Annotated in this window: 51 protein-coding genes (2 of these 51 running past the window's edge); 28 read left to right on the top strand and 23 right to left on the bottom strand. The window is 62.9% G+C overall.

From position 1 onward, the window contains the following. From E0L37_RS06690 to E0L37_RS06680, 3 genes are all read right to left on the bottom strand, one after another. On the bottom strand, positions 1-949 hold the 5' portion of the coding sequence (locus E0L37_RS06690) for a carboxyl transferase domain-containing protein (RefSeq protein WP_133490982.1). The gene continues 662 nt to the left of window position 1, outside the view; the window shows 949 of its 1,611 coding nt (coding positions 1-949); the start codon lies at positions 947-949; its stop codon lies beyond the left edge, outside the window. Positions 950-1,023: 74 nt separating this feature from the next. After that, complete coding sequence (locus E0L37_RS06685) at positions 1,024-2,187, bottom strand: isovaleryl-CoA dehydrogenase (protein ID WP_133490981.1); 1,164 nt, start codon at positions 2,185-2,187, stop codon at positions 1,024-1,026. Next, positions 2,180-2,575 carry a MerR family DNA-binding transcriptional regulator gene (locus tag E0L37_RS06680; protein WP_133490980.1) on the bottom strand — a complete coding sequence of 132 codons (396 nt, stop codon included), beginning with the start codon at positions 2,573-2,575 and terminating at the stop codon, positions 2,180-2,182. Before E0L37_RS06680 ends, E0L37_RS06685 begins: the two co-directional genes overlap by 8 nt. 257 nt (positions 2,576-2,832) lie before the next feature. Here E0L37_RS06680 and E0L37_RS06675 point away from each other — a divergent pair, with 257 nt between their 5' ends. From E0L37_RS06675 to E0L37_RS06660, 4 genes are all read left to right on the top strand, one after another. Further along, positions 2,833-5,061, top strand: coding sequence for a response regulator (locus E0L37_RS06675; protein ID WP_133490979.1), 2,229 nt, complete (start codon positions 2,833-2,835; stop codon positions 5,059-5,061). A gap of 2 nt (positions 5,062-5,063) precedes the next feature. Then, complete coding sequence (locus E0L37_RS06670) at positions 5,064-5,756, top strand: NAD(P)H-binding protein (RefSeq protein WP_133490978.1); 693 nt, start codon at positions 5,064-5,066, stop codon at positions 5,754-5,756. A 67-nt stretch (positions 5,757-5,823) separates the two neighbouring features. After that, entirely contained in the window at positions 5,824-6,306 is a 483-nt protein-coding gene (gene rraA / locus E0L37_RS06665; protein WP_133490977.1) for a ribonuclease E activity regulator RraA, read from the top strand. A 69-nt stretch (positions 6,307-6,375) separates the two neighbouring features. Next, positions 6,376-6,783, top strand: coding sequence for a CBS domain-containing protein (locus E0L37_RS06660; RefSeq protein ID WP_236564086.1), 408 nt, complete (start codon positions 6,376-6,378; stop codon positions 6,781-6,783). Positions 6,784-6,836: 53 nt separating this feature from the next. Here E0L37_RS06660 and E0L37_RS06655 read toward each other — a convergent pair whose 3' ends face one another. Together E0L37_RS06655 and E0L37_RS06650 are read right to left on the bottom strand one after the other, a co-directional pair. Beyond that, positions 6,837-7,817 carry a malate dehydrogenase gene (locus tag E0L37_RS06655; RefSeq protein ID WP_133490975.1) on the bottom strand — a complete coding sequence of 327 codons (981 nt, stop codon included), beginning with the start codon at positions 7,815-7,817 and terminating at the stop codon, positions 6,837-6,839. A 190-nt stretch (positions 7,818-8,007) separates the two neighbouring features. After that, positions 8,008-8,358 (bottom strand): poly(hydroxyalkanoate) granule-associated protein, encoded by a 351-nt coding sequence (locus tag E0L37_RS06650; protein WP_133490974.1) that lies wholly within the window; start codon positions 8,356-8,358, stop codon positions 8,008-8,010. 124 nt (positions 8,359-8,482) lie between these two features. Between E0L37_RS06650 and E0L37_RS06645 the strand changes: the two genes are divergently transcribed. The 6 genes from E0L37_RS06645 to modC all read left to right on the top strand — a co-directional run bounded on the left by E0L37_RS06645 (position 8,483) and on the right by modC (position 13,927). Beyond that, complete coding sequence (locus E0L37_RS06645; RefSeq protein WP_133490973.1) at positions 8,483-10,009, top strand: carboxylesterase/lipase family protein; 1,527 nt, start codon at positions 8,483-8,485, stop codon at positions 10,007-10,009. A gap of 193 nt (positions 10,010-10,202) precedes the next feature. Beyond that, positions 10,203-10,535 carry a BolA family transcriptional regulator gene (locus tag E0L37_RS06640; protein WP_133490972.1) on the top strand — a complete coding sequence of 111 codons (333 nt, stop codon included), beginning with the start codon at positions 10,203-10,205 and terminating at the stop codon, positions 10,533-10,535. After that, positions 10,532-11,467, top strand: a complete 936-nt coding sequence (locus tag E0L37_RS06635) for a rhodanese-related sulfurtransferase (protein ID WP_133490971.1) — start codon at positions 10,532-10,534, stop codon at positions 11,465-11,467. The genes E0L37_RS06640 and E0L37_RS06635 overlap by 4 nt, the downstream gene beginning before the upstream one ends. 11 nt (positions 11,468-11,478) lie before the next feature. Continuing rightward, the gene (modA, locus tag E0L37_RS06630) at positions 11,479-12,207 is read left to right on the top strand and encodes a molybdate ABC transporter substrate-binding protein (protein WP_133490970.1); all 729 of its coding nucleotides are present in this window, start codon (positions 11,479-11,481) and stop codon (positions 12,205-12,207) included. Beyond that, a complete protein-coding gene (gene modB, locus E0L37_RS06625) occupies positions 12,207-12,884 on the top strand; it encodes a molybdate ABC transporter permease subunit (RefSeq protein ID WP_133490969.1) in 678 nt (225 codons plus the stop codon). Before modA ends, modB begins: the two co-directional genes overlap by 1 nt. Continuing rightward, positions 12,881-13,927: a molybdenum ABC transporter ATP-binding protein gene (modC, locus tag E0L37_RS06620; RefSeq protein WP_133490968.1), complete on the top strand. Its 1,047-nt coding sequence runs from the start codon at positions 12,881-12,883 to the stop codon at positions 13,925-13,927. Before modB ends, modC begins: the two co-directional genes overlap by 4 nt. On the opposite strand, the gene E0L37_RS06615 is transcribed toward modC, so the two are convergent. Continuing rightward, on the bottom strand, positions 13,905-15,017 hold the full coding sequence (locus E0L37_RS06615) for a hypothetical protein (RefSeq protein WP_133490967.1): 1,113 nt from the start codon (positions 15,015-15,017) through the stop codon (positions 13,905-13,907). The genes modC and E0L37_RS06615 overlap by 23 nt on opposite strands. A gap of 299 nt (positions 15,018-15,316) precedes the next feature. After that, positions 15,317-15,541 carry a hypothetical protein gene (locus E0L37_RS06610; protein ID WP_133490966.1) on the bottom strand — a complete coding sequence of 75 codons (225 nt, stop codon included), beginning with the start codon at positions 15,539-15,541 and terminating at the stop codon, positions 15,317-15,319. 201 nt (positions 15,542-15,742) lie between these two features. Here E0L37_RS06610 and E0L37_RS06605 point away from each other — a divergent pair, with 201 nt between their 5' ends. The 7 genes from E0L37_RS06605 to E0L37_RS06575 all read left to right on the top strand — a co-directional run bounded on the left by E0L37_RS06605 (position 15,743) and on the right by E0L37_RS06575 (position 24,322). After that, complete coding sequence (locus E0L37_RS06605; protein ID WP_133490965.1) at positions 15,743-17,314, top strand: GMC oxidoreductase; 1,572 nt, start codon at positions 15,743-15,745, stop codon at positions 17,312-17,314. A 473-nt stretch (positions 17,315-17,787) separates the two neighbouring features. Further along, positions 17,788-18,288, top strand: a complete 501-nt coding sequence (locus E0L37_RS06600) for a hypothetical protein (RefSeq protein ID WP_201303773.1) — start codon at positions 17,788-17,790, stop codon at positions 18,286-18,288. Beyond that, complete coding sequence (locus E0L37_RS06595; RefSeq protein WP_133490964.1) at positions 18,289-19,125, top strand: class I SAM-dependent methyltransferase; 837 nt, start codon at positions 18,289-18,291, stop codon at positions 19,123-19,125. Positions 19,126-19,224: 99 nt separating this feature from the next. Then, a complete protein-coding gene (locus E0L37_RS06590; protein WP_133490963.1) occupies positions 19,225-20,103 on the top strand; it encodes a LysR family transcriptional regulator in 879 nt (292 codons plus the stop codon). A gap of 43 nt (positions 20,104-20,146) precedes the next feature. After that, positions 20,147-22,645: an ATP-dependent helicase HrpB gene (hrpB, locus tag E0L37_RS06585; protein WP_133490962.1), complete on the top strand. Its 2,499-nt coding sequence runs from the start codon at positions 20,147-20,149 to the stop codon at positions 22,643-22,645. 245 nt (positions 22,646-22,890) lie between these two features. Further along, complete coding sequence (locus E0L37_RS06580) at positions 22,891-23,685, top strand: thioesterase family protein (protein WP_133490961.1); 795 nt, start codon at positions 22,891-22,893, stop codon at positions 23,683-23,685. A 4-nt stretch (positions 23,686-23,689) separates the two neighbouring features. Then, positions 23,690-24,322, top strand: coding sequence for a 1-acyl-sn-glycerol-3-phosphate acyltransferase (locus E0L37_RS06575; RefSeq protein ID WP_133490960.1), 633 nt, complete (start codon positions 23,690-23,692; stop codon positions 24,320-24,322). 302 nt (positions 24,323-24,624) lie between these two features. Here E0L37_RS06575 and E0L37_RS06570 read toward each other — a convergent pair whose 3' ends face one another. After that, positions 24,625-26,844, bottom strand: coding sequence for a TonB-dependent receptor (locus tag E0L37_RS06570; protein WP_133490959.1), 2,220 nt, complete (start codon positions 26,842-26,844; stop codon positions 24,625-24,627). Between the two features lie 81 nt (positions 26,845-26,925). Next, positions 26,926-28,161: a GAF domain-containing protein gene (locus E0L37_RS06565; protein WP_133490958.1), complete on the bottom strand. Its 1,236-nt coding sequence runs from the start codon at positions 28,159-28,161 to the stop codon at positions 26,926-26,928. A 157-nt stretch (positions 28,162-28,318) separates the two neighbouring features. Between E0L37_RS06565 and E0L37_RS06560 the strand changes: the two genes are divergently transcribed. Then, complete coding sequence (locus tag E0L37_RS06560; protein ID WP_133490957.1) at positions 28,319-28,582, top strand: acyl-CoA-binding protein; 264 nt, start codon at positions 28,319-28,321, stop codon at positions 28,580-28,582. A gap of 168 nt (positions 28,583-28,750) precedes the next feature. Here the strand turns inward: E0L37_RS06560 and secD are convergent, their stop codons facing one another. The 4 genes from secD to E0L37_RS06540 all read right to left on the bottom strand — a co-directional run bounded on the left by secD (position 28,751) and on the right by E0L37_RS06540 (position 33,753). Further along, positions 28,751-31,234, bottom strand: a complete 2,484-nt coding sequence (secD, locus tag E0L37_RS06555; protein ID WP_133490956.1) for a protein translocase subunit SecD — start codon at positions 31,232-31,234, stop codon at positions 28,751-28,753. Between the two features lie 608 nt (positions 31,235-31,842). Further along, positions 31,843-32,085, bottom strand: a complete 243-nt coding sequence (locus E0L37_RS06550; RefSeq protein ID WP_133490955.1) for a hypothetical protein — start codon at positions 32,083-32,085, stop codon at positions 31,843-31,845. Further along, the gene (locus E0L37_RS06545; RefSeq protein ID WP_133490954.1) at positions 32,082-33,050 is read right to left on the bottom strand and encodes a DMT family transporter; all 969 of its coding nucleotides are present in this window, start codon (positions 33,048-33,050) and stop codon (positions 32,082-32,084) included. The genes E0L37_RS06550 and E0L37_RS06545 overlap by 4 nt, the downstream gene beginning before the upstream one ends. A 247-nt stretch (positions 33,051-33,297) precedes the next feature. Then, positions 33,298-33,753, bottom strand: coding sequence for a CopD family protein (locus E0L37_RS06540; protein WP_133490953.1), 456 nt, complete (start codon positions 33,751-33,753; stop codon positions 33,298-33,300). Positions 33,754-34,082: 329 nt separating this feature from the next. Here E0L37_RS06540 and E0L37_RS06535 point away from each other — a divergent pair, with 329 nt between their 5' ends. From E0L37_RS06535 to E0L37_RS06515, 5 genes are all read left to right on the top strand, one after another. Further along, the gene (locus E0L37_RS06535; RefSeq protein ID WP_133490952.1) at positions 34,083-34,844 is read left to right on the top strand and encodes a zinc-dependent peptidase; all 762 of its coding nucleotides are present in this window, start codon (positions 34,083-34,085) and stop codon (positions 34,842-34,844) included. A gap of 187 nt (positions 34,845-35,031) precedes the next feature. Next, positions 35,032-36,162, top strand: a complete 1,131-nt coding sequence (locus tag E0L37_RS06530; protein WP_133490951.1) for a glycosyltransferase family 1 protein — start codon at positions 35,032-35,034, stop codon at positions 36,160-36,162. Next, on the top strand, positions 36,146-36,919 hold the full coding sequence (locus E0L37_RS06525; RefSeq protein ID WP_133490950.1) for a DUF2334 domain-containing protein: 774 nt from the start codon (positions 36,146-36,148) through the stop codon (positions 36,917-36,919). The genes E0L37_RS06530 and E0L37_RS06525 overlap by 17 nt, the downstream gene beginning before the upstream one ends. Then, positions 36,916-37,911 (top strand): lysylphosphatidylglycerol synthase transmembrane domain-containing protein, encoded by a 996-nt coding sequence (locus E0L37_RS06520; protein ID WP_240687433.1) that lies wholly within the window; start codon positions 36,916-36,918, stop codon positions 37,909-37,911. The genes E0L37_RS06525 and E0L37_RS06520 overlap by 4 nt, the downstream gene beginning before the upstream one ends. A gap of 86 nt (positions 37,912-37,997) precedes the next feature. Further along, positions 37,998-39,500: a hypothetical protein gene (locus E0L37_RS06515; protein ID WP_133490949.1), complete on the top strand. Its 1,503-nt coding sequence runs from the start codon at positions 37,998-38,000 to the stop codon at positions 39,498-39,500. Between the two features lie 492 nt (positions 39,501-39,992). On the opposite strand, the gene E0L37_RS06510 is transcribed toward E0L37_RS06515, so the two are convergent. Continuing rightward, positions 39,993-41,699, bottom strand: a complete 1,707-nt coding sequence (locus E0L37_RS06510; RefSeq protein WP_133490948.1) for a sulfatase-like hydrolase/transferase — start codon at positions 41,697-41,699, stop codon at positions 39,993-39,995. Between the two features lie 128 nt (positions 41,700-41,827). Between E0L37_RS06510 and E0L37_RS06505 the strand changes: the two genes are divergently transcribed. After that, positions 41,828-42,760, top strand: a complete 933-nt coding sequence (locus E0L37_RS06505; RefSeq protein WP_133490947.1) for a LysR family transcriptional regulator — start codon at positions 41,828-41,830, stop codon at positions 42,758-42,760. Between the two features lie 27 nt (positions 42,761-42,787). Here E0L37_RS06505 and E0L37_RS06500 read toward each other — a convergent pair whose 3' ends face one another. Then, entirely contained in the window at positions 42,788-43,207 is a 420-nt protein-coding gene (locus E0L37_RS06500) for a PaaI family thioesterase (RefSeq protein ID WP_133490946.1), read from the bottom strand. 178 nt (positions 43,208-43,385) lie between these two features. Between E0L37_RS06500 and E0L37_RS06495 the strand changes: the two genes are divergently transcribed. Then, on the top strand, positions 43,386-43,964 hold the full coding sequence (locus E0L37_RS06495; protein ID WP_133490945.1) for a TetR/AcrR family transcriptional regulator: 579 nt from the start codon (positions 43,386-43,388) through the stop codon (positions 43,962-43,964). A gap of 11 nt (positions 43,965-43,975) precedes the next feature. On the opposite strand, the gene E0L37_RS06490 is transcribed toward E0L37_RS06495, so the two are convergent. From E0L37_RS06490 to E0L37_RS06475, 4 genes are all read right to left on the bottom strand, one after another. Further along, positions 43,976-45,358, bottom strand: coding sequence for an MFS transporter (locus E0L37_RS06490; protein WP_236564088.1), 1,383 nt, complete (start codon positions 45,356-45,358; stop codon positions 43,976-43,978). A 178-nt stretch (positions 45,359-45,536) separates the two neighbouring features. After that, positions 45,537-48,137: a bifunctional aconitate hydratase 2/2-methylisocitrate dehydratase gene (gene acnB, locus E0L37_RS06485; RefSeq protein ID WP_133490944.1), complete on the bottom strand. Its 2,601-nt coding sequence runs from the start codon at positions 48,135-48,137 to the stop codon at positions 45,537-45,539. A gap of 295 nt (positions 48,138-48,432) precedes the next feature. After that, positions 48,433-49,665, bottom strand: a complete 1,233-nt coding sequence (locus tag E0L37_RS06480) for a multidrug effflux MFS transporter (protein ID WP_133490943.1) — start codon at positions 49,663-49,665, stop codon at positions 48,433-48,435. Continuing rightward, positions 49,662-50,492, bottom strand: coding sequence for an alpha/beta fold hydrolase (locus tag E0L37_RS06475; protein ID WP_133490942.1), 831 nt, complete (start codon positions 50,490-50,492; stop codon positions 49,662-49,664). Before E0L37_RS06475 ends, E0L37_RS06480 begins: the two co-directional genes overlap by 4 nt. A 149-nt stretch (positions 50,493-50,641) precedes the next feature. Between E0L37_RS06475 and E0L37_RS06470 the strand changes: the two genes are divergently transcribed. Continuing rightward, the gene (locus E0L37_RS06470; protein WP_133490941.1) at positions 50,642-51,223 is read left to right on the top strand and encodes a TetR/AcrR family transcriptional regulator; all 582 of its coding nucleotides are present in this window, start codon (positions 50,642-50,644) and stop codon (positions 51,221-51,223) included. Between the two features lie 119 nt (positions 51,224-51,342). Here E0L37_RS06470 and E0L37_RS06465 read toward each other — a convergent pair whose 3' ends face one another. After that, positions 51,343-52,245, bottom strand: a complete 903-nt coding sequence (locus E0L37_RS06465) for a lysophospholipid acyltransferase family protein (protein WP_133490940.1) — start codon at positions 52,243-52,245, stop codon at positions 51,343-51,345. Positions 52,246-52,518: 273 nt separating this feature from the next. On the opposite strand from E0L37_RS06465, the gene E0L37_RS06460 reads away from it, so the two are divergent. Beyond that, positions 52,519-53,133 carry a tRNA-(ms[2]io[6]A)-hydroxylase gene (locus tag E0L37_RS06460; protein WP_133490939.1) on the top strand — a complete coding sequence of 205 codons (615 nt, stop codon included), beginning with the start codon at positions 52,519-52,521 and terminating at the stop codon, positions 53,131-53,133. A 139-nt stretch (positions 53,134-53,272) separates the two neighbouring features. Here the strand turns inward: E0L37_RS06460 and E0L37_RS06455 are convergent, their stop codons facing one another. The 3 genes from E0L37_RS06455 to E0L37_RS06445 are packed head-to-tail and all read right to left on the bottom strand — an operon-like array spanning position 53,273 to position 55,107. After that, the gene (locus E0L37_RS06455) at positions 53,273-54,010 is read right to left on the bottom strand and encodes a UDP-2,3-diacylglucosamine diphosphatase (protein WP_133490938.1); all 738 of its coding nucleotides are present in this window, start codon (positions 54,008-54,010) and stop codon (positions 53,273-53,275) included. Positions 54,011-54,015: 5 nt separating this feature from the next. Next, entirely contained in the window at positions 54,016-54,606 is a 591-nt protein-coding gene (locus E0L37_RS06450) for a peptidylprolyl isomerase (protein WP_133490937.1), read from the bottom strand. 3 nt (positions 54,607-54,609) lie between these two features. Further along, positions 54,610-55,107 (bottom strand): peptidylprolyl isomerase, encoded by a 498-nt coding sequence (locus tag E0L37_RS06445; RefSeq protein WP_133490936.1) that lies wholly within the window; start codon positions 55,105-55,107, stop codon positions 54,610-54,612. A gap of 129 nt (positions 55,108-55,236) precedes the next feature. On the opposite strand from E0L37_RS06445, the gene E0L37_RS06440 reads away from it, so the two are divergent. Next, a protein-coding gene (locus E0L37_RS06440; protein ID WP_133490935.1) for a glutamine--tRNA ligase/YqeY domain fusion protein crosses the window boundary here: on the top strand, positions 55,237-56,703 show its 5' portion. 216 nt of this gene lie beyond the right edge of the window; only the first 1,467 of its 1,683 coding nucleotides appear in the window; its start codon is at positions 55,237-55,239; the stop codon falls past the right edge of the window.

Raw genomic sequence — 56,703 nt, 5'->3', positions numbered from 1 at the left:
GCTCGGAGGCGTCGACGATGCGCGCGATCAATTCTCGGGCCGGCATCGGCGAACGGGTGGTGGGCGGGATCAGCCCGTACAGTTCCTGAGGATCATAGGCCGGCGCGCGGCTCTCGCGGAGATCGAGTTGCTCCGGCTTACGCCAGTTGAGCCGGGCAATACAGCGCCGCGCCAGATCCAAGGCGTGGGGTTCGTCCTCGGCCAGGTGGTCGGCGACGCCGGATTGTTCGGCGTGGAGCGCGGCACCGCCCAGTTCCTCGGCGCTCACCACCTCGCCGGTGGCGGCTTTGACCAGAGGCGGGCCGGCAAGGAACACGGTGGAATGATTGCGCACCATGATCACTTCGTCGGCCATGGCCGGTACATAAGCGCCGCCGGCGGTACAGGAGCCCAACACCACACTGATTTGCGGGATGCCGTTGGCGGACATATTGGCCATGTTGAAGAAGATGCGTCCGAAGTGATCCCGGTCCGGGAACACCTCATCCTGGCGCGGCAGATTGGCGCCGCCGGAATCCACCAGATAGACGCAGGGCAAGCGGTTTTCCGCGGCAATGGCCTGACAGCGCAAGTGCTTTTTCACCGTCAGCGGGTAATAGCTGCCGCCTTTCACGGTGGGGTCGTTGGCGACGATCATGCATTCCACGCCGCTGATACGGCCGATGCCGCCGACACAGCCGGCGGCGGGGACGTCTTCGCCGGGGTAAACCCCATCGGCGGCCAGCGCCGACAGCTCCAGGAAGGGGGAGCCGGGGTCCAGCAGGTACTGGATGCGTTCCCGCACCGGCAACTTGCCTCTTTCCCGCAATCGTGTCTCCGCCGCTTCGCCACCGCCGTGGGCGATACGCGCGAGTTTCTCCCGCAGTTCCCCGCGCAGCGTCAGATTGTGCTCGCGGTATTGATCGAATTCCGGTGCACTTTTATTAAGATGACTGATGATTTTAGGCATGGACATTCCTCGCTCACACGCAACAGGCTGGCACTACGCTATAGGCGGCGTGCCAGCGTGTTGCGTGATGCGTGTTAGCGGCTTTCGTTGAACAGCTCTCTACCGATCAACATGCGGCGGATTTCACTGGTGCCGGCGCCGATTTCATAGAGCTTGGCATCGCGTAACAGGCGGCCGGTGGGGTATTCATTGATATAGCCGTTGCCACCGAGACACTGAATGGCGTCGAGAGCCATCTTGGTGGCATTTTCCGCGCAATACAGGATGACGCCGGCGGCGTCCTTGCGGGTGGTCTGGCCGGCGTCGCAGCAGCGGGCGACCTGATACAGATAGGCGCGGCTGGCGTTGAGAGTCACGTACATGTCGGCGAGCTTGCCCTGCATCAACTGGAATTCGCCGATGGCCTTACCGAACTGCTTGCGTTCGTGCACGTAGGGCACGACTACATCCAGGCACGCCTGCATGATGCCGGTGGAGCCGCCGGAGAGCACGGTGCGCTCATAATCCAGGCCGCTCATCAGAACGCGAACGCCTTCGTTCAGTTTGCCGAGAATGTTTTCCTCCGGCACTTCACAGTCCTCGAACACCAGTTCGCAGGTATTGGAGCCGCGCATGCCCAGCTTGTCGAGCTTCTGCGCCCGCGAGAAACCGGGGAAATCCCGTTCCACCAGGAAGGCGGTGATGCCGCGCGGTCCGGCATTGATATCGGTTTTGGCGTAGATCACATAGGTGTTGGCGTCCGGCCCGTTGGTAATCCACATCTTGTTGCCGTTGAGTACGTAACGGTCGCCTTTCTTCTCCGCGCGCAGGCTCATGCTCACCACGTCGGAGCCGGCACCGGGCTCGCTCATGGCAAGCGCGCCGATATGTTCACCGCTGACCAACTTGGGCAGATAGCGGGCTTTTTGCGCTTCGTTGCCATTGAGGAAAATCTGGTTCACGCAGAGATTGGAGTGAGCGCCATAGGACAGACCGATGGAAGCGGAAGCACGGGAGATTTCCTCCATCACCAGGGTGTGGGCCAGGTAGCCCAGGCCGGCGCCGCCGTACTCTTCGGAAACGGTGATGCCAAGCACACCGAGATCACCGAGCTTCTTCCACAGCTCATTGGGAAACAGGTTGTCGCTGTCCACCCGGGCGGCGATAGGCGCGATTTCACGCCGGGCAAAGGCGCGCACGCTGTCGCGCAGGGCATTCAGGGTTTCGTCGAAGTGAAAGTCCAATCCACCGTCAAACATTATTGTTCTCCAATTGCATCATGGCCTCGCGGGCCCGTTGTTCAGCCTCATCCATTTCTTGCTGCATGGCCTGGATGTCTTTGAGTTGCTGCGCGAGCATGGCTCGCTTTTCAGCGATTTTGTCGAGCAGGGCTTGTAATTGATGGCGGTTATCCCCGGTGGGGATGTAGAGCTGGATCAGTTCACGGGATTCGGCCAGGGATAATCCAAGGCGCTTCCCGCGCAGAATCAGCTTGAGTGCGACGCGGTCGGAAGGCAGATAAATCCGGGTCTGGCCACGCCGTTGCGGGTGCAGCAGCCCCTGATCCTCATAAAAGCGGATGGTACGCGTGGTGATCTGGAATTCGCGGGCCAACTCGCCGATGCTGTAGGTCTTTTGTGTTGTCATGGTGGCAGCATAGGGGAAGTTTACGTAAACGTAAAGATGTTGCCGACATGCCAACCGCCTATCGCGGTTCGTGGAGTGCTGCTTGCCACCATATTCGCTACCGCGCCGTCGTGGGAGCTTTTTCCGGGCGGCGGGCCGCTGCAAACGAATCGCCCCGTTCGTCAAGAATTCGCTTGCAAGCACGCTCCCACAGTGACTTTACGGTTGAATTTAATGGCGGCAAGGCCTAACTTACGGCTGATCCGTATGTCGGCAGAATGACGGTGATATACAGAAAAGATCGCAAGGTCCTCAAGCGAGTGGATTACGGGGCCGCCAAGAACTCCCTGATGGGGGTGTTGGCGGCCCTTCTGGTTTATGCCCTGGTGACGGCCTGGGGCGGGGTATACCGGGCCTACGAACTGGAAACATTGATGGTTGGCGCCGCGGTGGTGTTGGTCACGGCCTTCCGGTTGTGGCTGATCGCCCGGTTCGACGCCCTGTACGGCGCCGGTCCCGCGCGCTGGCGCAAGCTGTTCGGCGCCGGACTGATCCTGCACGCACTGGTCTGGGGCGTGATGCCGGTGTGGCTGTTGTGGCGCACCGGCGCCGGCTTCAACTTCTTCGTGGTTATTCTCTACAACGTTGGTGTCACCACCGCTTTGGGCAGTTCCTGGATGGCCGGATTGCGCGTGCGCCAGCTCTACATCGTATTGATGTTCGTGCCAGTCCTGCTCGGGCTGTTTTTCTATGGTGGCGTGAAAGAGTGGCTGCTGGTGGTTCTGGTCGGTGCCTACACCTTCTACTTGTTCCGCCTTTACCGGGGACAGTATGAGTTGTTCTGGCACGCGGTAACCCGTGAACGGCGTGGCGAACAGCATGACCGGCGGCGGGATCATCATGCCGGTACCGACATCCAGCTCAGCCTGGTCTACCGGCTGGCCCATGAGCTGCGCACACCGATGAATTCAGTGATGGGCATGATGTCGCTGCTGGAGGAAACCAAGCTTTCCGATGAGCAGCGTGAATACCTGCAAGCGGCGGGGCAGAGCGGAAAGCTGATGCTGGCGCTGATCGACGATGTGCTGGACTACTCCCGCATCCTCACTGGCCGCATCGTGCTGAGCCCCGACTATTTCGATCTGCGCGGTACCCTTGAGCAGGCCCTGGAGGCGTTTGGTCCGATGGCCCAGAGCAAGGGGCTGGAGCTGTCCGCGGTGGTTGATCGCATGCTGCCCCGGCGGGTACGTGGCGATCGCGATCGCTTCATGCAAGTGCTGACCAATCTGCTCAGCAACGCGGTCAAATTCAGTGACAAGGGCGAGATCCGCCTGGACGTGGATTTCACCGAAGAAAGCGACAACGAAGGCGTGCTGCGTGTCAGGGTCAGTGACCAGGGCAGGGGCATGGATACCGATACCCTGCGTACCCTGTTCCAGGACCATTTTCTGGACGGCGCCCAGGATGCTTTCGCCGCCAAGCACATCGGCTTTGGCTTGCTGGTGTGCAAGGGGCTGACCGAGGCCATGGGCGGTTCCATTGGCGCGGAAAGCGTGGAAGGCGAGGGCGCCACCTTCTGGTTCACGGTCCGCCTGGGCATGCAAGCCGACATGAATGAACCGCAGAAACTGCTGAGCGCCATGGACGGTTTGCAGGCGCTGGTGGTGGGCAGCGCGGGCGGTGCCCTGGCCGGCTTGCAGGAAGAACTCGAGGCGCTCGGCTGCCAGTGCCAGGGTGCCCGTGATTACGACCACGCGCTGCAGGCGCTGCGGGCCGGACAGCGCGAACAATCCGAGTTTCATTTGTTGCTGGTGGACACCCGGGAACGACAGGAACTGGCCTTGAATCTGTGCCACAACGTGCTGGTGGACCCGGCGCTGCGGCCGGTCAAACTGATTCTGATGTGCACTATCGAGGAGCGGGCCCAGCCGGCGATTCAGCGTCTGGTGGAACGACATGGCCTGGTGGTGTTGGTGAAGCCGGTGCACCGCAGCGTCCTGCGGGGGGCTCTGGAACGCCTGCTCGGCGTGCCGAGGACCGCGCCGGTACGGGATTTGCCCCTGGAAAACGCCGAGGCGATGGAGCGCCGCAAACATTATCGATTGCTGCTGGTGGAAGACAACGAGGTCAATCAGCTGGTCACCAAAGGCATGCTGGCGAAGCTGGGTTATCAGGTCACGACCTTCAGCAATGCACCGGCGGCGTTGTCACTGTTGCAGCGCGAGACCTACGATCTGGTGCTGATGGATTGCATGTTGCCAGGCATGGACGGGTTCGAGGCGACCAGAGTAATGCGCGAAAGCGAGCGTCAGGAAGGCCGGCCACGCACGCCGATCATCGCCATTACCGCCAATACCGCCGAGGGCGTTCAGGCCCGCTGTCTTGCCGCCGGAATGGATGACTTCCTGGCCAAGCCGGTGCATCTTGAGGAGATGGAAACGGTACTGCGCCGCTGGCTGCCGCTGGGATCGGTGAGCGACGATAACGACGGAAGCGAAGGAGAATAATAATGACCCGACGTGCTCTGGTGTTGGGCGCCACCGGGCTGGTTGGCCGGCACTGTCTGAGACTGCTGCTGGGCTGCAAGGCCTACGATGAAGTGCGGGTGCTGACCCGGCGTGAGGTGGAGGTGGAGCACCCCCGCCTGCGGGAGAAAGTGATTGATCCGGAGCAGTTGGAACAGGAAGGCGACTTCTTCAAAGTGGACGATGTGTTCTGCTGTTTGGGTACGACCATGAAAAAAGCCGGCTCACGGGAAGCCTTTGAACATGTGGACCACGAGTTGGTGGTGCGCTGTGGACACATGGCCAGGCAGGCCGGTGTACAGCGTTTCATGGTGGTGTCCGCGGTCAATGCCAATGCCCGTTCTTCCTTTTTCTATGCGAGGGTGAAAGGGCGCATGGAACAGGATCTGGAGGCGCTCGGTCTGCCGCTGCTGGCCTTGATCCAGCCGTCCTTGCTGCGCGGCGACCGGCGAGAGAAGCGGTTGGCGGAAGGCGTGGGCAATCTGATCTCCCGGTTGCTGGAACCGGTGACCCGCTGGACTGACGCGCACTGGTTGCCGGTGCCGGCGGAACGGGTGGCGCAGGCCATGGTGGGCATGGCCCTGATGGGGCCGGACACCGGTGTCCACCGGGTACGGTATCGGGACTTTCAGGTGTTCGCCGGCAAATTCCAGAGTCAGTTCCCGGCTCTGGCCTGATTTCCCCCATTAATGTTGATTCGCCCGGCCGACGGCCACGCCGCGGCGGGCCTGCCAAGGAGTGAATATGACGTTCGTAACCTGCGATCTGTGTGATGAGCATGCCGATAAAGTGTCCGTGGTTACCGGCCTTAATTGGTTCAGCTATGGTGGCCGTCAGGCGTTTGGCGGCGAGATCGTAACGGTAAAGTGTTTTGAGGATAACTCCCGTGTGAAGGAGCATCTGGCCACTGACGGCAAAGGCAGGGTGCTGGTGGTGGACGGTGGCGGCAGCCTGCGCAATGCCCTGATCGGTGACATGATCGCTGAAAACGCGGTGAGCAACGGTTGGGAAGGGGTGATTATTCATGGCGCCTGCCGTGACGTGCTGGAATTAGCGAAACTGGACCTTGGCGTGGTCACTCTGGGCTGTGTGCCGATCAAATCGGTCCGTCGCGGTGAAGGCCAACTGAACATCGACATCACCTTTGGTGGCGTCACGTTCCGCCCCGGTGATTTCGTCTACGCCGATGCCAATGGCGTGATCACTTCCACCGAAGCTCTGCTATGAGCCCAGACCGCCGGGGGCGCGGTTTGTAGGATACGTCTGGATCAAGGGAATGAAATCATGTGGAAAACAATGAAAGTAACGGACTACATGAAGCGTGGTCCGCTTACGCTTGATCCGGGTGTCTCCCTGTTCCGTGCCATGGAGCTGTTGCTGGAAAATCGTATTTCCGGAGCACCGGTGGTGGAGCGGGGTGTTTTGGTGGGGATGTTCTCGGAGTCAGACAGCCTGCGCGGCATGCTGGAAGCCCGGTACCACGGTATCGAGATCGGTGTGGTGGCGGATTATATGAGCCGTGAACCACAGGTGCTGCCGGCCCGTGCCACGGTATTGGAAGCGATGGAGGTTTTTCTGCGCCACCACCGCCGCCGCCTTCCAGTGGTGGAGAACGGAAAACTGGTGGGGCAGATCAGCCGGCACGATATTCTGCGCGCGATGCTGGAGATGGCCGCCGAGGACGGTATTGTTTCGGAAGCCTGATCGCCGCTTCACCGGGCCCGCGAGTGCGGGTCCCCGGTGAATACGGAAGGCGATTACGGCAGCAGGTGGCTTACCGCGTCGCGCTCTTCGGCCAGTTCTTGCTCGGTGGCTTGCATCTTGGCTTTGGAGAACTCGTTGTTTTCCAGGCCCTGAACGATGCTCCAGTCGCCATCCTTGCAGGTGCAGGGGAAAGAGTAGATCAGGCCTTCCTGGATACCGTAGGAACCGTCGCTGTAGATCCCCATGGAAACCCAGTCACCTTCATCGGTGCCCAGCGCCCAGGAGCGCATGTGGTCGATGGCGGCGTTGGCGGCGGAAGCGGCGGAGGAAGCGCCACGGGCCTTGATGATGGCGGCGCCACGTTGCTGCACGGTGGGGATGTAGTCCGCTTCGTACCAGTCCTGCTCGATCTGATCGACGGCCACTTTGCCGTCCACTTCACAGTGGTGCAGATCCGGGTACTGAGTGGAGGAGTGGTTGCCCCAGATGGTCATCTTCTTCACATCGTTGACGGTCTTGCCCAGTTTGTTGGCCAGTTGCGCCATGGCGCGGTTGTGGTCCAGACGGGTCATGGCGGTGAACTGACGCGGGTCGATGTCCGGCGCGTTGCGCTGGGCGATCAGAGCGTTGGTATTGGCCGGGTTGCCCACCACCAGCACTTTGATGCCTTTGCTGGCGTTGTCGTTGATGGCTTTACCCTGGGCGGAGAAGATCGCCGCGTTGGCTTCCAGCAGGTCCTTGCGCTCCATGCCCGGGCCACGGGGACGGGCACCTACCAGCAGGGCGTAGTCGGCGTCCTTGAAGGCCACATTGGCGTCGTCGGTTTGCACGATACCGGCCACCAGCGGGAAGGCGCAGTCTTCCAGTTCCATCACCACCCCTTTCAGGGCTTCCAGAGCGGGGGTGATTTCCAGCAGTTGCAGGATTACCGGCTGATCCTTGCCAAGCATGTCGCCGGAAGCGATACGGAACAGCAGGGAGTAGCTGATTTGACCAGCGGCGCCAGTCACCGCCACGCGTACAGGTGCTTTCATGAAGGTCTCCTAGATCGTGGGGAGATGAAGTCGGCGCGCATTATAGAGGACCGCGCCGCCAAGCGCACGGGGGAAGGAGTCGCTAGCACGCTTACACGCAACACGCAAACACGCCGGCACCTAGTTGCTGCCGGCGATCAGGCTTTGGGTTTAGCGTGCAAGCGTGTTGCGTGTAAGCGCGTCCGGGCGCTTAGCCGGCGGCTTTCTGCTCGCGGGCCATTTTGTTGACCTTGCGGCTGATGCGGTCCAGCTTCTTGCCCAGCGCGTCCATTTCGTCGCGGGTGGGCAGGCCAAGCACATGGGCCAGATTGGCACGCCAGTCCTGAGGGACCACGGCCTTGGCTTTGTCACCGGCCTTGCCGCGCAGCGCTTCACCGGTCTCCACCAGCCCGTTCAACAGGCGCTCACCATTCCCGGTAATCTGATTCACGATTCCCCGGGCGGCTTTGTTAAGCTTGTCCGTGGTGGCGGACAGGCGCGCGCGCAGGCCTGCGGTTTCGGTGACTTCGGTCTGGGCTTCTGCTACGTCATGTTCACTCATTGAATGGCTCCTGTGCCAAGTCGTAAGCGTTGTAGTAACGGCTACAAGTGTACGTTGAGTGCATGCGGGGCTCTTTTTTTCTGTCGAACAATTCGACAACCAGCCAAGTGCTAAGGAGAACAAGGTGGCGAATGAACAGACCGTGACCCTGTCGCAGGGTCGCTATCAGGGCGTACCGGGGGAGGGTGTCCACGAATTCCGGGGCGTGCCTTATGCCTTGCCACCGTTGGGCGAGCGCCGTTTCAAGGCGCCCCAGCCGCTGCCCGACAGTGATCAGATGCAACGGGCTGACCGTTATCCGCTGCCCTCCTTGCAGCGCCGTAACCCGCTGATGGGCGTGGAGGAATCCGGCGAGGATTGCCTGTATCTGAATATCTGGGTTCCCGAAGGCGAGGGCCCCTTTCCGGTGATGTTGTGGTATCACGGCGGCGGCTACACCGCCGGATCGGTTTCGCAGATGCTGTATAACGGCGCCGAGCTGGCTCGTCATGGCAAGGTGGTGGTGGTCAACGCCGCCTACCGGCTGGGCGCTCATGGCTTCGCCGATTTTGCTTCGGTACTGCCGGGAGCGGACAGCAACCTGGGGTTGCGTGATCAGATCGCCGCCCTGGAATGGGTGAATCGCCACATCGAGGCCTTTGGCGGCCGGGCGGACCAGGTAACCCTTTTCGGCGAATCCGCCGGTGGTTTCAGTGTCGCCTCGCTGATGGCGGCGCCACGGGCGCGGCCACTGTTCCAGCGCGCCATCATCCAGTCCGGCGGCGCCGATTTCGTGCTGTCGCCGGAGGAGTCCCGGCGCGTCACCGAGGCGTTTCTGGCGGCGCTGCCCGGCGAGGGTGATGTCGCCGACCGTTTACGGCAGGCCGACGGTGAAGCCTGGCTGGCGGCCCAGGGGGAGGCCTTGCGTACTTCGGTGGCGCGGGGATTACGGGATTCCACCCCTCAGTTCGGGATGAATTTTTTGCCAATGGTGGACGGCGACCTGCTGCCACGGGTCCCGGTCCAGGCCATGGCCGAGGGGGCCTGCGCGGATATCGAGCTGCTCGCCGGAGTGTGCCGGGACGAATGGAACTTCTTTCAATATTCCGGGCCGTTGGCCGGCTTCCCCACGGTGGAGCAGATGCGCGCCATGGACGATGCCGAGATTCTGCGTCGCTTTGAACGTGCCGCGCCGGGCAACGGCCAGCGCCTGTTCGACTATTATCGCGCTCACATCACCCCGCACCCGCGGCGCAGCAACATGGACTGGTTCTCCGCCATGGAGAGCGACCGTCTTTTCCGGGTGCCGACTTTGCGTTTGCTGGACGCTCAGGCTTCCCGGCAGCCGCGCACCTGGGGGTTCCAGTTCACCTGGCCAAGCACCCAGTTCGGTATTCCCATGGGCGCCTGCCATGTGATCGATGTGCCGTTCGTGTTCGGCATTACCGATACGCCGGTGGGGCAGTATTTCACCGGTGGTGGCGAGGAGCCGAAACAGCTTGCCCGCCGGGTACAACAGGTGTGGAGCGACTTTGCCCACGGTCGTGGCGCGGACTGGCCCGCCTGGGGCGAAAGCCGCCGGGTGCACCAGTTCGGGCCCGGTGACAGTGACGCGGCGTTGCTGGACGAACAGGGCGAGGCGCTGTGGGAGGTGGTGATTCCACGGCCGTAGCAAACCCGCTTGCACGCAACACGCTGGCACGCTTGGAAAACACATTGTTACCCCGGGCTTGCCCGGGCGCTCCTTTGATTTTGCGTGTAAGCGTGCGGGCGTGTTGCGTGCAAGCGGGTTATCGGCAAAGACTGCAAAATGATCACTAAAACCGTAGAATAGCGTCCCCAAACCCGATTCCACGGAGAGCAGTATGAGCGTGGCTCAAGCCATTGAGCGCAAAATCCGCGACGCCATGCCGGTGGTCCATGTCATGGTGGAGAACGAAAGCCACCGTCACAACGTGCCGCCCGACTCGGAAACCCACTTCAAACTGACGGTGGTGTCCGAGTCGTTCGCCGGCAAGATGCCGGTGCGCCGTCATCAGGCGATCTACGCGATACTGTCCGAGGAATTGGCTGGTCCGGTGCATGCACTGGCCCTGCATTTGTTCACGCCCGAGGAATGGGACGCCCGCGGCGGCGAGGTGACGGCCTCGCCGGATTGCCGTGGCGGCAGCAAACATGATCCGGAGTTCAGTCGATGAACGATGTCATCGTGGTGGCGGCGTTGTACCGCTTTACCCGTCTCGACGATTATCAGAACCTGCGTGAGCCGCTGCTGGCGTGCATGACCGAAGCCGGCGTGCGCGGCACCTTGCTGTTGGCCCGGGAAGGCATTAACGGCACCATCGCCGGCAGCCGTGAGGGCGTTGACGCGGTGCTGGCCTGGTTGGCGGCGGACGGCCGTTTTCAGGGGTTGGAGTACAAGGAATCCTATACCCACGAGCCGCCGTTCCTGCGCACCAAGGTGAAGCTCAAGAAAGAGATCGTCACCATGGGCGTGGAGGACCTGGATCCGGATGCCGAACGTGGCACCTATCTGGAGGCGGAGGACTGGAACCGGGTGATCGCCGATCCGGAAACTCTGGTGATCGATACCCGCAACGACTACGAGTTCGAAGTAGGCACCTTCGCCGGCGCGATCAATCCTCACACCAAGGCGTTCCGTGAGTTTCCGGATTATGTGCGTGAAAATCTGGACCCGGCCCGCCACAAGCGGGTGGCGATGTTCTGCACCGGCGGCATCCGCTGTGAAAAATCCACCGCCTATCTGCGCCAGCAAGGCTTCGAGGAGGTTTATCACCTCAAGGGCGGGATCCTCAAATACCTGGAAGACGTGCCCAGGGACGAGTCATTGTGGCAGGGCGAATGCTTCGTGTTCGATGAGCGGGTCACCGTCGATCACGACCTGAAGCCTGGCCAGTATCAACAGTGCCATGCCTGCCGCCGGCCGATCTCGGATCAGGACAAACTGTCCCCGATGTACGAGCCGGGGGTGTCTTGCCCGCGTTGCTATCACGAATCCACGGCGGATCAGAAAGCCCGCTTCGCCGAGCGGCAGCGTCAGATCGAACTGTCCCGCCAACGTGGCGAAGCCCATCTTGGACAAAATCCCCGGGAGTCCGGATCACATTAACGGAGACCGGCATGGTCCGCTTCGCCTGCTGTGCTTTGCTGATGGTGCTTCCGCTACTGGCGTGGCCGGAAGCGCCGGTGCGGGTGGCGGTGGCCGCCAATTTCGCCGGTCCCATGCGGCAGCTGGTGGCGGATTACCAATCCCGGCACACCGGGGCCGAGGTGGCCGTCAGCGTGGGCTCCACCGGCAAGCTTTATGCACAGATACGGCAGGGCGCGCCGCTGGACTTGTTCCTCGCCGCCGATGAGGCCCGCCCGCGTCAATTGGAGCAGCAGCAGGGCATTGTCGCCGGCAGCCGCCGTACCTATGCGCTGGGCGTGCTGGCACTGTGGAGCCGGGAGCCGGGGCTGACTCTGGGACCGGAAGCACTGCGGGGCGGCGAACTGACGCCGCTGGCGCTGGCCAACGCCCGTACCGCGCCTTACGGGGCTGCCGCCGAGGCGGTGCTGGCCACCATGGCGCTGCCGGAGTCCGTCACTCTGGTGCGTGGCGAGAACGTGGGGCAGACCTTTCAGTTCATCCACAGCGGCGCCGCCCGGGCCGGATTCGTGGCCCTGTCCCAGGTAAAGGACGCCGGCGGCAGTCTCTGGTTGCCGCCGATGGAGTCCTATCCGGCTATTCGCCAACAGGCGGTGCTGCTGGATGACCGGCCCGCGGCCCGCGCTTTCTATGATTTCCTGTTCAGTGACGCCGCCCGGCAACGGATCGACGCGGCCGGGTATCGCTTGGAGACGCCTTGATGCTGGCGGCCGGTGACGCTCTGGCATTATGGGTGAGTGTCAAACTGGCTCTGATCACCACCGTTATCCTGTTGCTGCTGTGCACACCGCTGGCCTGGTGGCTGGCCCGGCGTTTCCGTCCCGGTCAGGCCCTGCTGGAATCGCTGCTGGCGTTGCCGCTGGTGCTGCCACCCACGGTGCTGGGCTTTTATCTGCTGCTGTTTCTTGGTCCGGATGGTCCCGGCGGCTGGCTTGGTCCCTTGCTGAATCGGCCGGGATTGGCGTTCTCCTTCGCCGGTCTGGTGATCGGTTCCGTGGTCTATTCACTGCCGTTCGTGCTGCAGCCGTTAAAGAATGCGTTCGCCGCCATAGATAACGACGTTCTGGACATGGCCGCCGCCGCCGGCGCCAGTCCTCTCGACCGCTTCTTCTCCGTGGTGCTGCCATTGGCGCGCCCGGGTTACCTGTCCGCCGCGGTGCTCGGCTTCGCCCATACCCTGGGAGAGTTCGGGGTGGTGCTGATGATCGGCGGCAGCATTGCCGGCGAGACCCGGGTCGCCTCGGTGGCGCTGTATGAGCATGTGGAGGCCGGGGATTACGCCAGTGCCCAGCGTTTGGCGCTGGTGCTGGTGGTGATGTCGCTGGCGCTGCTGTGGGCGGTGTTCCGCTGGCAGAAGAAGGCGCGGGGGCCGCTATGAGTCTGTGCCTGGATATCGCCCTTCGTCGCGGCGCTTTTGAGCTTTCCGTGCAGGGGACGTTGCCGGAGCGTGGCGTGACCATCCTGTTCGGAGAGTCCGGGGCCGGCAAAAGCAGCCTGTTGCGGGCGGTGGCGGGTCTTGAGCCTTGCCAGGGACGGATTGAATTCGACGGTGAACGTTGGCAGGGTCGTGCCGGAACGCTGCTGGCCCATCGCCGGCCGGTGGGCCTGATGTTGCAAAAACCCGCGCTGTTTCCACACCTGGACGTCATCGGCAATCTCCGCTACGCCGCGCGGCGGGCACCGGTGTCGGCTGAGCGTTGGGAAGAAGTCCTGGAACTGCTGTCCTTGGCGCCGTTGCTGTCGCGCCGGGTACAGGGGCTTTCCGGTGGCGAGGCCAGCCGTGTGGCGTTGGGACGGGCACTGTTGAGCGCGCCACGGTTGCTGCTGCTGGATGAGCCTCTGGCGGCCCTGGATCAGGCCCGGCGTCAGACGCTGATGGCGGTGATTGGCCAGGTAGCGAAGACCATTCCGGTTCTGTATGTCAGCCACCATTTGGACGAGGTTCTGACATTGGGGGAGCACCTCTGGTGGTTGCGCGACGGTGCCCTGGCGGCGCAGGGCGAGGTCAACGATGTGCTGGCTGGCCCCGGCTCACCGCTGGCGGAGCACCGGGACGCGGCGGTGGTGCTGCGCACCCGGCATCTGCGTTATGAACCGGAGCATCATCTGTTGGTATTGGCGCTGGGTGCCAGCGAGATGAGAGTGCCGGCCTCCGGGCCCGGCGGTGACACACCGCGTCTGCGGGTGGCGGCGCGGGACGTGAGTTTGACGTTGTCGCCGGCCAGCGATTCCAGCGTGCTGAATATCCTGCCGGCCATTGTCGACGATGTACGGACACTGCCCGAGGGGCAGTGTCTGGTGCGGCTGCGATGTGAACAGCAGTGGTTGCTGGCGCGTCTGTCCAGCTATTCCCGGGACCGGCTGCGACTGGCTCCGGGGAGCCGGGTCCATGCCCAGATCAAGGCCGCCGCGCTGGTGTAGCCAGGGGCGGCTCGGCCTCGCTATCGCAACCGGCCTGTCCGCGCCAGTCCGGCGCCAGCCCGAAGCGCAGCTCCCCGGTGGTGATGGTGCTGGTGCCGGAAAACAGGAACATGCCCACCGTCACTAACTGCAGGCAGAGAATCATACCCGGCTGCCACAGGGTGGTCAGACCGGCGCTCAATACCGGCACAACAGTGTCGCCGCCCGGTAGCAGCGCGCTGATCAGCAGGCCGTAGAGCGCCGCCAGGCTGGCCATGGTCTGGTAAACCGTAAAGCGCTTGCCGCCACGGAAATCCGCCCGTAAAAACTCCGAGTACACCCGCCACGATTGTCCGCCGGTCAGTGTCAGAGCGAAGGCGATGGCATAGAGTCCGTGGAAGTACAAGGCCATGCCCGCCAATGCCAGCAGGGTGTGGAACACGCAGGTGAGGGCCTGGATCGGAATGACCCGCACCGCTTCCATGTTCCCGGCGAAGGCGATCTTCTTGGTGAAGCCGTGAAAGACATGGTGCAGGCCGGCGAAACAACGCCGGGCCCAGGCCGGCGCGTGCTCCAGGGATTTCCCGTAACAGCAGCCGAAGCTGATACAGGCGAGCCGGCCGATACCTTCGCCAAGCACATAGGCGATGGTCATGGCGGCCAGCAGTGGCATCACCGGCAACGGCTCTTGCCACCATTGCCGGGACACTTCATCGGCACCCCAGAGCAGCAGCGGCGCCAGCAGGATACCGACGAAACTGGCGCCCCCCACGGTAAAGCCGTGGCGATTCTTTTCCACCACCGTGGCGATCAGCTTGGCCGCCGGCAGACAGATTGCCAGGATTCCGGCGGTCAGTCCCAGTGAAATGCCCAGCGGGACGCCGGAAGCGGCGGTGAGCAACACGAACGCGGCGACGCCAAAGCCGCCGGCCAGACCGGTGAACAGCCCATAATAGGTGAGATTCAGCGTGCGCCAGGTGCCGTCCCGGTTTTTCGCCAACGGCAGGCAGGCAACGAATTGCCAGCGCTCCCGGGGCAGAGCACGGAACAGTAGCCGGTAGCTCAAGGCGAACAGCACCGCCAGGGCGAGTACAAAGAGATCCGCGTCCATGATTGTCCCTCCGCTTGTCCGATTCCACGGCAGGCTAAGGAATGAGCAAGGACGGATCGGTGACGGATTGTTGACGGTTTGGTGAAGGCGGGGATAAGGCGCTGGCATAGGACACGCAAGCACGCCATGCTTGCCAGCCCAGTAGCCATGCGGAAAGGGCTGATTGCTTAACAAGTGAAGGGTGGGCCAGCATGTTTTCAGGACTGGCTACTGGGTTTTGGATTTAGCGTGCAAGCGTGCTTGCGTGTAAGCGTGCCAGCGAATTACAGGGGCCCATGTGCCATGGGACGCGACCCTGTTTAGACCTTCCGCAAATAATATTCCGCCGCGTGAACGATCAGATCGGTAACCGAACGATCCTCGCGCAGGGCCTGCATCTTCAGGCGCTTGTGCAGATCCGCGGGAATGTCGGCGGTGAGGCGTCGGTGTCCGGCCCGCACTGAACCGGTACGGCGCATGCGCGGTGCCCGTTTCGGCGTGGTCGGGAGGTTCTGCTGCTGGTCGACGAAATCGATCTGTTCCATGATGAAAAGCTGGCGGGGCTGAGATGCGCGAAGGATAATACATAGCACCGCGGATGGACAGGAATTTACTTTCAATCCATCATGCAAGTGTTTGAAAAGCATAGGGAATAAAACGGACTCTTTGTCATTGCCTGGGGGCGCGACACGGTCGCGCGGCTTTTGCGGCGGTCCGGGTTGGGAACGGAGCAGGGGGGAAGCGCCATGGAAACAGTGGCGACACTGATTATCGGCAGTGGGTTCGGTGGGTCGGTGATGGCCTGCCGGCTGGCGGAACGCGGGGAACGGGTAGTGGTGCTGGAGCGGGGGCGCCGCTGGCAGTCACGGGACTACCCCAGTGTCAGCCAGGACAACTGGCTATGGGATGAGGACGAGCCCGAACATCAGAACGGTTGGCTCGACTTCCGCTACTTCGGTGACATGAGCATCGCCATGGGCGCGGGCGTGGGCGGCGGCTCGCTGATCTATGCCAACGTCAGCCTGGATGCTCGCCCGGAGATGTTCGAACAGGGCTGGCCGGAAGCCATTCGTTTCCCGCAATTGAGCCGCCATTACCACACCGTCGGCCAAATGATGGGGGTGCAGTCGCTGCCGGACAATCAGTGGACGCCGCGCACCCGCCTGATGCACGAGGCGGCGGAGAAGCTCGGTCACGGTGGCCGCTTCAAAGTGGTGCCGCAGGCGATCCAGTTCGATCCGGACTGGCATGCCGGCCTCGATGACGCTTACGACTATCGCCACAGCAAAACCTGGACCAATGCCCACGGCCGCGAGCAAGGCACCTGCGTGCATTGCGGCAACTGTGATCTGGGGTGTCCGGTGAACGCCAAGAACACTCTGGACCTGAACTATCTGGCACGGGCGGAGCAGCACGGTGCCGATATTCGCCCGTTGCACCACGTGCGCTGGATACGGCCGCTGGAAGACGGCCGCTACGAGGTGGGCGTGCGTGATCTGCTGGCCGGTGCCTGGCGCCGCTATCGCGCCGGCCGGGTGATCGTCGCCGCTGGCAGTGTCGGTTCCACCGAGTTGCTGTTGCGTTGCCGTGATCAGTACCGCACCTTGCCGAAGTTGAGCCGGGTACTGGGACGCAACTGGAGTTGTAACGGCGACTTCTTCACGCCGGCGCTCTATGCCGATCGCGAGATCGCGCCGACTCGCGGCCCCACCATCACCAGCGCCATCGATTACCTGGATGGCAGCGACAACGGCGCTCGCTACCTGGTGGAGGACGGCGGCCTGCCGGACTTGCTGGGTAATCTGCTGGAACACACCGCCCGGCACCCGCGTCTGGCACGCACCCGCCTGGCCACGGCCATGCTTGAATATGGCGAGGACAGTAACCCGTTTCTGCGTATGATGCCGTGGTTCGGCCAGGCGGTGGACGATCCCGGCGGCCGCTTCCGTCTGGGACGGCGCTGGTACGCGCCCTGGAAAAAGGACCGGCTGCGGCTGAAGTGGGATTATCGCAAGGCGGAGAAAGCGGTGCAGGCGCTGGCCGACCGCCATCTGGCGTTGACCGAAGCCACCGGTGGCCGAGGCATGACGCCGGCCACCTGGAAGTGGTTCAAGAACCTGGTAACCCCGCACCCGTTGGGCGGCTGCGGCATGGCCGATGATCCCAAGCAGGGCGTGGTGGACCACACCGGCGCGGTATTCCACTATCCCGGCCTGTATGTGGTGGACGGCGCCATGGTGCCCCGCGCGCTGGGATTGAACCCGTCCAAGACCATCGCCGCCCTGGCCGAGTACGCCGCCACGCGCATGCCAGGGTAATTCTTCACCGCGCCGTTACTGATGACGGGGGCGCGGCTCGGATCGCGGCGGCCAGATGCTCCCGGAGTGCCTGTGCCGCCGGCAACGTTTCTCCCCGTGCCGAGCAGACAGGCTGTGCCTGTTCACCTTGCAGCCGCCCGTGGCGAGAATGAACGGCTGCGTCGCCAGCGTGATGCCCGGCGCGGTGGCGCGGCGGGCGAGTTCATCAGTGCCTTCCTGGGAAACCACCTCGATAGCGTCGAGATGACCGAAGGAAAGCGGCCCAGGCGGAGACGTCCACAGCGCAGGCCGTGGCTGTCATCGACCAGTGCACGGATCGTGTCCGGATGGGCCCGCATGGCGCGGGCATGCTCCAGTATTCCCCTCTACGAAGCCATGCGCCCTGTAGATGGAGATCCCGACGAAGCTGTATGACGCCCCGCGTACCTGCTCCTTGTCGCCGCATATCGTATTGCACGAGTGAACGGATTCTGGTGGATATCCGCACCAAGAAAACCGCCGACGGCCGCGACTTTCTCACCATCAATCCGAAGGGCTATGTTGCCGCCCTGGAACTGGACGATGGGCGGGTGCTGACCGAAGGCGCACTGATAGTCCGGTACCTGGCGGATCCGCGACCAGAGCAGGGGCTGGCATCGCCGGCCGCTACCTGGGAGCGGGTGCGATTGCGGGAGCGGTTCAAATTTGTCACCTGTGAATTCCATGCCGGCCTGGCGCCGTTATTCAACAGGGCATTAGCGGAGACCGCGGGAGGGTATCTCGCCGAGCGGCCGCACCGGCGTCCGGATTATCCGCAGCCGACTCCGGCGGTGCGGGCGGCACCGCGGGGGAAGCCGCTTCGTAGCCAACGCCGCCGGGCTCGGGACAAGGGGGTATTCGTTTTGCCGGGGGTGGCCCTCGGTAAAAACGATTGGATGGCGTGGGTCGGCGTCGGCACACTCCCGGGTTTCGGGCAGAAAAAGCAGGGGAAGTGAATGAGCGATGCATTGCAATCCCGGGATTGGGCCAATGGGCGAGGCGGTAAATGGCAGGCTCAGTTGGGGGCCATCGAAGCCATGCTCAAACCGGTGGACAGACCCTTGCTGGACGCCATGGATCTGAGCCGGCCCGGCCGTATCGCCGATATCGGTTCCGGAGGAGGTGGCACCAGCCTGGCCATCGCGGCACGGGCGGCCGCCGGCAGCCAGGTTTATGGTTTCGATATCGCCCCGGAACTGGTGGCCAGTGCCCGTGAGCGTGCGGCCGCCGCGGCCGCTCCGGTGCTCTTCGAGCAGTCCGATGTCACCGTTGTCGATCTTCCCTTCCCCCGGTTTGATCAACTGGTGTCCCGCTTTGGCATTATGTTCTTCGCTGAGCCGGCGGCGGCGTTCGCGCGATTGGCGGACTGGCTGACACCCGGCGGCGGTTTCACTTTCGCGGTCTGGGGACCGGCGGATGACAATCTGTGGATGGACGGAGCGCGCCGTGAGGTGGCCGCGGTGATGAATCTGCCGGAGCCGGACTGGCGAGCGCCGGGACCGTTTCGGTACGGCGATCCCGATCCGTTGCTGGCGTTGCTGGCGGCCGCCGGTTTCAGTGGCCTGCACGTGGAGGAATGGCGCGGGCGGTTGCCGGTGGGGGGCGGACTGGCGCCGGAACCGGCGGCGGATTTCGCCTTGTCCAGTTTCGCCATCTCGGAGCGGCTGGCGGAGGCGGATGAGGCTCAGCGCCAGACCGCCCGGGAACGGCTGACGGAGCGGTTCCGCGCCCATGTGAGCAACGGCGAAGTATGGATGGGCGCGCGGGTCCACCTGGTCAGCGGACGGCGCTGAAGGCCCGGCGGGCTTCTCAACGCTATCCGATTCGGGCCATGATGCGGAACTGGCCGAAAGCCCAATCGGTCGGATAAAGAGCGACCGGATAAAGAGCGAATGGATCTGCAGCAACTGACCGTATTCGTGACGGTGGCCCGGGAAGGCTCCATCACCCGCGCCTCCCGCCGTCTGTGCCTGAGCCAGCCGGCGATCAGCGCCCGCGTTCAGGCCCTGGAACAATCCCTGTCACTGACCCTGTTCCAACGTACCCCCCGGGGCATGAACCTCACCGCCGACGGTGAAATCCTGCTGACCAGGGCGGAAGTGGTGCTGGCGGCCCGCCAGGACCTGTTGCGACAAGCCGCCCGCCTGCGCGGCGGGCCGGCGGGCCGGTTGCGGCTGGGTGCTGGCCATAATATTCAGCCGGCACCGTTACGGCGTTTGCTGACCGAATTGGCGCGCCATCATCCCGATGTGGACGTGGCGCTGGAATACGGTGCTTCCCGGGACCTCGCCGAAGCGCTGCAGCGAGGAGCCCTGGACGCGGCTTTTTATCACCGCGCCGGGCCGGCGGAGGAAGGCCTGATCGCCTGGGAACTGGCCCGCTTCAGCATTCAGTTGGTGGCGCCGTCGGATTGGGTGACACCGGGGCCGCTCGACTGGCGGCGTCTGGAGACGTTACCGTGGATTTGTCCCGGCACCGATAGCGGCTGCGGCCGGGCGGCGGAAGCGCTGTTCCGGCGGCACGGCATCCGACCGCCGCGCATCATTCGGGTCGACAAGGAAAGCATGACCCGGGGCCTGGTCGCCGCCGGTGCCGGGTTGGGCCTGGTGCATGAAGGCGGCACCGATGAGGCACGGCGGCAGGACGGAGTGACCGTGCTCTGTGAAGCGGGCCCCCCAGTGCGCCTGGTATTCGCCCATCGCGCGGATCGGGCGGACGACCCCTTGCTGAATGTAGTCAGCGCTCTGGTGGACGGCGCGCCCGTGCATTGACAGGGCTGCCCGCCGGACGGGTGCGTCTGTATCATGACGCGCCATGACCACGAATGCTTTTATCCCCTGCGATTCCCTGCCGGTGGACGAGGTTCTGCCGGACCTGCTCGATGCCCTGAAACAGCATGGCGGCGCCGTGCTGGAAGCGCCGCCGGGAGCCGGTAAATCCACCCGCGTGCCGCTGGCTCTGCTGGACGCCGGCTGGCGTCAGGGGCGCCGTATTCTGATGCTGGAGCCGCGGCGGGTGGCGGCACGCTCGGTGGCGGCCTACATGGCATCGCGGCTGGATCAGCCGGTGGGCCAGCGGGTGGGCTATCGCACCCGGCTGGACAGCCGCGTGGGCAAGGACACGGTGATTGAAGTGGTCACCGAAGGTGTGCTCACCCGTATGCTGCATGAGGATCCGGCGCTGGAGCATTACGCGGCGGTGCTGTTCGACGAATTCCACGAGCGTTCCCTACAGGCGGATCTGGGGCTGGCCCTGGTGCAGGAAGTGCGTCAGGCATTGCGTGAGGACCTGCGTTTGCTGGTGATGTCGGCGACCCTGGATGCGGAACCGCTGGGCCAGGGGCTGGCACTGCCGGTGGTGCGCAGTGAGGGGCGGCAGTACCCGGTGACGGTGCACTATCGGGCGCCGACGCGGGATCGTCACTGGCTGGATCATTGTGCCGATTGCGTGCGTGAGATGGCGGGCCAGGGCACGGTACTGGTGTTCTTGCCCGGCGTCGGGGAAATCCGGCGTCTGAGCGAGGCGCTGGTTGGCCTGGGCTGTGCGGTGGAGATTTTGCATGGGCGCCTCGATGGCGATGAGCAGCAGCGGGTATTGCGCGCCAGTCAGAGCCCGAGAGTGGTGCTCGCCACCAATGTGGCGGAGACCAGTGTCACGCTGGACGGTGTCACCACGGTGGTGGACAGCGGTTTGCAGCGCAGCCCGCAATACGATCCACGGCGTCATCGCAGCCGCCTGACCACCCGCCGTATCAGCCTGGCTAACGCTGACCAGCGCGCCGGGCGCGCCGGGCGGCTTGGGCCGGGCCAGTGCCTGCGGTTGTGGTCCCGGGAGGAAGTACTGGCCCGGCATATTGAGGCGGAGACCAGCCAGGTGGCGCTGGACGGTCTGGTGCTGGATCTGGCCCGTTGGGGGTGCCGCGACCCCGGTGAATTGTTCTGGCTGACGCCGCCGCCGGCGGGGCCCTGGCGGGCGGCGAGGGCGCGGCTGAAACGGTTGGGCGCGCTCGATGAGAAGGGCGCGCTCAGCGAACTGGGGCGGGCGCTGGCGGAACTGCCAATGGACCCGGAGCAGGGGGCTCTGGTGGTGCGGGGTGATCAATACGGCTGCTCGGAAAGCGCGGCGGTACTGGCGTTGCTGATTCAGGACGCGCCGGCCGGGCTGGACCGGGAAGTGGATTTGCAACGGCGCTGGCAACGTTATCGAGCCCGCCCAGGGGATTGGCCGTTACTGCGTAAAGCATTGCGGCGTTTGCGCGGAGTGCGGGCGGATCGGGAGGAAGCCGATGCCCGTCTGCTGGGGCGGGTGCTGGCGGAGGCCTTTCCGGACGGCCTGGCCCGCCGGCGAGAGCAAGGCACGGGTCGTAATGCCGTCGCTGATGGCGCCCGTCGTGCCCTGGCTGACGGCTCTCGTTACCTTCTCGCTGACGGCTCTGGCGCCCGTCTGCCACCGGGCTCGGCGCTGGCGGCACATGAATGGCTGGTGGTGCTGGACACCGACGGCGATCCCAAGGAGGGCCGTATCCGGCTGGCTTGGGGATTGGACGGGGACGCGCTGGTCAGGGTCTTGGAGCAGGCTCCATGGAGCGAACGGGTGGGATGGGACGAGCAGCGCGGGCGGGTCGTGGCCGAGCGGATACGCGCCCTGGGTCAGTTGGTGATTGAGCAGCGGCCGCTGCCCTCGCCATCGCCGGCGCTGATCGAGCAGGGTTTGCTGGCCGGTATCCGTCAGCGGGGGCTGTCGGTGCTGCCATGGGAACCCCGCTGGCGCCAGTGGCAAGCACGGGTGAACTGGATGCATCGGCTACGCCCGCAAGAGTGGCCGGCGGCGGACGATGGGGCGCTGCTGGATACGCTGGAGGACTGGTTGCTGCCGTTTCTCGCTGGCCGCCGAAGTTTGCGGGATCTGCGTGACCTGCTGTTAGGGCAAGCCTTATCACTGTGGCTTGGTCACGAACGGCAGGCGCGGTTGGATCAGTGGTTGCCGGAACGCTGCACGGTGGCGTCGGGGCGTGACGTGATGATCGATTATCTCCCCGAGGGCGGCCCGCGCCTGGAAGTGAAACTGCAGGAATGCTTCGGTATGGAAGCGCTGCCGTCCCTGGCCGATGGGCAACTGCCGCTGACCGCTTCGCTGTTGACCCCGGCCGGACGCCCGGCGGCCATCACCGGGGATCTCCACCGTTTCTGGCGGGAGGGGTACGCCGAGGTCCGCAAGGAATTGCGCGGCCGTTATCCCAAACACCCTTGGCCGGAGGACCCGCTGCACGCGGAGGCGACGGCGCGGACCAAGAAAGGCATGGGGCGGGGGTAACACGTTTGCGCGTTACATGCCGCCGACAGCGCCGATTCGCTGCCCAGGCAGCTTCCCTTAGCGGCTCCGTAGTGCTCTCTGTGGGAAGCTGCCTGGGCAGCGAACAGCTTATTAGAGGTGCCGCCGGTGTCCCTTCCGTGTCGCTATTAGCCTGATTGACCACGCATCCCGCAGTGTGATCGTTTCGGCCCTTTCCCTGGAACACGCCCTCTGCTATCAATAGCCGCTCTCGGAGGGAGCGAAATATGAAATTTGATTCCATTATGGTTGCGGCTGAAGCCAATGAAATGATTCTGCCCGAGGGTTGGGGGCAGGGCCGTGCCACCTTTGGTGGCTTGATGGGGGCCATCCTGATCCGTCATATGCAGGCGTATCTGGCGCGGGAACTGCCGGAGCCTCCGCCTTTGCGTTCTTTCGCTCTGACTTTTGTCGGTCCCGCTGTTCCGGGGCCGCTGGCGTTGAACGCGGAAATCCTGCGCAGTGGTAAATCCGTGACCCAGATGCAGGTTACCGCCCGTCAGGAAGGGCAGGTGGTGAGCACCATGCTGGCCAGCCTGGGGCACGCCCGCGACTCTTCCATCCGGGTTCAGGGGCCGGCGGCGCCGGACTGGAACCCCGCGGAAAAGTATCACGCCATTCCGTTCATGGAAGGTGTCTCGCCGGACTTTCTGCGCGAGTTCGAAATGCGCCCGGTGGCCGGTCAGTTTCCTTATTCCGGTAGCGATAAGCCGGACTTCGAAGGCTACATGAGCTTCCGTGAACGCCCGGAGCGCCAGGATGCCGCCAGCCTGGCCTGCCTGGTGGACGTCTGGCCGCCGTCGGTGATTCCGATGCTGACCAAGCGCGTGCCGTCCAGCTCCATGACCTGGATCATGGAGTTCCTGGAGGATCCGGCCGAGCTGCCCTGGACCGATCATTGGTTGTACACCGTGCACACCGACAGCTTCGCCGATGGCTACGGTCAGAATCGCTCGGTGATCTGGGATGGCGAAGGCCGTCCGGTGGCGTTCAGCCGCCAGACCATCGTGGTGTTTGGCTGATTCCATGAGCGGGCTTGAATTGCCTCCTCTACATCCGGCGGATCTGGGCGCGCGGGTGCCACGTCGCGGCAGCGTCATGATGGCGCTGCTGGGCCGCTGGGTTCTCCGTGCCATCGGTTGGAAAGTGGTCGGGCGTTTGCCGGACATATCCCGGGCGGTGATGATCGCCGCTCCGCACACTTCCAATTACGATGGACTGGTGGGCATCAGCGCGATCCAGAGCCTGCGCCTGGACATCCGTTTCATGGCCAAGCACACCTTGTTCCGGGGTCCCACCGGCGTATTGCTCAAGGCGCTGGGGGGCATTCCGGTGCACCGGGGCCGCGCTGGCGGGTTGGTGGAAGAAACGCAGAGATTATTGGCCGCTGGCGACCCATTCTGGCTCGGCATCACGCCGGAAGGCACTCGCACCGGGGCGCGGGAATGGAAGACCGGCTTCTATCGAATCGCCCTGGGGCTGGAATTGCCGATCATCGTGGTGACGTTCTGCTATCGGCGCAAGGAAGCGCGGATTCTGGACGCGTTCTGGCCCACCGGCGATGTGGAGAAGGATCTGGAAGCGATCTACGCCTTGCTGGACGACGTCGAGCCGCGCCATCCGGAAAGGCTGTCGGCGCCGCTCAAGCGCCGCCGGTAATACATCTGACGTGGAAGATGAAAATCGCGGCTCGTGAGCCGCTCCTACATAGGAAGAGTGTATAGGAGAGGCTGCCACCGTTGTGGAAGAGCCCCCTTGCGTGCCACACGCCTATGCGGCGCCGATTCGCGGCCAAGGCCGCTTCCCACAGCGGCTTCGTGGCATGCTCTGTGGGAAGCGGTCTTGGCCGCGAATGCAGCGCGAGTTTATGTCTCCGGGGCTGGGGCGGCTCCTGATAACGATGTCCTGTAACGCTGCAAAGCAATCAGGCTGGGTCCTTTTAAGCGTCAAGCATGCCGCTCTCAGTATTTAATTGAGTAGGACAGTGTGTAGGTCCGCCCCCGGCCACGCTGATCGAACATGGCGTCAGGGCCGTAGTAACCGCCGTAGAACAGTTGTGCCCGCTGGCCCCAGATGGTGCCGTAGTCGCGGTCAAACAGGTTCTGGATGCCCACGGACACGGTACCCACCGGCAGGCGCTGGCTGGCCATCAGATCCACCAGGGTGTAGCCGTTGATTTCGTTGTCGTAGTCGTCGTCCAGATCGTGGACATAGGTGCCCTGCACGCGAGCGCGGGTGCCGCGCTGCTGCCAGCCCAGGTAGGCGGTGGCTTTTGAGAGGCTGGCGGTGGTGGCCAGTTGCGGGTCCCATTCGCCGTCGTTCTTTTCTTCAGAACGGACAATATGGGCATTACCACCGAGGCTCCACTGATCGGTGAGCGAGTAGTCCAACTGAGCTTCGATGCCGTAGTTGCGCTTCTTGTCGTCTTCCACGTCCACGGACAGGTCGCCGCTGTTGATTTGCAGCGTCTTGTCCGACCAGCTGTAGTAGACCGCGCTCTGTGCGTTCCAGCGCTCGCCGTAGCCACGCCAGCCCAGCTCCACCTGTTCGGTCTTGATGGCATCCATGGGTTGGCCGTCCACGTCAATGCCACGTACCAGCACCCCGTAACCGCTGCTCTCATCGTAGCTGCCACGGCCGTAATATTTGGCCGGATCGGCCAGCTCGAAACCCTGGCTGTAGTTGACCCAGAGCTGATGGCCGTTGCTCAGTTCCTGAATAAAACCGGCGTTGAACAGAGTGGCGTGGTAATCATTATCGCCACCGGGGATGGCATCGGCGCCGCTGAGCTGGCCCCGGGCGATTTTTACTTGCTGGGCCACGGCGATGAAGTCATCCACCTCCACATCCATGCGCTGATGGCGCAGCCCGCTGCTGAAACGGAGCGTGTCCGTGATCCTCCAATCCGCCTGAACGAAGGCCGCCAGGCTATCCACTTGATAATCGGGATAGCGGCCCAGTTTGTTGACCCGGTCCAGGTCGAGGCCGCCGCTGTCCAGGACCCGCTGGAAGTCGAACAGCATCTGGTCGGAGTCGAACGTTTCCCGGTCGTAATCCACTCCGTAGGACACCCTGAATCGGTTCCAGTCTTTTACCAGCATGGCTTTGAGACCGGACAGGCCAGTGCTTTGCTGGGACGCGGAGTAGTATCCGTCAGGGGCGTTGGGATCGCTGCCCCGGTCCAGATAGGGGAAGGGGTGGAAGTCCATGGTTTCGTTGCGGGTGAACGCCTGCAGATACAGGGTCTGGCCGAGTATGTCGCCATGCCGGTAACTGGCGCTGAACTGGTAGCGGCGGGTGGCGGGTTCACGGTCTGAGTTAAAGCCGGAACGTACATCGAACGCATCCGGATCGGCGCCGGTGACCGCCGACAGGTTCTCGCCCAGATACAAACCCTTGTCGCCGTCGTAACCGGAATCGTAGAACTGGCCCAGCAGCTGCAGGTTCTGGTTTTCGTCCGGGTTCCATTGCAGCGAGCCGAGCAGATCCACGCTGCGGTTTTCCTGCAGATCGGTCTGGCTGATGTCGGGCAGCACGGCGTCACCGTTGCCATCGTAAAAGCTGCCGTTCTTCTGCACCGCCACACCGAGGCGGCCATGCAGTGTATCGCTGCCGCCGGAAACGGACTGGGCGGCGCGCAGATCGCGGTCGTCGCTGTTGTTGAAGCCGGAGGTCAGGCCCAGCTCGGTTTCATAGCCGGTTGGCCCACCCTGACCCTTTTTGGTAATGATATTGACGATACCGCCGGTGGCGCCGCCGCCGTAAATCGCGGACGCGCCGGAGAGCACCTCGATGCGCTCGATGTTGAAGGGATCAATGCTGTCGAACTGGCGGCTCAAACCCCGGGAAGAATTCAGTGATACGCCGTCGATCATCACCAGCACCGACCGGCCACGCATGTTCTGCCCATAGTTGGTACGGCCCTGCGGCCCCACATCCATGCTCGGGATCAGCGTGCCCAGCGCTTCCTTCAAAGATTTGCCGGAGCGAACCTGTTCCTCGATTTGTTCCTGGTAAACCACGTGGATACTGCCGGGCACCTGGCTGATTTGCGTTGGCGCCCGGGAGCCGGTGACCACCACGCTGTCGAGACGGTTTTCCGCATGGCCAGTGACGGCCATGGTCAGCAGTAACGGAGACAGGACGGCAAAGCCATTGAAAGTGTTCGCGCGCGACGACATTGAGACTCCCCGGATTGGAATTGTGATTCGCCGGGGAGGATAGGTGTATTGATAATGCTTATCAATGCGAAAATGACACCCTTATGTCACCGTACTTTGCTGTTGCTGTTTCTCCCTGGCCCGGCGGATAAAGGTCTCCCGTCCCAGGGCCGCGATCATGGCGTAACCCAGTGGCGTGGCGATGGCGTCACAGGCGGAACGCACGTGTTCGTCGAACGGCTCCAGGGAAGCCAGTTCCAGGATGCCAAGGGTGTGTTCGCCCTGCCGGATCGGCAGGAACAGTACCTCGCCGGGGCGGATCTGGCTGTGGCCGGTTTCCAGATCCATGTAGCCACCGGGGACTTCATGGCGCACCGAGGCGCCCTGAATCTCCAGGGCCGAGGCGAGGAAACCGTCGCTTTTGATGTGGGACTGCTCCCGCGCCGTCTGGCCGAGCCCACGCGCCGCTTCCAGGTGCAGGCCGTCGTCCTCCAATCGGTAGCCGGCGCCGGCCACCGCCGGAGTGTTTTCGATCAGAAACGCCAAGGTCTTGTCGAGCAGTTCGGTGACCCGCGGATTGCCGGCGATATGGGCGGTGAATTCATTCAGCAGACGCTGCCGCCGCGCTTCCCGGTCGGCATTGTCGCGCCAGCGTCGCAGCCGTTGTGACTCGGCGTTGCGCAGCAGCATGTTGGCGAAGTTGCCGCGGGCACTGGCGTCGAGCATGTAGCCGTTCAAGGCGCATACCAGAAGCGGGAAACCGTAGTACAGCAGCAGTGAGATTGGTGTAATGCGCCAATCCTGATAAAGGGCCACGGCCAGGGCGATGATCAGGGCACCGAGGGACCAGAACAGGGTGCGGGTGGGCGGCAACCGCAGGATCGAGAAACCAATGATCAGCACATAAACGGTTTCAAACGCCGCCACCTGGCCGAGGAAGTGGTCCTGCAGATGGATCGCGCCGATCAGGGTGCCGGACAGTGAGATCATCAGCGCCAGTCCGATCAATGTGGCCACCAGGCGTTGTACCGCTCGGATATGGATCGCCGCCAGCAGCAACACCAGGGAACAGGCAATGGGATAAACGCCGAGGGCCTGCCAACGGCTCAGCGAAGGGTCCTTCACCAGCAACGAGACCGGCACCACCACGATCAGGAAAATCGTCAGCAGGATGTACACCGATCGCCGGATCAACTGGGTGGCGCGGCGTTCCGCGTAGACGATGTAATCGTCTTCCAGGGATCCGGGAAACCGTACCCAGAGAGTGCCCAGCGCGCGTTTCAGGGCGCGTTCCTGTTCCGCTTCCAGAGATCGCGTCTGAGTGCTGTCAGTGGCCATGGAGTCCCCCGTTCTTTGACGTTGCTGCTTATTATGTGGTCGCTTGCCCGGTTGCTTCCGTTGGTGGGTGCGGACACTATTTGCCGAACCGGGGCATGATAGCGCGCCGGGCAACGGACTAATGATAAATGGGTAACACAACCTGAAGGTACGAATAATGGCGTATGAAGAGCAATTTGAACAGGCCCGCAAGGACGTACAGACCCTGTCACGCAAGCCGGGCAACGATGACCTGTTGTATCTGTACGCCCATTTCAAGCAGGGCAGTGTCGGTGACGTGACCGGCAAGCGGCCGGGCATGCTGGATATGGTGGGGCGCGCCAAGTACGACGCCTGGGCCAGGCTCAAGGGCATGGACCAGGACAGCGCGCGGCAAAACTACATCAGTAAGGTGGAAGCGTTGCTGAAGAGTCACGGTTGAGAGCCGGACGCCAACGTGGCGGTCGGTGGGTAAGCCCACCGCCGCCTTCGCTGCTAAAGCAGCTTCCCACAGCGGCTTGGTAGTGCCTTCCGTGGGAAGCGGCCTTGGCCGCGAATGGAGCGTGCCTTTGAATTCCGGGACACCACTGATCCACGAACCGCGAGGGGCTCAGGGTCGTTCCGCCAGCGCCTCCGTGTCTGCCCGTTGCGTCGGCCGCCAGCGCTCCAGGAACATCGCCATGGGCGCGGCGATGTACATGGAAGAGGTGGTGCCGACAACAATGCCGAACAGCACCGGCAGGGCGAAGCTGGCCACCGCGCCGCCACCCAGCAACCCCATCGGCAGCAGGGCCAGGAAGGTGGTGGCGGAGGTGAACAAAGTGCGGGTCAGCACCTGGGTCAGACTGACGTTGATGAGCGTCTCCAACGGCTGATCCGGATTGAGCTTCTGGTTTTCACGGATGCGATCGAACACCACCACTTTGTCGTTCACCGAGTAACCGATCAGCGTCAGCAGGGCGGCGATGGCGGTGAGGTTGAATTCCACCCCGGTCAGCACAAAGAACCCCAGTGTCTTGCTCACGTCCAGCAGCAGGGTGATCAGCGCCGCCCAGGCGAAATGCCGTTCGAAGCGCAGCCGCAGGTAGGCGAACATGCCCGCCCCGGCCAGTAGCACCGCCAGGATGCTGGCTTCAATGAAGCCACCGCTGACCGCCGGGCCGACCATATCCACCCGTGGAAAACGACTGTCGGCGTCCAATTGGGTGATCGCTGTCTTCGCCGCTTCCACCCTGGCGTTACCATCGTCGCTGGCGGGCATCCGCACCAGGAAATGGCCGTCATCGGCGAATGGCTGCAACGCCGCGTCGGCGAGGCCGGCGTCCCGCAATGCCTGACGCAGAGCATTCTCCGGCAACGATGCCGGCACCTGAACTTCCATGGCGGTACCGCCGAGGAAATCGATACCCTGATTCAATCCGGGCCAAGCCAGGGAGCCCAGAGACAGTGCCGAGAGCAGCACCGACAGCACGATGCCCAACGCCTTCACGCGCATGAACTGAATTGGCCGCTGGTGTTGTCGCAGGCGCTGAAATCCGGGCACCTCCGGCAGCGCCAGCGGTTGCCGCTGCCGCCGTCGCAGCCGCCATTCCATTAGTAACCGGGTCACCGACACCGAAGTGAACATGGATACTAGCAGACCCACCGCCATGGTCACGGCGAAGCCGCGCACCGGACCGCTGCCGAAACCGAACAGCAGCCCGACGGCGATCAGCGTGGTGATGTTGGCGTCGACGATGGTGGCGAAGGCGCGCTGAAAGCCGGCGCGCAGGGCCGCCATGGCATTCTTGCCTTTCTCGGTTTCCTCGCGGATGCGTTCATTGATCAGGATATTGGCGTCCACCGCCATGCCGACGCCAAGGATCAGACCAGCGATGCCCGGCAGCGTCAGGGTGGCGCCGAAACTGGCCAGCAAGCCCAGTACCAGTAGCACGTTGATGGCCAGTGCGGTGTTGGCGATCACGCCCCAACGGCGATAGATCGAGATCATGAACACCAGCACCAGGGCCGCGCCGAGGGCGCCGCTGATCACGCCCATGCGGATGGTGTCGCCGCCGAGCTCCGCGCCCACCGTGCGTTGCTCCACCACTTGCAACGGAGCGGGCAGGGAGCCGGCGCGCAATAACATGGCCAGGTCACCGGCCTGCTGTGGGGTGAAGTTGCCGCTGATTTCACCGCGACCGGCGGTGATCGGAGTCCGGATCACCGGCGCGGTGATGACCTCGCCGTCCAGCACCACCGCGAAGGGCCGGCCCACGTTGTGGGTGGTAATGTCGCCGAACAGGCGGGCACCGTCGCTGTCCAGAGTGAAATTCACCACCGGCTGATGAGTACGGCTGTCGAAGCCCAGGCGGGCGTCGGCCAGCTGTCCGCCGTCCAGTAAAGGCGTGGCCTCGACCTGGTAGCGCCGGCCGTCCTCCGCTCCCGGTAGCGCCAGGGTACGATCCGGGCCGCTGCCATCGGCGACCAGGTGGAAGGTCAGGCGCGCGGTGCGGCCGAGCAGGGCGGTGATGCGTTCCGGATCGGTAACGCCGGGCAGTTGCACCAGAATGGCATCGTCGCCCTGGCGGGTGCCCCGGGGTTCCACCACGCCGGTTTCATCAATGCGGCGGCGCACTACATCCAGGCTGCGTTCCACCGCATCGCTGACCACCTGTTGCGACAGACTGGAAGAAGGCCGTAACAGCAGAAACAGACCATCGTGAGTCACGGCGAGTTGGCGGCGGCCCTGATTGTCCCGGATGTCCGCGGCCAGCCGCTCGGCGGCTTCCATGGCGGCAGCCGGGCGAATGGCCAGGCGTACATGATCAGCGTCGACGACCGGGCGGCCATGTTGAATACCGTTGCGGTCCAGGCGCTGGCTCAGCTCCTGAGCGATCTTGCGGGTTTTCTCGGCCAGCAGTGGTCCCTGTTCGACTTTCAGCAGCACATGGGAGCCGCCCTGGAGGTCCAACCCCAGGGACAGGTGGTGTTGACGATACCAGTCCGGCGCCCATTGCAACGACGTCGGTGGCAGGATACTCGGCAGTGCGGCGAGCACACCAAGCAGAATGACGAGGGCATAGGCCGTCGCCCGTAAGCGAAATCGGTTCAAGTTCGTTCTCCATTAAAACCACTCTCCGCCGGGCGCGCGCCCGAAGGCGCCACCTTGTGGCGGTGTTCTTGGTGTCAAAGCATGGAGAACGCGGGTGGGGCGCGGGGAGCCTGTGGTCGGTGGTGCTCGACAGCCACCGCCAGGGGGTGGTGCGGAGGAAGCGGGCCAGGGCGGGACGATGTCGGCGGCACCGACGGCAGCCACGGTAGTAGCGCTGCGTTACCGCCGTTGTCGTGGTGATCAGCGGCGAAAGTATCGCCACGGACCTGGTAGCCGGAGGGCAGAGCCAGTTGAGCGGCACCGTCGAGGGGCCGGGTGTGCGGTCCGTCTTTGGCGGTACCAGACGCCTGACCGGAATGCGGTGCGGCAAGCAGCATTAGCACCCATAGCAGATGGGCGAGCAGACTCCCTGTCGGTGCCCGACGGTGGGAGCGAAGGCTGCGTGACGACAGAGCGACCAAGTGAGGTTTCCGGCGATGGTGGATTGACGGTCAAACCGGCTTAATTAAAAACAGTAGCGCCAGCAGATGGGGGCGGCGGGTAGCGGCTTCAACGGAGGCGTTGAAAAATGGACCTTCTTGATCTTGATTTGAGATTAAAAAAAGATGCTATCTCATTGAAAATAAAGCAGTCAATATCCCGATCAACATCATCGCCAACAGCAGGGTGGCGGCCATCGACACCCCACGGGCCCACAATGTGAAGGGGCGCCCCACTGGGTCCACGCGGCCGGCCGCCATGGCATCCAAGTCCTTCCGCGCCCACCACCAGACCACCGGCCCCAACGGTGCGAACAGCAGCAGGCTGATCACCGCCAGGAGCAGCAGTGGACCGCCGCGATCCGGGATCACGCGCGTGCCGCCCGGCGTTGATCGATCCAGCGTTTGAGCACCCGCCGTATCGCGCCCCAGCGGTTGACCAGCAGCGCCAGAAAGATCATCGCGCAGCCGCTCAGTTGGGTGGCGTTCATGGTTTCGCCGAACCAGAATGCCGCCAGCAGCGCGGTCCACATTGGTTCCAGGATCATGATCACCACACCATGGCTGTGCATGGACAGGCTCTGCGCATAGGTCTGCAGAAAGAAACGGGCGGCGGTGCCCAGGGTGGCACTGGCAACCACCCAGGCGGCGATCACCAGGCCCAGTTCGCCGGAATGGAAAGTGGGGCTCCAGGGCTCCAGCAACAGCGAGGCGGTGCCGGTGACCAGCCCCACCGTGCCCAACACCACGGAGGTCAGCGCCAGTGCCGGTACCCGTTCGCGGGTGGTGATCCGGCCACCGGCGCCGGTGATGGTGGCGTTATTGGCGGCGCGGGTGTTGAGGGTGAAAAACAACGCGAAAATCGTCGCCGAGGCAAGAAAGAACAGCTGCCCCAACTCGGCCTGGAAGCCACCGTCCAGAGATAGCAGCGCCAGCCCGCACACCGCCACCGGCAGCGCCAGCCAGGTACTCAGCGGCGGCTGCTCCTTGAACACCAGGCGCGCCATTACCGGGACCAGCACTACGCCAAGACTGGTGATGAAAGCGCCTTCACCGACATGGTTGCCGTAGTGCAGTCCCATGATCCAGAAACTCATGGCGGTGCCGAACACCATGCCTACCTGGACGCTGCGCCAGTACTGATCCCGATTCATGCGGCGCAATTGCCGCTGTCCCACCAAAGCCAGAATCAGGCCGGCCAGCAGAAAACGCAGGCACATGAACAGAAGAGGCGGCATCAGCAACACCGCCTCCTTGGAGAACATCCAACTGACTGCCGCCAACAAGGTCACGCAGACCAGCAGAAGATCCGATTTGGTCGAACTGGGAAGGACCATAACTCCGCTACAAGTGTGGGGCCGCCTTGCACGGCGATGCGGATTCTAGCACGGCGGCATGGCGGCTTCACCGGCCACGGGCCGGGCCGTGGGATCGCTGGATACTTAGAGCCTGTTGACGATCTTTACGCCGCCGCGCCGGAGTTCCCTTCTCTCCTGGTGGACTCTCCACCTAAAGAAAGTGGGGCCCGGCCCTCCGGGTATTTTCCAGCAGCAACGCGGTGGCGTAAAGATCGTGAACAGGCTCTTAGAAATAGGGTCCGGCGGCGGCGATGCTGATCACCAGCAGCCCCAGCAGCAGGTTGATGCCGACAATGCGCCGGATCTGTCCTATCTGAAAGGCGGCGTCTGCGTTGTGACGCACTGTCACCGCCTGGCGCAGACGGCGGAACGGAGCAAAGTAAACGTGGGCGAACAGCGCCATCATTACCAGGCCCAGCGCCAGCATGGTATGCACATAGGCGCCAGTGGAACCCATACCTCCATAGACACCGAACACCATCCACAGGCCAGTGATCAACAACACCGCCACGCAACCCCATACCCAGTGGAAAAAACGGTCCAGTGTGTGCAGCCACAAGCGTGGCCGGGACTCCGGATCCAGAGTGGCACCCATGGCGGGGCGCAAAGCCATGTAGGCGAAAAACATGCCGCCGACCCAAATCACCGCCGCCAGTATATGCAGCACTAAAGGCACGGCCATGGACAACACCATCGTTTTCTCTCCCAGGGATAAAAGCGGAACAAGCGTCAGTATGGACGCAGGAACGAAGTGTAGCAGGAGGCGGAGAGGGCAGCACCACAATCGCTGCTCATGAACCGCTGCCTTGCAACAGGCCAGACCGATTCGCTGGCAAGCCGGCCTCCCACGGAACAATCCACGAAGCCGCTGTGGGAAGCCGGCTTGCCAGCGAATCGGCGTGCCGGCGCTCTGAAACAGCCTGCAATCGTTCCATGCTTGTACGTGTCGTGGGAACGGGGCAAGCTGCCTGAGCGCTGCCGCGCGATCCTGTTCTGCCTGCTGGACCTCGCATGTTCGACCGTACCCGTCTGTGGTTGGAAAACCGACGTTTGGCCCGTTTGCCGGTGACCCGGGAACAATGGGAGCACGCCATTGCTGATTGGGCACCAGCGCGACGTTACCAGGGGGAGCGGCGCGAGCGATTGTTCCAACAGACGCTGCGCTTCCTGCTGCGCAAGGAGTTTCGGGGCGGCGGTGATTTCCAGGTGACGCCGGCCATGCAACTGAAGATCGCCACCATGGCGGTGGTGATGATCATGGGGCTGGACCTGGACTGGTACGACGGCTGGTACACGGTGATTGTCTACGAGGACGCCTTCGTCACGCCCGGCGACGAGATGGACGAGTTCGGCATCGTTCACAGTGAGGGGAGGGTGCTGGCCGGGGAAGCCTGGGACCGGGGACCGGTGCTGCTGTCCTGGCAGGATGTGCAGGCGGCGGCGTCGGAGCCGGGCTTCAATGTGGTGCTGCACGAGATGGCGCACAAACTGGATATGCGCAATGGCGCGGCCAACGGCGCGCCGCCACTGCATCACGGCATGGACGCCCGGGTCTGGCACGACACCTTCACTCGCGCCTGGAGCGCGCTGGAAAACGCCGAGCGGGAGGGGGAGCCCTTTCTCGATCCCTACGCCCTGCGGGATCCGGGAGAGTTTTTCGCGGTCATCACGGAAAGTTTTTTCGAAACGCCGGAGCCCCTCGAACAGATCCTGCCGGAGGTCTATGGCCAGTTGACTCTGTTCTACCGGCAGGACCCGCTGCGCGGCCGCTGACCCCGTTTTACAACCCTTTACCACCGCGACCCCAGGGAATTCGCGGGCCTGTGAAATTTTTTCTCCTTTTCTATTGAACGGCCGCGCCGTTAGCCCTATCACAATATTGAAACCCCCGGGTCATTACCGGGTCACAAACCGGTCCGGTCCCGGGGCGCTCATTACAGGCGAGAGAAAGGAGTCACGCTTGAGAGTCGTCGATACCACGTTGTTTTACGCGCAGTCCAGCGGCGGGGTACACACCTATGTGGACAGCAAGCGCAAGGGACTGTTGGCCAGGGACATCGAACACAAGGTGGTGTACCCGGGGGCGGAGACAGTGCTGCAGGGTGATTTGATTCAACTGCCGGCGCTCAACCTGCCAATGGCGCCGGGTTTCCGCTTTCCCACCCGGGTCGGGCTGTGGAGTCATATTATCGCCGGCCTGCAACCGGACCTGATCGAGGCCGGCGACCCCTACACACCGGCCTGGTCGGCCCGCCAGGCAGCGCGCTTGCTGGACGTGCCGGCGGTGGCCTTTTACCACTCCGATTTGATCACGCTTCTGCACAACCGCATCAGTCCGATACTGGACGGGGCCTCCCGTGCCTACGTCAGAAAGCTTTACGACGGCTTCGATCTGGTGCTCAGCCCGTCCCGGGTGATGGCCGAACGGCTGTGGGACTGTGGTCTGCACAATGTGGAAATCCAGCCGTTGGGCGTGGACGCTCACGTTTTTCATCCCAACCGGGCCGACCCGTTGGCTCGGGCGCGTCTGGGGCTCGGCGAACACGAGCGTTTATTGGTGTTCGCCGGTCGCGGCTCCCAGGAGAAGCATCTGCCAGTGTTGTTCGATGCCATGCGGAAGCTGGGCTCCGGTTATCACCTGTTGCTGATCGGTACCGGAGCGCAGCCGGAGGCACCGGGTAACACCACGGTATTCGAGGGGTTTCTGCCGGCGACGGAAGTGGCGGCCTGGCTGGCGTCGTCGGATGTGCTGCTGCACGCCGGGGATCAGGAAACCTTCGGGCTGGTCGCGCTCGAGGCCATGGCCTCCGGAATCCCGGTGATCTGTGCCGATGGCGGTGCCTTGCCGGAAGTGGTGCCGGAGGAGTGTGGAATAAGAGTGCCGCCCCATGACGGGGAGGCCATGGCGGCGGCGGTGCGGGCCCTGTTCGGGGAACTTGACCCGGTAGCCATGGGTGAGCGAGCGCGACGCCACGTGGAGGTGGAGCACGGTTGGGACAAGGTGGTGGACAGTCTGGTGCGCCATTACCAGCGACTGGTTGGCGCCCGTCCTGAAACACGGATATCGGAGCACCATGGCCCACAAACCTGACCACCAGCCGGACAGCGCCTTTCTGCTATCGCTGCACGATGTGTGTCCGGCCACCTGGCCGGATTATCAGCCGTTGCTGCGCGCCCTTGAGCGCCACCCGCGGATTCCGCTGACTTTGCTGGTGGTGCCGGACTTCCATGGCGGCGGGGGCTTTATCGAGGACAAGCGGTTTTGTCAGGCACTGGAACAGCGCCGCCGGCGTGGTGACGAACTGGTACTGCATGGCTACTACCACCATGACGACAGTCCCCCTCCGGCGACGCCGGGGGACTGGGTGCGCCGGCGTTTGTTGACGCATGAAGGTGAGTTCGCGGCCCTGGACCGGCGAGCGGCGGCGGTGCGAATACAGCGGGGGTTGGCGATGTTTCATCAGCTCGGTTGGTGGTCCCGTGGCTTCGTGCCTCCGGGTTGGATGACCAGCGCTGGTTCACGCGCCGCCATCGCCGAAGCCGGATTCGCTTATTGGACGGATCGGGACGGTTTCCATTATCCCGCCAGCGACCTGTTTCTGCCGACGCCAACGCTGGTGTGGTCAGCCCGATCACCATGGCGGCGCGGGCTGTTCCAGGGCGTCAATCGGATGCGCGAGTGGATGCACCATGCTTCACCGGTATTGCGCTTGGCGGTGCACCCAGTGGACATGCGCCATTCACGTTCACGGCGCGCCTGGATCGCCGCCATTGAGCGGCTGGCCGGATGTCGCCGGGCGTTGACCAAATCCCAATGGATTGACGAACTGACCGGGGAGGCCCCGTGAGGCGCCGCTGGTGGCTGTTGCTCCTGGCCCTGGGATTGGGGGCGCTGGTGCCGCTGGTGCTGGGGGGCGCGGGTGCCTTTCATGGGTTGACGCATATTCCGGCGGCCTGGTTGCTGCTGATGGTGGCGATGATCTTCCTGTGCTGGAACCTCAATGCCTGGCGATTGCGCATTATGCTGGCGGATCGCGCCGAGGGCCTGGGCCACGGCGGTGCTCTCGCCACGGTGATGGCCACTGAATGCGCGCTCAATGCCACCCCCGGCGGCAGTGGCGCGCCCTTTACGCTGGTGGCGCTATTGCGTCGTTATCAGGTGACACCGGCCACCGCCACGGCGGTGTTCGCGGTGGATCAGATCACTGACCTGGTGGTGTTTCTGGTACTGCTGCCGACGGTGGCTCTGTACGGGCTGAGCCGTTATCTGGATCTTGAGGGCTGGTGGCAACTGGCATTGCCGATGGTATTGCTGGGTCTGGCACTGCTGCTGTGTTGGGCGGTGGCGAACCGGTTCAGTGATATCCTGCGCTTCACCGACCCCTGGCTGGAACGCTGGCAGGTGCCGTTGCGGCGGCGGCGTGCCCTGGCCCGCGCGTTGCTGCGCTTTCGCCAGAGCATGGCGGAAACCCTGCGAGTGCCGCGCCGCCGTTTGATGGCGCTGTTCGGCCTGTGCCTGACGCACTGGCTGCTGCGGTATTCGGTGATCTATCTCACTGTGCTGGCATTGGGTAAGCATGTGGACTGGGTATACGGTTTTTTTGTGCAGATGATGGCGATGGGGGCGGGTTACCTGACTCTGCTACCCGGTGGCGCCGGCGGAGCGGAGGTGGCCGGTGCCGCTTTGCTGGCCCCCTGGCTGGGAACCATGACCACCGCCACGGTGTTGCTGGTGTGGCGGTTCATGACCTTTTATCTGTATCTACTGGTCGGTGGCGGCTGTCTTCTGGCACTGGCCGGCCGTGAGGCGACCGCGTTGCTGGGCCACGGGGAACGCTGATTTTGTGATTGACGTCACATTTTTATCCGTGCTCTATTCAGGGCGGGAATGACCAAAACCAAATAACAACACATAAGGATTTCAATATGCCAGCCACCCCCAGTGTGACGGGCCGGGCCCGTTTGTCAGGTGTGTTGCTGTTTGCCGCCAGCCTGATGATGGTCTCCGGCTGTGCCCGGCTTTTTCCCAAACCCCAATATGATCAGAACGACCCCAAACGGTTGCACCATATCGGCAGCGACCTCAACGGAGCCTATGATCCGTATTCACATCAGCAGGCCAACTTCAAATCCATGGACCGGTTCCAGGCCGAGCGTCGCGGCGCTGTCGTGGACGGGGCGGGGAACCGTAATCTGTACGCCCGCTATCAAGCACTGCTTGATGACATTGAAGCAAAAATGCTGGAGCGAGCCCGGCAGGAAAAAGGGCGGGACGGTGACACTCTAAAGGTGTTGTTGTTCTTCCATGGCGGCCTTAATCACCCCAGTTATAACGACGAACGCCTGGACCGTTATCTGGCGGAGATGGAGTGTGACGGTTTCTATCCACTCTATGTCAGTTGGCGCTCCGGTGCCTTTGTCTCGTTCTGGGACCGCTTCACCTCGGTGCGTAACGGTGGCGTTGCCCGTGGTCCGATGGCCCCGGTGCGAGGCACGGTTTATACCCTGAGCGACACCTTGAGCGGTCTGGTGAAATTTCCGGAAACCGGTTGGGACGTGACCGCCAACAGCATCGCCGCCGCCGACGCCAGGCAGCGCGGCATGGATCGGGACCGGCCTGATTATCAGGACGATGAGGCCCTGTACTGGCCGGAGAGCGAGCCCTATTCCTTCCTGGACCAGACGCTGTATCGCACCGGGCAGGTGGTGCCGGGCGTGGTCCGTCTGGTAACCACGCCGGCGGTGCAGGGTCTGGGGACACCGGCCTGGAGTATGATGCTGCGCCGCACCAAACATCTCACCACCATGGAAGCGGATGTGCTCGGCTACAACGAGGATTATTGTGGTGAGGATTGCGCGGTGGAAGGCAATGGCGTGGTGGCGGTGCTGGCACGGCGTCTTGATGAGCTGAACCGGCGTTTACCGGCGGGTATGACCATGGAAATCACATTGGTGGGGCACAGCATGGGCGCCATCGTCGCCAACGAGCTGGTGTCTCTGTACCCGCAACTGCCGTATAAAACCATCATCCATATGGGGGCCGCCGACAGCAGCCGCAACTGGATCGACAAAACCTATCCCTGGTTGAAGGCGCACGCCGATGATCCGGACGTGGCGTTCTATAATCTGGTCTTGCATCCCACCAGCGAAGAAAGGGAAGTGCGCGGCTACTTCCTGATTCCTAACGGCAGTTTGCTGGTATGGCTGGATGACATGCTGACGCAACCGGATCATATGCTGGACCGCCGTTCCGGCCGTTGGACCAATGCCCGTCACCTGCTGCCGTTTTACCGTGATGCCGGCAACGCCTACCTGAAAGTGTTTCCCGCCAACGACGACAGCGTGCCGCGGAATCACGGCGATTTCGGCAAGTTCCGTTATTGGCGGGAGGACTTCTATTGGGGACGGGAGCAGGAACGAGCCGGTTAAAAGCCGGGAGCGATTTTAAAGGTGATGGTCGCGGCGCGAAAACTTCCCTCCATCAGGGACGCTGGGCTGCGTTATACCTTTGCGGGAACGTCGTGAAGCAGGGTCCCGCAAAGGTATAACGCAGCCCAGCTTCGAGGTGACGGGCAAGCATTGGTGTTCTTAACAAGCCTCTCAGCGGCGACGATGGAAGAGATGGAGCGATCTCCTCATTCCGCAAGGTTCGTCGTGCTTGGGACCCCAGATGTTGGGATTCACTCGAAGCGGATCTGTACGGGGGGCTTCCGGGACCCGGTTTGACAGGGACGTCAAACCGGGAGCCTACAAGGATGTATTCACGGCGTTCCCGGAAGCCCCCCGTACAGATCCGCGTCTCTGATGGAGGGCAATCCCATTTTGCTCTGATATCACGGCGAATAAAAAAAACGGTCCCATGCCGTTTCACATGGGACCGCCATAAAAAGCACCGCGGGGGAGCCGCGGTGTTGTTCTCCGTCAAAGTCGGTAAAGAAAGGTCGGGCCGGGGAATTCCTGGCCTTCGTCCTTGCCAATTTCGGCGGCCACCAATTGGTTGGTTTTTTCGTTCATGGCCATCAGCAGAGGCTTTACCTTCTCCGGGTCGGCCGCGAGATTGTTGAGCTCATCCGGATCGGTATGAGTGTCATACAACTCCAGATCGTTATGCGCTCGCAGCGTTTCCCAGTCCGTCGGCGTGTGATGGCTGTCGGGACTGAAATAGCGCGCGAACTTATAGCGGCCGTCGTGCACCCCCCTATGAAGGCCCCGATTACCCAATTCGGGGCCCAGGCGCAGTTGCTTGAAAAAGTCGGCGAGCATGGCCATGGGGGTGATCTCATCCCCTTCTTTGGCCAGCCGCCGGGTGGCTTCCGGATCGGTATAAAGCAGCACGCCATAGGCGAACAGCACGCCCCGATCGTCTCGTTCGGTGGTTTTGCCGTTGAGCGCCGGGCTCAGGTCCACTCCCGGCGTATCGCTCTTGTGTTTGCCCGCGCTGGCGAGCCCCACCAGGGTGGGCAGCAGATCCACGGTGCTGCCGAGATTGTCCACCCGGCGTCCACCCCGCACATCCGGATGACGGATGATCAGGGGAACGCGGCTGTTCTCCTTGTAGATCAACGGGCCCTTTTGGCGCAGTCCCTGGGCGCCGGCCATTTCGCCGTGGTCAGCGGTATAGACGATGATGGTGTTGTCCCATTGGCCACTGACCTTAAGGGCCCGCAGTACGTGTTCCACCTGGCGGGACACATCACGGATGCAGTTGAAGTAGTAGCTTTGGTTGGCGCGCCAGGCGGCCTCGTCCTGTTTATCGATGCGGCCATAAATGGCGTCGAGGACCTGGGCGTAGGAGCGGTGGCACCAGGGCTTGTCCATCAGGTTGGCGTGATGGAAGGAACGCGGCAGCGGAATATGGCGCCAGTCCGCCTCGTACACAGGGTCGTTGGGCGGCGGCCGCAGCGGTGCCATGAAGTCCGGATTGACTCGTGATTGTTCCTGTCGCGCGCCGCTGGAGAAGAACATGATGTCGTGGGGATTGACGAAGTTCACCGCCAGCATCCATGGCTTGTCCAACTGGTGGCTGCGCCGGGCCAGCCAGTGGCTGGCCTCGCCGGCCACCATGCGGTCGGCCAGATAACCCTGCCATACCGAGCCGTGCACATCGCCGGTTAGGTTGTAGTCATGAAAGCCATGTTCCTCCAGGGCCTTGTCGCGGCTGGGGTAGCTGCCATAGAGCAAACCCGGGCCGTCCTCGATGTCGGATAAATGCCACTTGCCTTTGTAGGCGGTGTGATAGCCCATTTCCTGAAAGAAGTGGCCAACCGTGGGCAGGTCCGGATTCAGCGTGGGGAACGGCGGCGCATGCAGGTTGGCGGTCATGCTGGTGCGCATGGTGTGCTGCCCGGTGTACATCACCGAACGTGACGGAGAACACGGCGAGGTGTTCACGTGATATTGGTTGAAGCCCACGCCCTCGGCGAGCAGGGTCCGATGCGCCGGCAGATCCAGCTCCGCCGGCAGATCCATCCAGGAGCGTTCCTGGTCCGATACCAGCAGCAGTACATTAAGCGGCCGGTCACCGCCGGTCGGCGAGGGAGCGCGGGCGCCGGCGGGGCGGCTGACTCCCAGCGCGGCGGCCCCCAAGGCCAGGTGTTTGAGAACGGTGCGCCGATCCGGTCCGGTCATGATGTGCCCTGTTATTGGTTATTGGATGACCGGAGTATGCCGGGATCATTGATAAACAGGGTGAATAAATCCATTCTTGTTATTTATGAATGTTCCAAGATGGCCGGATGACAACAAGGAGAGCGCCGATGTGGCCCCTGCAGCAGCTGGTTCAATTCCGGGCGGTGTACGAGCACGACAGCCTGTCGGCGGCGGCGCGTGCCCTGGGGATGTCACAACCGGCCCTGAGCCACAGTCTCGGTAAGCTGGAAGCGCGTCTCGGCGGTGCTCTGTTCCAACGACACACCCGCTCCCTGCGCCCCACCGACCTGGCCCGGACGTTGTACAAGCAGGCGGGCAGGGTGCTCGACGAAGTGGCCGGCCTGGATCTGCTGGTGACCCGTTTCCACGAAGGACGCAGTGGCGTGGTGCGGATCGGTTGCGGGCCCTTCGCGCCGGACATTCTGGGGCAGAGTCTGGCGGGACCGTTACGTCGTGAGGGCAGTAGTATTCGGCTGGACCTGCATGCGGATCAGTTTGATGCCTTGCAGGAAGGCCTTTATGCCTACCGGTACGACTTCCTGGTCTATGATCGCCCGCAACTGGAGACCCTGGCGGATCAGGCCGACACCGTGGTTCAGCCGTTACGTCATTTGCCGTTGAGGGCGGTGGCGCCGGCGGCCTGGGTTCGCGAGCAGAAAGCGCCGGTCACCGAGGATCCGGTCGCGGCACAGGCGTTCATGGCCCGCATGCCCTGGGCATTGCCCAGGGTGCCGGTGGACTATCGTCAGCGGTTGGCGCCCTGGTTCCAGACCTTGTTGGAACAACGTAAGGGCGCTGAATATCAGATGGCGGCGATCAGTTCCTGTCTGGCATTGTGCCGGGCCGGCCAGGCGGTGACGGTGGCGCCGGATTTGCTGATCGAGGCGGATATCGCCTCGGGGCATCTGGTGACCCTGCCTCTGGACACCGGTGTACGGGTGGATGTCAGTGCCTGCCGGCTGCGCTCACATCCATTGTCCGACGCGGCGGCGCGGGTCTGGCAACTGTTGGTCAAAAGCGGCGATTCTCCCTGGCGTTAGCTGTCTGCCCAGAGCTCGACTCCGGCCTCAACCGGCGGGCGGTGGACTGCGCACGATGGTGCCCTGGGCTGCCACGCACAGCTTGCGCTGCTCCCCGCGGCAATCGTAGATGTCGCAACGGACCACGGCCTGATTACGGCCGGCGTGAATCACCGAGGCCTCCGCCAGCAGGGTGTCGCCGCCGGCGGGGCGCAGGTAGTTGATCTTGAATTCCGAGGAAAACACCAAGGGTTCCAGGACCGTGCCGCCGGCGAATGCCAGCGCGTTATCGGCCAGATAGCTCAGGACGCCGCCGTGGACGAAGCCATATTGTTGACGCAGATCGTCCTTGACCCGCAGGCGCAGAACCGCTTTCTCGCGCTGGTATTCCAGTAACTCCGTTCCCAACAGGGTGCTGAAGGCTTGCTCGGCCAGGACCTGCCGGGCTTGCTGCAAAGACGCGTGCATGGAGAGAAACTCCCTGGTTCGGGGTACCGCCGGAATAGCGGCACCAGAAACAGAGTATTACTCTAGAGTTATACTCTAATGGCGTCAATCCACTCAGGTTGTGCGTTATCGTGAATCGCATTAGGGTGCTTGCCTCTCTGCACCTTCTACTTCCATTTCCCACTGCCGAGGGTTGGGAATGCCGAGTTCGGACACACGTGACAAGATTGTTGCCGCCGCGCTGGCCACTTTCGTGGAAAAAGGTGTGGCCAGTGCCACCTTGCAGGCGATTCGTGAGCGCGCGGAAGTGAGTAATGGCAGCCTGTTTCACTTCTTCGCCAACAAACAGAGCCTGTGCGAGGCGGTCTACCTGGAGGGGATCCAGGACTATCAGAACGGCTTGGCGGAACAACTGAAGCAAAGTGGCGGAGCTCGAGAGAGCGTGGCGGCGGTACTGCGTTACCACCTGGAATGGACCGAACGAAACCGGGATCGGGCCCGGTTCCTGTCCGAACGTGGCTATACCGGATGGGGCGGGGATCTGGCCCGTCAGGTGGATCAGGCCAATACCGCGCTGATGTCGACGGTGTCCGCCTGGGTACGGCGGCACGTTGCGGAAGGCACTCTCAAACCGGTGTCACCGGAGGTGGTGGTGGCCACCTTGCTGGGACCGGCCCAGTTGTTGTGTCGGGCCTGGTTGGCGTCGGACAGCGCTGCCGCCCCAACCTCGCACCTGGATGAACTGGTGGCCGTGACCTGGCGCGCGCTGTCGGCCTGAGTGGCTCGTGATTACGGCCTGGGCGTGTAGCGGATCCGAAACAGACTAATGATCGCGGCGACACCGGAGAACGTGGCGGCCATGAACAATGCCGGGGTAATGCCGTGCGCCAATTGCCCGAACACCAAAGCCGTGAGCGCCGCGCCCAGAGTCTGCCCGATCAGACGGGTGGTGCCCTGCATGCCACCGGCGCCGCCGCTGCGCTCCCGCGGCGCGGAGCCGATCATGGCGCGGTTGTTGGGCGCCTGAAACAGTCCAAAACCAATGCCGCACAACGCCATGGCGCCGAGCAGCGCCGGCAACGGCGGTTGCTCCGGCAGTAAGGCCAGCAACACCAGTCCCACCACTTTCAGCAGCAACCCCATCGAACACAGCACGCCAATCGGATAGCGATCCGCCAACCGTCCGGCGATGGGGGCGGTGACCGCCACGGCCGCGGGCCACGGGGTCATCAGTAGCCCGGTTTCCACCGCGCTGTAACCGAGTATGTCATGAAGATAAAAGGGCAGGGCGATGAACGCCGCCATCTGACTGGTGAAGGCGCAAAACGAGGTACCAATGGCCAGGGCAAACGGCGGAATACGCAGCAGATCCACCGGCAACAGCGGTGAGGATTGGGACAACTGCCGGCGGACCAGCAGGGCGATCACCACCAACGAGGCGGCCAGCGCCAGGGCCGCCAGGGTGCCGCCCATGCCGTGGGCAAGGCTGTCCACCGCCATGACCAGCAAGCCAATGCCCAGCGCATTGAGGAGCGCGCTGCCCCAGTCGAAGCGGCGTGGGGCCTGTCCGGTTTCGGGAAGATTGTGGCGGGCCAGCACGAAGGCCAGACAGCCCAGTGGGATGTTCACCGCGAACAGCCAGGACCAGGACCCCATCGACAGAATGCCGGAGGCCACCGTGGGGCCGACCGCCGAGGATAACGCCACCACCATGGCGATCAGGCCGATGCCCCGGCCCAATAAACGTGACGGATAGATAAAGCGGACCAGAGCCGCGTTGACGCTCATGACGCCGGCCGCTCCCAACCCCTGAAAAAAGCGGGCGGCGGTGAGTGTCACCAGGGAATCCGCCAGCGTGCACACCAGGGAAGCGATGGTGAACACCGCCAGCCCGGTCTGGTAGACCCGGCGGTAACCCACGATGTCGCCGAGCGAGGACAGCGGCAGCAGCGTGGTGGCGACGGCGAGCAGATAGGCATTGACGATCCACACCGATTGCGACGGACTGATCTCCAGATCCCGGGCAATGGAAGGCAGAGCCACGTTGACGATGTTGCTGTCCAGCACCGCCAGACCGACGCTGACCACGATGGCGAACATGGCCCAGCGCCGTTGCTCGGTGGGCAGGCCGTCCTGGTCCGGGCGGCGTTGGCCCGATGTACTGTCAGGCAAGAAAAAAGCTCCTGGCGCAAGCGTTCAAAAGATCAAAAAAATCATCATACTCCGTTGAAGGTGGGATGCCACTGGGAGCAATAATCCGTTTTCAAGGTAAATTTCCGCGGACACTTTATGAGCGGACAAAAAAAGCCCGGCGCGAAGGCCGGGCTTTTTTACAACGGGAAGGTTCCCTTTAGCTGGCTTGCGCCACCGGGATCTTCACGGTATCCGCCACTTCCTGATACTCGTCCATCTGGTCGAAGTTCAGGTAGCGGTAGATCTCATCGGACATGGAATCGATGGTATCCGCATATTCCATGTACTCCTCCACGGTCGGCAGCTTGCCCAGAATGGAAGCCACCGCCGCCAGTTCCGCGGACGCCAGATAAACATCGGCGCCTTGGCCCAGACGGTTGGGGAAGTTCCGGGTGGAGGTGGACACCGCGGTGGACTTCGGCGCGATCCGGGCCTGGTTCCCCATGCACAGGGAGCAACCCGGCATCTCGGTGCGGGCACCGGCGCTGCCGAAGATGTTGTAGTAACCCTCTTCGGTGAGCTGGCGCTGATCCATCTTGGTCGGCGGCGCGATCCACAGACGGGTCGGCATGGTGCCGCTTTCCACTTTTTGCAGCAGCTTGCCGGCGGCGCGGAAGTGACCGATGTTGGTCATGCAGGAACCGATGAACACTTCGTCGATCTTGGCGCCGGCCACGTCGGACAGGGTCTTGGCGTCGTCCGGATCGTTCGGGCAGCACAGTACCGGCTCCTTGATCTGGTCCATGTCGATCTCGATGACGGTGTGGTACTCAGCATCGGCGTCGGCACGCATCAGGCTCGGGTTGGCCAACCACTCTTCCATGCCCTGGATACGGCGCTCGATGGTACGGGCGTCGCCGTAACCGTTGGCGATCATCCACTTGAGCATGGTGATGTTGGACTTCAGGTACTCGGTCACGCTGTCTTCGGACAGGGTGATGGTACAGCCCGCGGCGGAGCGCTCGGCGGAAGCGTCGGACAGTTCGAACGCCTGTTCCACGGTGAGATCTTCCAGACCTTCGATTTCCAGGATGCGGCCGGAGAACACGTTGACCTTGCCGGCTTTGGCAACGGTCAGGTGACCTTCCTTGATGGCCTGGAGCGGAATCGCGTGGACCAGGTCACGCAGGGTGATGCCCGGCTGGCGCTTGCCCTTGAAGCGAACCAGCACCGATTCCGGCATGTCCAGCGGCATAACCCCGGTGGCGGCGGCGAACGCCACCAGACCGGAACCGGCCGGGAAAGAAATGCCCATGGGGAAACGGGTGTGGGAGTCACCGCCGGTGCCCACGGTGTCGGGCAGCAGCATGCGGTTCAGCCAGGAGTGGATGATGCCGTCGCCCGGACGCAGAGACACACCGCCACGGTTCATGATGAAGTCGGGCAGGGTGTGCTGGGTTTCCACGTCCACCGGTTTCGGGTAAGCGGCGGTATGACAGAAGGACTGCATCACCAGGTCCGCCTGGAAGCCCAGACAGGCCAGGTCTTTCAGTTCGTCACGGGTCATCGGACCGGTGGTGTCCTGGGAGCCCACGGTGGTCATCTTCGGCTCGCAGTACATGCCGGCGCGCACGCCTTCCATGCCACAGGCCTTGCCGACCATCTTCTGGGCCAGGGTGTAACCCTTGTCGGAATCACCGGGTTGCTCCGGTTTACGGAACAGTTCGGACGGTGCCAGACCGAGCGCTTCGCGAGCCTTGGTGGTCAGGCCACGACCGATGATCAGGTTGATACGGCCACCGGCGCGTACTTCGTCCAGCAGCACTTGGGAGCGCAGTTCGAACTCGGCGATCACTTCGCCGTTTTTCTCGACCTTGCCCGCGAACGGGTAGACGTCGATCTGGTCGCCGGTTTCCATTTTGGAAACATCGCATTCAAACGGCAGGGCACCGGAATCTTCCATGGTGTTGAAGAAGATCGGAGCGATCTTGCCGCCGATGCAAACGCCGCCAGCGCGCTTGTTGGGCACATACGGGATGTCTTCACCGAAGTGCCACAGCACGGAGTTGGTGGCGGACTTACGGGAGGAACCGGTACCGACCACATCGCCCACGTAAGCAACCGGCAGGCCTTTGGCCTTCAGTTCTTCCATTTGCTTGAGCGGACCGATTTCGCCGTCTTTTTCCGGGAAGATGCCTTCACGGGCATTCTTCAGCATGGCGTTGCCGTGCAGCGGGATGTCCGGGCGGCTCCAGGCGTCCTGGGCCGGGGACAGGTCGTCGGTGTTGGTTTCACCGGTGACCTTGAAGACGGTCAGAGACATTTTCTCCGCCAGGTCCGGGCGCTTGGTGAACCATTCGCCTTCGGCCCAGGACTCGATCACTTCCTTGGCTTTGGCGTTGCCGGCTTTCATTTTGTCTTCCACGTCGTGGAAGGCATCGAACACCAGCAGGGTGTGCTTGAGTTCGTTGGCGGCGATTTCCGCCAGTTCGGCGTCGTCCAGCGCTTCCACCAGGGTGGCGACGTTGTAACCGCCCTGCATGGTACCCAGCAGTTGAACGGCGCGCTTGCGGTCGATCAGGGGGGAACTGGCTTCGCCTTTGATGATCGCGGTCAGGAACGCGGCCTTGACGTATGCGGCCTGGTCCACGCCCGGCGGAACGCGGTTGACGAACAGATCCTGAATGAACTCCTCTTCGCCGGCCGGCGGGGTTTTCAGCAGTTCAACCAGTTCGGCAACTTGCTGCTCGTTCAGCGGCTTGGGCGGCACACCTTCGGCGGCGCGCTCTTCGACATGTTTGCGATAGGCGTCTAGCACAGCGTATCCCTCGTTTCGTCTTGGCCAATTTCTTTTGAAAATCAGCTGGTTAGGGTGTCTCTGGGGGTCGGAATTGCGGGCGGAGTATAGCGGAAACCCCATCATCTGTTAAGCCAAACGGGGCCTGTGGCCATTCATGGTATGAATGTTCGTAATCACTGGAAGCGCGGCTCGGAGGCCGGATCAAAGTCAAAAACCCATTCACTGCCAAGGCAGCTTCCCACAGCGGCTCCGTGGCCCCCTGTGGGAAGCTGCCTTGGCAGCGAATCGGCATGCAGGCGCATCGTGTCCTGAATTAACTGGCTGTCACTCGATTCCGGTACAGTAGAAACGCCGCCAGAGCCAGCGCCGAGACAGAGGCCAGAATCGTCCCCAGAGCCGTTACCGGCGGCAACGGCAGTGCCGAGGTGAGTGCTGTTATCGCCGCCGCGCAACTCATTTGCAGACAGCCGAGTAACGCCGAAGCCAGTCCGGCCCGGTCGGGGAAGGGATGCAGGGTAAGGGCGGTGCCGAGTGGATTGATCAACCCCATGCCGAACAGAAAGACGGCGATTGCCAGGGAGAACGGAACTAGACCCCCGGCAAGGTTGGGCAGCAGAGCGAGACCGCCGATCAGGGCGATGAGAATGCCCGCCAGCCCCATCGGAACGGTGCCGAATCGCCGGGCGAAACGAGGGGCCAGGAAACCCGCGGCAAACACCACGAACACGGTGGCGGCGAAGAACCACCCCAATTGCAAGGCACTGAGCCCGAGGTGCCCCATCAGAATCGCGGGGGCCGCGGCGAAGAAACCGTACAGGCCTCCGATCACCAGGCTCACCGCGAGGGCGGGCAGCAGAAACCGCGGATCGAACAGCAGGCGCAGGTAACCCGGCGCGGCGGCGGTCAGCGCTTTGCGGTTGCGGTGAGACGGTGGCAGGGTTTCACCGGCGCCTGACAAATAAAGAGGGATCAGGACGGCGCCAAGCACGGCCACCATCAGGAAGTTGGCACGCCAGCCCAGAGCCTGCTCCAGAGCGCCGCCCAGCAACGGCGAGAAGCCGGGGGCCGCGGCCATCGCCACCATGGTTAACGCCAGGGCGCGGGTCAGAACTTCACCGTCAAACAAATCTCGGGCGATGGCGCGGGACAGAACCGAGGCCGCGCATACTCCGAGGGCCTGAATCACCCGGCCCACGATCAATCCGTTCATATTATCAGCCCGGCTGCACCAGAGGCTGCCTGCGATGAATATCGCCAACCCCAATACCACCAGAGGGCGGCGGCCGTATCGATCAGATAACGGGCCGACCAATAGCTGGCCGATGGCGAAAGCGGCAAAAAAACTCGACAACAGCAGCCCCAGATCCCGAGCCGGCACGCCGATGTCGGTGGCCATGGAGGTAAAGGAAGGCAGAATAATATTGGTGGAAAGAGTGCCGATGGCCGCAAGGCCAGCAAGTAATATCAATAAGTTACCACTGAATTCTCGAGTAACTTCCAGAGCAGGGGCGAGAGGGTTTCCATCCTCGGATATCGGGCCGGTCACGCTTCAGCTCCCGTGTTCACCCGCGCCATTTCCCGGAAGCCGGCGGTGGCGATGAAGTCGCTGCAAAGCCTAATCATCGCCGGATCCCGCAGCAGACGCCGGTGCCCCAGCCGGTCGGCGCGGATCAGTTCGGATTGCGGCCAGTTTCGATGCAGGGTGTCGGCGGCGCTGAACGGCACCGTGTCATCTTCCGGATCATGCACGATCAATCCGGGGTGACGCAGGCCATCCTTCAAGGCCTCAAGATCCAACGCCGTCAACGGGTGACCGATGAAGTCCTCCACCCATTTTTCGAAAGCGGCGGTACTCGCCTGATCCAGCCCCAAGCCGGTGGCCAGTCGCCGCACCATGGCCGACAACGAGACAGGGCCGCCCAGGTGGACACTGGCGTGAACGTTCAATCCACGATGAAACGCCCACAGGGCGGCGGCGGAGCCTACTGAATGGGCGAGTACACCATGCACGGGTGCCCATTCCCGGGTCAGTGCCAGCAGCGCTTCGCCCATATGCACCACGCTGGCCCGGTCACCACTGGCGTCGCCATGGGCCGGCCCGTCGAACAGCGAGACACTGTATCCGGCGGCGAGCAGCGGATCGACGAAGCCCAGCATGTGCGCGGCGCGGCTGCTCCAACCGTGCACCAGAACCACCCGGGGGCCGACGCCGAAGGTCCAGCTCACCAGGGTGCCCATGGCGGTGGAGTGAACTTTTTTTTCGCCGCCGTCGAGCCGTTCCTGTTCATGGGGCATCAAGGGCGGACGCTCCGGCACCGCGAATGCGCTGATGAGGGCCGGTGGTATGGACTTTGGCTGTTGTGGAGTGGGCATGGGACCTCCTCGAAGAGGGCTCGGCGTGGCGAGCCGGTTAAATGATGACTAACATGTTTGAATAAATGTCACTCATCATTTAAAATTCGTCAAGCACTTTCAAACTGATGGCCGGGGCGATTTTCGCTCCGTGGCAAGGAGGATGGATCATGAGGGTCACCCGGGCTCAGGCCGAAGAGAACCGTGAGCGGGTCATCGAAACGGCGGGGCAATTGTTCCGCGAGAAAGGGTTTGACGGTGTTGGCCTGAACGACCTGATGAAGGCGGCGGGGCTGACCCGGGGCGGATTCTACGGGCAGTTCGAGTCAAAGCTGGATCTGGCCGTGCAGGCCTTGAACCGGGCTCAGCGGTACAATCTGGAACGCTGGCGTCCGTTGGCGGAGCAGCCTCGGCAAGAGGCTTTGCGAAATCTTGTCGGTGATTATCTGTCGCGCTATCACCAGCAACACCCGGAAGACGGCTGCGCACTGGCGGCGCTGGCGGTGGACGCGGCCCGCCAGCCGGAGGCACTGAAAGCAGCGTTTACCGATAATTTGCGGACCTTCCTGGATTTCGTGGCCGGATTATGCGCTGGCGATTACGAAGAGCAGCGCCAACAGCAGGCGATGGCGGTACTGTCCACGTTGGTGGGGGCGCTGGTGCTGTCGCGCGCTACTGACGATGCCGATCTGGCTCGCGGGTTGCGACGGGCGGCGTCGCAAGCGGCGCTGGAGGTGGGGGCGAAAAACTAGGGTGCCTCTGCAAAACACCCCGTCATCCCGGGCTTGACCCGGGAACTCCCTCCGCAGGGCGTATGGCGTGGTAGAGGGAGATGCCGGATCGAGTCCGGCATGACATTTTCAGAGGTTCCCTAGTACGGCAGCGTACCGCCAGGAGGTTGGCGGCGAAAGCGCTTGTAGCTCCATAGATACTGGGATGGTTCCTCCAGAATCAGCGCTTCGATGGACTGGTTCATGGCCTTCAGCGCGTGATCCAGATCGCCGTCGTGAATGTCCTGGTGGGCCGGGCGCACACGGATTTCGAAACCGCCGGTGCCGGGCAGACGGCAGGCCCAGGCCATGAACACCCGGGCGCCGGTTTGTTGCACCAGTTTGCAACTGAGGGTGCCGGTGTAGGCGGGTTGGCCAAAAAACGGAGCGAACCGGCCACTGCGGCGATCCGCCACCTGATCCGGCAGAATCGCGGTCATCGCCCCCTTGCGCATGGCTCGCACCAGACCGGCGACGCCGCGGGCGCTGGCCGGGTACATGGTGGAGCCGAAGTGCTCGCGGCCTTTTTTGATCAGATCATCCACCTCGGCCATGCCGGAAGGGGCGAACATCACATGCAGCGGAAAGTCCCGTGCCAGCCAGAAATTCAGCACTTCCCAGCAGCCGATATGCGGTGCCAGGATCAGCACCGGCTGACCAGCGTCCACTGCTTCGCGCAGCGGGCCATCGCCATCCACGGACACCACCCGCTCCAGGCCTTCCTCCGGGCGGCGCCAGAACAGGGCGATTTCGAAGGTGTTTTTCACCGTTTCCACCAGGGAATCCCTGACCAGTTGATCCGGGTCCGGCTGATTCGGCAGGCACAACGATAAATTGATCCGGGTGACGCGCCGGGCCTCGGTGGGCAGGGCCGCGAGCAGGCGGCCCACGGCGGTGGCGAGAGCCCGGTTCAGCCCGAAAGGCAACAGGCCGAGCAGGCGCAATCCGGCCACCACCAGATTCCCTTTCAGTTTTTGTATGCGTGGATTGGTTCGACGTCCCATGGCAGGCAAGTATACGGCGCTGGGCGCGGGACGCCAGAGGGGAAAGGAAGCGCCGGACGCTGGACGCCAGATGCCAGACACTTTAGAACATCGCATCTTGGAGCATTGCGGACATAAATAAGCGTTTTCAAGGCTTGCCAGGGCGAAGGGTCGGGCTTTTCATTATCGGCGTCCGGCGTCCGGCGTCCGGCGTCCGGCGTCCGGCGTCCGGCGTCCGGCGTGCTTGCCCGCCGGCGGGCCGCTATAATCGCCGCCGGACCAAACGAGGAAGCCATGACCGACATATCCGCCCTGCAAGCCTTTTTGCCGTGTGCCACGCCCCGGGCCTGGATCGACTGGGCGCTGGAAAACCCCGATCTGCTGCTGATCGACCATGCCCATTGTGAGAAGAAGGCTGCCTCAACGGCCCTCAATCTGATGTTCCGCTACGTGGACCGGCCGGAACTGCTGGATACTTTGAGCCAGTTGGCCAGGGAAGAATTGCTGCATTTTGAACAGGTGGTGAAACTGATGCGCGAGCGCGGCGTGCGGTACGACCACCTGTCACCGTCACGCTATGCCCAGGGGCTACGCTGTCATGTGCGCACCAGCGAGCCGGGCCGGCTGGTGGATACGCTGATCATCGGTGCCCTGATCGAAGCCCGTTCCTGCGAACGGTTCGCCGCGCTGGCTCCCCATGTGGACGAGGAGCTGGGCCGTTACTACCGCTACCTGCTGAAAAGCGAATCCCGCCATTTCGAGGATTACCTTGACCTCGCCCGCCGCTACAGCGACACGGACATCGAGGACCGGGTGGCGTTCTTTAAGGAGAAGGAAGAGGAACTGATCGAGGAGCCGGATGAGGCCTTCCGCTTTCATTCCGGCGTTCCAGGATCAAAGCTGGACTGAGCCGCTGTGGGAAGCTTGCTTGCAAGCGAATATTACCAGCCGCTGAAGTGAAGCCCATTCGCTTGCAAGCAAGCTTCCCACAGCGGCTAAGGATCGGGCTTTTTTGTTTTTCTCGCTGTCAGCTGTCCACTATCAACTGTCAACTGTCTCTACTGATTTCCCAACTTTCCAGCCGCAGTCCCGTCTCATCGGCAATGATCCACCAGCCCAGATCGCCCCAGTCGCCGAGTACCCAGCGGGTGCCGGTGCCGTTGGGGAGGGGAACCTCATGGACCGCGGGGCGGTGGGTGTGGCCGTGGATCAGGTTTTGGACGCCGGCTTCCTCCATCACCCGGACCACTTCCTCCGGGGTCACGTCCATGATGTTTTCGGCCTTGTTGGCGTTGTTGCCCTGGCTCTGCATGCGCATGCCCTGGGCGATGGCTCGGCGTTCCTGCAGGGGCTTGGCCAGCATTGCCTGTTGCCATTGTGGATTGCGAGCGAGCGCGCGGAACTGCTGATAGGCGGTATCCAGGGTACACAGGCTGTCGCCGTGCATGAGCAGAGCGCGGGTTCCGTACAAATCCACCACGGTGCCTTCATCCAGCAACTGGCCACCACACTGGGCGGCGAATTGTTCGCCGAGCAGGAAATCGCGATTGCCGTGCATGAAATAGAGGGCGCTGCCGGTATCACTGAAGCGACGGAAGGCGTCGATGGCCCGGCGGTTGAAGGGGGCATCGTCGTCGTCGCCGATCCAGGCCTCGAACAGATCACCGAGCACATACAGAGCATCGGTCTTGCCGGCGTGTTCTTCCAGTAACTGTTCCAGGGCGGCCAGATGTTCCGGTCGCGCCGGGTCCAGATGCAGATCGGAGATAAACAGCGTATAGCTCATGATGCTCAGTCGGCCTGGCTGTCTTCATCCAGGCGTACCGCCCGCTCGATGATCACCGGGGTGCTGGGCACGTCGCGGACGCTGTGGGCGCCGTTGAGGCGGCCGACGCCGGTGCGCACCTTGGCGATCCGGTCCACCGTGTCCATGCCGTCCACCACCTTGCCGAACACCGCGTAACCCCAGCCACGCGGGGTCGGAGCGGTGTGGTCGAGCATGGCGTTGTCCTTCAGGTTGACGAAGAACTGGGACGTGCCGGAATCAGGGTTGGACGTGCGGGCCATGGACAGGGTGCCGCGCTCATTATTCAGACCGTTGTCGGCCTCATTCTTGATCGGAGCGTGGGTTTTCTTCTGCTGCAGATCGCGGTCAAAACCGCCGCCCTGGATCACGAATCCCGGTACCACGCGGTGAAACACGGTGCCGTCGTAGAAGCCTTCGTCCACGTAGCGCAGAATGTTCTCCACCGTTTCGGGCGCCTGTTCCGGGAACAGCTCGATGGTGATGTTACCCATGGACGTCTGCAGGCGTACCTGAGGGTTGGCGGCCCAGGTCAGGGAGCTTATCAGCAGGACGGACAGAGCGATCAGCAGACGCATGGATCAGTCCTCGATGATCTGAGCGGATTCGATCAGCACCGGATCCTGCGGCACATCCTGGTGGAAACCACTGCGGCCGGTGGGCACTTCCTTGATCTTTTCCACCGTTTCCATGCCTTCCACGACCTTACCGAACACCGCGTAGCCCCAGCCGTCCGGGGAGCGGGCCTGGTCCAGAAAGTGGTTGTCCGCCACATTGATGAAAAACTGAGCGGTGGCGGAATGCGGGTCGGAGGTGCGCGCCATGGCGATGGTGCCGATTTCGTTGGAAAGGCCGTTGGCGGCTTCGTTCTCGATCGCCGCCTGGGTCGGCTTTTGTTCCATTTGCGTGGTGAAACCGCCGCCCTGGATCATGAAGTTGCCGATGACGCGGTGAAAAATGGTGCCGTCATAGAACCCTTCCCGGACATATGAGAGGAAGTTTTCCGTGGTTTTCGGCGCACGTTCGCTATCCAGTTGCAGAGTGATCTTGCCGTAGGTGGTCGTCAGCACCACTTTCATGGAGTTCTCCTTGGTGGGAGCCGGAAGGTCTGGCGCGTCTGGGGGCGTTTCGACCGGCTCCTGAGTCTTTGACTGTAAAGGGGCGCACTGTACACTAATGCCCCCCGTATTTCAGCCGCAGGCGGCTTAATGAGTGACGTGAAAGCGCCCAGTAATTTTATCAGACAGATCATCGATCGTGACCTCGCCGAAGGTAAAAACGACGGCCGGGTGGTGACCCGGTTCCCACCGGAGCCGAATGGCTACCTGCATATTGGCCATGCCAAGTCCATCTGCCTGAATTTCGGTATTGCCGAAAGCTATGGTGGCGCCTGCCATCTGCGCTTCGACGACACCAATCCGGAGAAGGAGGAGGAGGAGTACATCGTCTCCATCCAGCGGGACGTGGAGTGGCTCGGGTTCCAGTGGACCGGACCGGTGCGTTTCGCCAGCGGCTATTTTGACCAGCTGTATCAATATGCGCTGCAGTTGATCGACAAGGGCCTGGCCTATGTGGACACCCAGAGCCCGGAGCAAATCGCGGAAATGCGCGGTAACTACAATCGGCCGGGCCAGAACAGCCCGCACCGGGAGCAGTCCGTGGAAGAGAACCGGACGCTGTTCGAGCGCATGCGGGACGGCGGTTTCGAGGAAGGCGAGGCGGTGTTGCGGGCCAGGATCGACATGGCCAGCGCCAACATCAATCTGCGTGACCCCATCCTGTACCGGGTGCGCAAAAAAACGCATCACCAGACCGGTGACAAGTGGGTCATCTACCCGATGTACGACTTTACCCATCCGCTGTCGGACGCCATCGAGGGCATCACCCACAGTCTCTGCACCCTGGAGTTCGAGGATCATCGTCCTCTGTACGACTGGCTGGTGGAGCACGTGGAGGTGCCGGCGCAGCCGCGTCAGTACGAATTCGCCCGGCTCAACCTCAACTATACGGTGACCAGCAAGCGCCGCCTCAAACAGCTGGTGGACGAAGGCCATGTGGCCGGGTGGGATGATCCGCGCATGCCCACGCTCAGCGGTCTGCGCCGCCGTGGTTTCACGCCGGCATCGATTCGCGGGTTCTGCGAGAATCTGGGAGTCAGCCGCGCGGACTCGGTGATCGACATGTCGATTCTGGAAGACTCGGTGCGCGACGACCTCAATCAGCATGCGCCCCGGGCCTTCTGTGTGCTTAACCCGCTCAAGCTGGTGATCCGCAACTGGCCTGAGGACAAGACCGAATGGCTGCAGGCGCCGGTGCACCCGCAGAACGAAACCATGGGCACCCGGCAAATGCCGCTGACCCGCCAGGTTTATATCGACCGTGAGGACTTTCGCGAGGAAGCCAACAAGAAGTACAAGCGGTTGGTGCTCGGGGATCGGGTGCGGTTGCGCTACGGCTATGTGGTGCGTGCCGAGGAGGTGGTGCGTGACTCTGCCGGGGAGATTGTCGAGGTCCACTGCAGCTATGATCCGGACACGCTCGGCAAGAACCCGGAGAATGATGAAGGGCAGGGTAAACTGCGCGGGGTTATCCACTGGGTCAGCGCCCCTCTGGGGCTGCCATGCCAGGTGCGTTTGTACGACCGTCTGTTCAAGGTGCCGATGCCGACCCGCGTG

The sequence above is a fragment of the Alcanivorax sp. 24 genome, from assembly GCF_004360225.1.
Classification (GTDB): Bacteria; Pseudomonadota; Gammaproteobacteria; order Pseudomonadales; family Alcanivoracaceae; genus Alloalcanivorax; species Alloalcanivorax xiamenensis.
This window is presented reverse-complemented; position numbering and strand designations above follow the sequence as displayed.

Excerpts from the sequence above, each read along its gene's own strand:
- E0L37_RS06685 (WP_133490981.1), bottom strand. The coding sequence starts at position 2,187 with ATGTTTGACGGTGGATTGGACTTTCACTTCGACGAAACCCTGAATGCC.
- E0L37_RS06680 (WP_133490980.1), bottom strand. The coding sequence starts at position 2,575 with ATGACAACACAAAAGACCTACAGCATCGGCGAGTTGGCCCGCGAATTC.
- E0L37_RS06675 (WP_133490979.1), top strand. The coding sequence starts at position 2,833 with ATGACGGTGATATACAGAAAAGATCGCAAGGTCCTCAAGCGAGTGGAT.
- E0L37_RS06670 (WP_133490978.1), top strand. The coding sequence starts at position 5,064 with ATGACCCGACGTGCTCTGGTGTTGGGCGCCACCGGGCTGGTTGGCCGG.
- rraA (WP_133490977.1), top strand. The coding sequence starts at position 5,824 with ATGACGTTCGTAACCTGCGATCTGTGTGATGAGCATGCCGATAAAGTG.
- E0L37_RS06660 (WP_236564086.1), top strand. The coding sequence starts at position 6,376 with ATGAAAGTAACGGACTACATGAAGCGTGGTCCGCTTACGCTTGATCCG.
- E0L37_RS06655 (WP_133490975.1), bottom strand. The coding sequence starts at position 7,817 with ATGAAAGCACCTGTACGCGTGGCGGTGACTGGCGCCGCTGGTCAAATC.
- E0L37_RS06650 (WP_133490974.1), bottom strand. The coding sequence starts at position 8,358 with ATGAGTGAACATGACGTAGCAGAAGCCCAGACCGAAGTCACCGAAACC.
- E0L37_RS06640 (WP_133490972.1), top strand. The coding sequence starts at position 10,203 with ATGAGCGTGGCTCAAGCCATTGAGCGCAAAATCCGCGACGCCATGCCG.
- E0L37_RS06635 (WP_133490971.1), top strand. The coding sequence starts at position 10,532 with ATGAACGATGTCATCGTGGTGGCGGCGTTGTACCGCTTTACCCGTCTC.
- modA (WP_133490970.1), top strand. The coding sequence starts at position 11,479 with ATGGTCCGCTTCGCCTGCTGTGCTTTGCTGATGGTGCTTCCGCTACTG.
- modB (WP_133490969.1), top strand. The coding sequence starts at position 12,207 with ATGCTGGCGGCCGGTGACGCTCTGGCATTATGGGTGAGTGTCAAACTG.
- modC (WP_133490968.1), top strand. The coding sequence starts at position 12,881 with ATGAGTCTGTGCCTGGATATCGCCCTTCGTCGCGGCGCTTTTGAGCTT.
- E0L37_RS06615 (WP_133490967.1), bottom strand. The coding sequence starts at position 15,017 with ATGGACGCGGATCTCTTTGTACTCGCCCTGGCGGTGCTGTTCGCCTTG.
- E0L37_RS06610 (WP_133490966.1), bottom strand. The coding sequence starts at position 15,541 with ATGGAACAGATCGATTTCGTCGACCAGCAGCAGAACCTCCCGACCACG.
- E0L37_RS06605 (WP_133490965.1), top strand. The coding sequence starts at position 15,743 with ATGGAAACAGTGGCGACACTGATTATCGGCAGTGGGTTCGGTGGGTCG.
- E0L37_RS06595 (WP_133490964.1), top strand. The coding sequence starts at position 18,289 with ATGAGCGATGCATTGCAATCCCGGGATTGGGCCAATGGGCGAGGCGGT.
- E0L37_RS06590 (WP_133490963.1), top strand. The coding sequence starts at position 19,225 with ATGGATCTGCAGCAACTGACCGTATTCGTGACGGTGGCCCGGGAAGGC.
- hrpB (WP_133490962.1), top strand. The coding sequence starts at position 20,147 with ATGACCACGAATGCTTTTATCCCCTGCGATTCCCTGCCGGTGGACGAG.
- E0L37_RS06580 (WP_133490961.1), top strand. The coding sequence starts at position 22,891 with ATGAAATTTGATTCCATTATGGTTGCGGCTGAAGCCAATGAAATGATT.
- E0L37_RS06575 (WP_133490960.1), top strand. The coding sequence starts at position 23,690 with ATGAGCGGGCTTGAATTGCCTCCTCTACATCCGGCGGATCTGGGCGCG.
- E0L37_RS06570 (WP_133490959.1), bottom strand. The coding sequence starts at position 26,844 with ATGTCGTCGCGCGCGAACACTTTCAATGGCTTTGCCGTCCTGTCTCCG.
- E0L37_RS06565 (WP_133490958.1), bottom strand. The coding sequence starts at position 28,161 with ATGGCCACTGACAGCACTCAGACGCGATCTCTGGAAGCGGAACAGGAA.
- E0L37_RS06560 (WP_133490957.1), top strand. The coding sequence starts at position 28,319 with ATGGCGTATGAAGAGCAATTTGAACAGGCCCGCAAGGACGTACAGACC.
- E0L37_RS06545 (WP_133490954.1), bottom strand. The coding sequence starts at position 33,050 with ATGGTCCTTCCCAGTTCGACCAAATCGGATCTTCTGCTGGTCTGCGTG.
- E0L37_RS06540 (WP_133490953.1), bottom strand. The coding sequence starts at position 33,753 with ATGGCCGTGCCTTTAGTGCTGCATATACTGGCGGCGGTGATTTGGGTC.
- E0L37_RS06535 (WP_133490952.1), top strand. The coding sequence starts at position 34,083 with ATGTTCGACCGTACCCGTCTGTGGTTGGAAAACCGACGTTTGGCCCGT.
- E0L37_RS06525 (WP_133490950.1), top strand. The coding sequence starts at position 36,146 with ATGGCCCACAAACCTGACCACCAGCCGGACAGCGCCTTTCTGCTATCG.
- E0L37_RS06515 (WP_133490949.1), top strand. The coding sequence starts at position 37,998 with ATGCCAGCCACCCCCAGTGTGACGGGCCGGGCCCGTTTGTCAGGTGTG.
- E0L37_RS06510 (WP_133490948.1), bottom strand. The coding sequence starts at position 41,699 with ATGACCGGACCGGATCGGCGCACCGTTCTCAAACACCTGGCCTTGGGG.
- E0L37_RS06505 (WP_133490947.1), top strand. The coding sequence starts at position 41,828 with ATGTGGCCCCTGCAGCAGCTGGTTCAATTCCGGGCGGTGTACGAGCAC.
- E0L37_RS06500 (WP_133490946.1), bottom strand. The coding sequence starts at position 43,207 with ATGCACGCGTCTTTGCAGCAAGCCCGGCAGGTCCTGGCCGAGCAAGCC.
- E0L37_RS06495 (WP_133490945.1), top strand. The coding sequence starts at position 43,386 with ATGCCGAGTTCGGACACACGTGACAAGATTGTTGCCGCCGCGCTGGCC.
- E0L37_RS06475 (WP_133490942.1), bottom strand. The coding sequence starts at position 50,492 with ATGCCCACTCCACAACAGCCAAAGTCCATACCACCGGCCCTCATCAGC.
- E0L37_RS06470 (WP_133490941.1), top strand. The coding sequence starts at position 50,642 with ATGAGGGTCACCCGGGCTCAGGCCGAAGAGAACCGTGAGCGGGTCATC.
- E0L37_RS06465 (WP_133490940.1), bottom strand. The coding sequence starts at position 52,245 with ATGGGACGTCGAACCAATCCACGCATACAAAAACTGAAAGGGAATCTG.
- E0L37_RS06460 (WP_133490939.1), top strand. The coding sequence starts at position 52,519 with ATGACCGACATATCCGCCCTGCAAGCCTTTTTGCCGTGTGCCACGCCC.
- E0L37_RS06455 (WP_133490938.1), bottom strand. The coding sequence starts at position 54,010 with ATGAGCTATACGCTGTTTATCTCCGATCTGCATCTGGACCCGGCGCGA.
- E0L37_RS06450 (WP_133490937.1), bottom strand. The coding sequence starts at position 54,606 with ATGCGTCTGCTGATCGCTCTGTCCGTCCTGCTGATAAGCTCCCTGACC.
- E0L37_RS06445 (WP_133490936.1), bottom strand. The coding sequence starts at position 55,107 with ATGAAAGTGGTGCTGACGACCACCTACGGCAAGATCACTCTGCAACTG.